General features: G+C 56.8%; 61 protein-coding genes and 1 pseudogene. 23 read left to right on the plus strand and 39 right to left on the minus strand.

Annotation, left to right across the window (positions count from 1 at the left end):
* Nucleotides 1-134 (minus strand): annotated as a pseudogene (locus tag CKF42_RS07610) (transketolase family protein); the annotation flags it as partial.
* A complete protein-coding gene (locus CKF42_RS07615; RefSeq protein ID WP_111207908.1) occupies nt 127-957 on the minus strand; it encodes a transketolase in 831 nt (276 codons plus the stop codon). The pseudogene CKF42_RS07610 and the gene CKF42_RS07615, both read right to left, overlap by 8 nt.
* 398 nt (nt 958-1,355) lie before the next feature.
* On the opposite strand from CKF42_RS07615, the gene CKF42_RS07620 reads away from it, so the two are divergent.
* On the plus strand, nt 1,356-2,306 hold the full coding sequence (locus CKF42_RS07620; RefSeq protein ID WP_111207909.1) for a sugar-binding transcriptional regulator: 951 nt from the start codon (nt 1,356-1,358) through the stop codon (nt 2,304-2,306).
* Between the two features lie 36 nt (nt 2,307-2,342).
* Here CKF42_RS07620 and emtA read toward each other — a convergent pair whose 3' ends face one another.
* Entirely contained in the window at nt 2,343-2,972 is a 630-nt protein-coding gene (gene emtA, locus CKF42_RS07625) for a membrane-bound lytic murein transglycosylase EmtA (protein WP_072215488.1), read from the minus strand.
* Nucleotides 2,973-3,138: 166 nt separating this feature from the next.
* Between emtA and ldcA the strand changes: the two genes are divergently transcribed.
* Together ldcA and CKF42_RS07635 are read left to right on the plus strand one after the other, a co-directional pair.
* Nucleotides 3,139-4,062: a muramoyltetrapeptide carboxypeptidase gene (gene ldcA / locus CKF42_RS07630; RefSeq protein ID WP_009090791.1), complete on the plus strand. Its 924-nt coding sequence runs from the start codon at nt 3,139-3,141 to the stop codon at nt 4,060-4,062.
* A 22-nt stretch (nt 4,063-4,084) separates the two neighbouring features.
* Nucleotides 4,085-4,747, plus strand: a complete 663-nt coding sequence (locus CKF42_RS07635; RefSeq protein ID WP_058957480.1) for an MBL fold metallo-hydrolase — start codon at nt 4,085-4,087, stop codon at nt 4,745-4,747.
* Here CKF42_RS07635 and CKF42_RS07640 read toward each other — a convergent pair whose 3' ends face one another.
* The 3 genes from CKF42_RS07640 to CKF42_RS07650 form a co-directional block, all read right to left on the minus strand.
* Nucleotides 4,748-5,161 carry an N-acetyltransferase gene (locus tag CKF42_RS07640; RefSeq protein WP_058957481.1) on the minus strand — a complete coding sequence of 138 codons (414 nt, stop codon included), beginning with the start codon at nt 5,159-5,161 and terminating at the stop codon, nt 4,748-4,750.
* Between the two features lie 21 nt (nt 5,162-5,182).
* On the minus strand, nt 5,183-5,566 hold the full coding sequence (locus CKF42_RS07645) for a hypothetical protein (protein ID WP_111207910.1): 384 nt from the start codon (nt 5,564-5,566) through the stop codon (nt 5,183-5,185).
* A 190-nt stretch (nt 5,567-5,756) separates the two neighbouring features.
* Entirely contained in the window at nt 5,757-5,936 is a 180-nt protein-coding gene (locus CKF42_RS07650; protein ID WP_009090798.1) for a hypothetical protein, read from the minus strand.
* Between the two features lie 214 nt (nt 5,937-6,150).
* Here CKF42_RS07650 and CKF42_RS07655 point away from each other — a divergent pair, with 214 nt between their 5' ends.
* From CKF42_RS07655 to CKF42_RS07680, 7 genes are all read left to right on the plus strand, one after another.
* A complete protein-coding gene (locus CKF42_RS07655) occupies nt 6,151-6,480 on the plus strand; it encodes a hypothetical protein (protein WP_009090800.1) in 330 nt (109 codons plus the stop codon).
* A gap of 61 nt (nt 6,481-6,541) precedes the next feature.
* Nucleotides 6,542-7,099: a hypothetical protein gene (locus CKF42_RS07660; protein WP_111207911.1), complete on the plus strand. Its 558-nt coding sequence runs from the start codon at nt 6,542-6,544 to the stop codon at nt 7,097-7,099.
* A gap of 23 nt (nt 7,100-7,122) precedes the next feature.
* Complete coding sequence (locus CKF42_RS07665; protein ID WP_111207912.1) at nt 7,123-8,133, plus strand: Ppx/GppA phosphatase family protein; 1,011 nt, start codon at nt 7,123-7,125, stop codon at nt 8,131-8,133.
* Nucleotides 8,134-8,289: 156 nt separating this feature from the next.
* The gene (locus tag CKF42_RS07670) at nt 8,290-8,538 is read left to right on the plus strand and encodes a YqjD family protein (protein WP_046101619.1); all 249 of its coding nucleotides are present in this window, start codon (nt 8,290-8,292) and stop codon (nt 8,536-8,538) included.
* Nucleotides 8,539-8,704: 166 nt separating this feature from the next.
* On the plus strand, nt 8,705-8,875 hold the full coding sequence (locus tag CKF42_RS21215; RefSeq protein ID WP_009090806.1) for a hypothetical protein: 171 nt from the start codon (nt 8,705-8,707) through the stop codon (nt 8,873-8,875).
* Between the two features lie 365 nt (nt 8,876-9,240).
* On the plus strand, nt 9,241-10,302 hold the full coding sequence (locus tag CKF42_RS07675) for a glycosyltransferase family 9 protein (protein WP_009090808.1): 1,062 nt from the start codon (nt 9,241-9,243) through the stop codon (nt 10,300-10,302).
* Entirely contained in the window at nt 10,302-10,640 is a 339-nt protein-coding gene (locus CKF42_RS07680) for a DUF1493 family protein (RefSeq protein WP_111207913.1), read from the plus strand. Before CKF42_RS07675 ends, CKF42_RS07680 begins: the two co-directional genes overlap by 1 nt.
* On the opposite strand, the gene CKF42_RS07685 is transcribed toward CKF42_RS07680, so the two are convergent.
* The 3 genes from CKF42_RS07685 to icd all read right to left on the minus strand — a co-directional run bounded on the left by CKF42_RS07685 (nt 10,568) and on the right by icd (nt 13,599).
* The gene (locus CKF42_RS07685; protein ID WP_111207914.1) at nt 10,568-11,644 is read right to left on the minus strand and encodes a glycosyltransferase family 9 protein; all 1,077 of its coding nucleotides are present in this window, start codon (nt 11,642-11,644) and stop codon (nt 10,568-10,570) included. The genes CKF42_RS07680 and CKF42_RS07685 overlap by 73 nt on opposite strands.
* A gap of 275 nt (nt 11,645-11,919) precedes the next feature.
* The gene (locus CKF42_RS07690) at nt 11,920-12,117 is read right to left on the minus strand and encodes a hypothetical protein (RefSeq protein ID WP_111207915.1); all 198 of its coding nucleotides are present in this window, start codon (nt 12,115-12,117) and stop codon (nt 11,920-11,922) included.
* A gap of 231 nt (nt 12,118-12,348) precedes the next feature.
* On the minus strand, nt 12,349-13,599 hold the full coding sequence (gene icd, locus CKF42_RS07695; protein ID WP_009090813.1) for an NADP-dependent isocitrate dehydrogenase: 1,251 nt from the start codon (nt 13,597-13,599) through the stop codon (nt 12,349-12,351).
* Nucleotides 13,600-13,703: 104 nt separating this feature from the next.
* Here icd and rluE point away from each other — a divergent pair, with 104 nt between their 5' ends.
* The 8 genes from rluE to CKF42_RS07735 all read left to right on the plus strand — a co-directional run bounded on the left by rluE (nt 13,704) and on the right by CKF42_RS07735 (nt 21,556).
* Nucleotides 13,704-14,366, plus strand: a complete 663-nt coding sequence (rluE, locus tag CKF42_RS07700) for a 23S rRNA pseudouridine(2457) synthase RluE (protein WP_046101615.1) — start codon at nt 13,704-13,706, stop codon at nt 14,364-14,366.
* A 44-nt stretch (nt 14,367-14,410) separates the two neighbouring features.
* Nucleotides 14,411-14,884 (plus strand): NUDIX domain-containing protein, encoded by a 474-nt coding sequence (locus tag CKF42_RS07705; protein WP_111207916.1) that lies wholly within the window; start codon nt 14,411-14,413, stop codon nt 14,882-14,884.
* Nucleotides 14,885-14,926: 42 nt separating this feature from the next.
* Nucleotides 14,927-16,039 carry a tRNA 2-thiouridine(34) synthase MnmA gene (gene mnmA, locus CKF42_RS07710; protein ID WP_111207917.1) on the plus strand — a complete coding sequence of 371 codons (1,113 nt, stop codon included), beginning with the start codon at nt 14,927-14,929 and terminating at the stop codon, nt 16,037-16,039.
* 42 nt (nt 16,040-16,081) lie between these two features.
* Complete coding sequence (hflD, locus tag CKF42_RS07715) at nt 16,082-16,723, plus strand: high frequency lysogenization protein HflD (RefSeq protein ID WP_009090821.1); 642 nt, start codon at nt 16,082-16,084, stop codon at nt 16,721-16,723.
* Between the two features lie 44 nt (nt 16,724-16,767).
* Nucleotides 16,768-18,138, plus strand: a complete 1,371-nt coding sequence (gene purB / locus CKF42_RS07720; protein ID WP_009090824.1) for an adenylosuccinate lyase — start codon at nt 16,768-16,770, stop codon at nt 18,136-18,138.
* A 104-nt stretch (nt 18,139-18,242) separates the two neighbouring features.
* Nucleotides 18,243-18,911 (plus strand): two-component system response regulator PhoP, encoded by a 669-nt coding sequence (gene phoP / locus CKF42_RS07725; protein ID WP_009090826.1) that lies wholly within the window; start codon nt 18,243-18,245, stop codon nt 18,909-18,911.
* A gap of 2 nt (nt 18,912-18,913) precedes the next feature.
* Nucleotides 18,914-20,374, plus strand: a complete 1,461-nt coding sequence (gene phoQ / locus CKF42_RS07730) for a two-component system sensor histidine kinase PhoQ (RefSeq protein ID WP_046101611.1) — start codon at nt 18,914-18,916, stop codon at nt 20,372-20,374.
* A gap of 57 nt (nt 20,375-20,431) precedes the next feature.
* Complete coding sequence (locus tag CKF42_RS07735; RefSeq protein WP_046101610.1) at nt 20,432-21,556, plus strand: cupin domain-containing protein; 1,125 nt, start codon at nt 20,432-20,434, stop codon at nt 21,554-21,556.
* A gap of 59 nt (nt 21,557-21,615) precedes the next feature.
* Here CKF42_RS07735 and pepT read toward each other — a convergent pair whose 3' ends face one another.
* The 6 genes from pepT to lolC form a co-directional block, all read right to left on the minus strand.
* A complete protein-coding gene (gene pepT, locus CKF42_RS07740; RefSeq protein ID WP_009090830.1) occupies nt 21,616-22,845 on the minus strand; it encodes a peptidase T in 1,230 nt (409 codons plus the stop codon).
* A gap of 29 nt (nt 22,846-22,874) precedes the next feature.
* Nucleotides 22,875-23,033 (minus strand): hypothetical protein, encoded by a 159-nt coding sequence (locus CKF42_RS21170; protein WP_158526766.1) that lies wholly within the window; start codon nt 23,031-23,033, stop codon nt 22,875-22,877.
* 12 nt (nt 23,034-23,045) lie between these two features.
* The gene (cobB, locus tag CKF42_RS07745; RefSeq protein ID WP_111207918.1) at nt 23,046-23,879 is read right to left on the minus strand and encodes a Sir2 family NAD+-dependent deacetylase; all 834 of its coding nucleotides are present in this window, start codon (nt 23,877-23,879) and stop codon (nt 23,046-23,048) included.
* 146 nt (nt 23,880-24,025) lie between these two features.
* Nucleotides 24,026-25,270, minus strand: coding sequence for a lipoprotein-releasing ABC transporter permease subunit LolE (lolE, locus tag CKF42_RS07750; protein ID WP_009090832.1), 1,245 nt, complete (start codon nt 25,268-25,270; stop codon nt 24,026-24,028).
* Complete coding sequence (gene lolD / locus CKF42_RS07755) at nt 25,270-25,974, minus strand: lipoprotein-releasing ABC transporter ATP-binding protein LolD (protein ID WP_111207919.1); 705 nt, start codon at nt 25,972-25,974, stop codon at nt 25,270-25,272. Before lolD ends, lolE begins: the two co-directional genes overlap by 1 nt.
* Entirely contained in the window at nt 25,967-27,166 is a 1,200-nt protein-coding gene (gene lolC, locus CKF42_RS07760) for a lipoprotein-releasing ABC transporter permease subunit LolC (RefSeq protein WP_009090834.1), read from the minus strand. Before lolC ends, lolD begins: the two co-directional genes overlap by 8 nt.
* Before the next feature lie 248 nt (nt 27,167-27,414).
* On the opposite strand from lolC, the gene CKF42_RS07765 reads away from it, so the two are divergent.
* On the plus strand, nt 27,415-27,624 hold the full coding sequence (locus tag CKF42_RS07765; protein ID WP_009090835.1) for a hypothetical protein: 210 nt from the start codon (nt 27,415-27,417) through the stop codon (nt 27,622-27,624).
* 226 nt (nt 27,625-27,850) lie between these two features.
* On the plus strand, nt 27,851-31,294 hold the full coding sequence (gene mfd, locus CKF42_RS07770; RefSeq protein WP_009090836.1) for a transcription-repair coupling factor: 3,444 nt from the start codon (nt 27,851-27,853) through the stop codon (nt 31,292-31,294).
* Nucleotides 31,295-31,424: 130 nt separating this feature from the next.
* Here mfd and CKF42_RS07775 read toward each other — a convergent pair whose 3' ends face one another.
* The 9 genes from CKF42_RS07775 to hinT form a co-directional block, all read right to left on the minus strand.
* The gene (locus tag CKF42_RS07775) at nt 31,425-31,967 is read right to left on the minus strand and encodes a glycine zipper 2TM domain-containing protein (RefSeq protein ID WP_009090837.1); all 543 of its coding nucleotides are present in this window, start codon (nt 31,965-31,967) and stop codon (nt 31,425-31,427) included.
* A gap of 398 nt (nt 31,968-32,365) precedes the next feature.
* Nucleotides 32,366-32,929 carry an Ail/Lom family outer membrane beta-barrel protein gene (locus CKF42_RS07780; protein WP_111207920.1) on the minus strand — a complete coding sequence of 188 codons (564 nt, stop codon included), beginning with the start codon at nt 32,927-32,929 and terminating at the stop codon, nt 32,366-32,368.
* 631 nt (nt 32,930-33,560) lie between these two features.
* The gene (locus CKF42_RS07785; protein ID WP_009090841.1) at nt 33,561-34,865 is read right to left on the minus strand and encodes an NAD(P)/FAD-dependent oxidoreductase; all 1,305 of its coding nucleotides are present in this window, start codon (nt 34,863-34,865) and stop codon (nt 33,561-33,563) included.
* A 213-nt stretch (nt 34,866-35,078) separates the two neighbouring features.
* Nucleotides 35,079-35,621, minus strand: coding sequence for an alpha/beta hydrolase YcfP (gene ycfP, locus CKF42_RS07790; RefSeq protein ID WP_046101607.1), 543 nt, complete (start codon nt 35,619-35,621; stop codon nt 35,079-35,081).
* A gap of 40 nt (nt 35,622-35,661) precedes the next feature.
* The gene (nagZ, locus tag CKF42_RS07795) at nt 35,662-36,702 is read right to left on the minus strand and encodes a beta-N-acetylhexosaminidase (RefSeq protein WP_111207921.1); all 1,041 of its coding nucleotides are present in this window, start codon (nt 36,700-36,702) and stop codon (nt 35,662-35,664) included.
* 39 nt (nt 36,703-36,741) lie between these two features.
* Nucleotides 36,742-37,524: a thiamine kinase gene (thiK, locus tag CKF42_RS07800; RefSeq protein WP_111207939.1), complete on the minus strand. Its 783-nt coding sequence runs from the start codon at nt 37,522-37,524 to the stop codon at nt 36,742-36,744.
* 16 nt (nt 37,525-37,540) lie between these two features.
* Complete coding sequence (lpoB, locus tag CKF42_RS07805) at nt 37,541-38,140, minus strand: penicillin-binding protein activator LpoB (RefSeq protein ID WP_111207922.1); 600 nt, start codon at nt 38,138-38,140, stop codon at nt 37,541-37,543.
* An 11-nt stretch (nt 38,141-38,151) separates the two neighbouring features.
* Nucleotides 38,152-38,520 carry a YcfL family protein gene (locus tag CKF42_RS07810; protein ID WP_111207923.1) on the minus strand — a complete coding sequence of 123 codons (369 nt, stop codon included), beginning with the start codon at nt 38,518-38,520 and terminating at the stop codon, nt 38,152-38,154.
* Between the two features lie 20 nt (nt 38,521-38,540).
* Nucleotides 38,541-38,891 carry a purine nucleoside phosphoramidase gene (gene hinT / locus CKF42_RS07815; protein ID WP_009090851.1) on the minus strand — a complete coding sequence of 117 codons (351 nt, stop codon included), beginning with the start codon at nt 38,889-38,891 and terminating at the stop codon, nt 38,541-38,543.
* Nucleotides 38,892-39,250: 359 nt separating this feature from the next.
* Between hinT and CKF42_RS07820 the strand changes: the two genes are divergently transcribed.
* The gene (locus tag CKF42_RS07820) at nt 39,251-40,852 is read left to right on the plus strand and encodes an MFS transporter (protein WP_111207924.1); all 1,602 of its coding nucleotides are present in this window, start codon (nt 39,251-39,253) and stop codon (nt 40,850-40,852) included.
* Nucleotides 40,849-41,988: a glycoside hydrolase family 105 protein gene (locus CKF42_RS07825; protein WP_046101604.1), complete on the plus strand. Its 1,140-nt coding sequence runs from the start codon at nt 40,849-40,851 to the stop codon at nt 41,986-41,988. Before CKF42_RS07820 ends, CKF42_RS07825 begins: the two co-directional genes overlap by 4 nt.
* Nucleotides 41,989-42,041: 53 nt before the next feature.
* On the opposite strand, the gene ptsG is transcribed toward CKF42_RS07825, so the two are convergent.
* The 14 genes from ptsG to yceD form a co-directional block, all read right to left on the minus strand.
* Complete coding sequence (ptsG, locus tag CKF42_RS07830; protein ID WP_009090856.1) at nt 42,042-43,478, minus strand: PTS glucose transporter subunit IIBC; 1,437 nt, start codon at nt 43,476-43,478, stop codon at nt 42,042-42,044.
* A gap of 292 nt (nt 43,479-43,770) precedes the next feature.
* Nucleotides 43,771-44,562, minus strand: coding sequence for a metal-dependent hydrolase (locus CKF42_RS07835; protein WP_111207925.1), 792 nt, complete (start codon nt 44,560-44,562; stop codon nt 43,771-43,773).
* A gap of 18 nt (nt 44,563-44,580) precedes the next feature.
* Nucleotides 44,581-45,570, minus strand: a complete 990-nt coding sequence (gene holB, locus CKF42_RS07840) for a DNA polymerase III subunit delta' (RefSeq protein WP_111207926.1) — start codon at nt 45,568-45,570, stop codon at nt 44,581-44,583.
* Nucleotides 45,570-46,202: a dTMP kinase gene (gene tmk / locus CKF42_RS07845; protein ID WP_009090858.1), complete on the minus strand. Its 633-nt coding sequence runs from the start codon at nt 46,200-46,202 to the stop codon at nt 45,570-45,572. The genes holB and tmk overlap by 1 nt, the downstream gene beginning before the upstream one ends.
* The gene (gene mltG, locus CKF42_RS07850; protein WP_058957497.1) at nt 46,192-47,211 is read right to left on the minus strand and encodes an endolytic transglycosylase MltG; all 1,020 of its coding nucleotides are present in this window, start codon (nt 47,209-47,211) and stop codon (nt 46,192-46,194) included. Before mltG ends, tmk begins: the two co-directional genes overlap by 11 nt.
* Complete coding sequence (gene pabC / locus CKF42_RS07855) at nt 47,208-48,023, minus strand: aminodeoxychorismate lyase (RefSeq protein ID WP_111207927.1); 816 nt, start codon at nt 48,021-48,023, stop codon at nt 47,208-47,210. The genes mltG and pabC overlap by 4 nt, the downstream gene beginning before the upstream one ends.
* 91 nt (nt 48,024-48,114) lie before the next feature.
* Complete coding sequence (fabF, locus tag CKF42_RS07860) at nt 48,115-49,356, minus strand: beta-ketoacyl-ACP synthase II (RefSeq protein WP_009090861.1); 1,242 nt, start codon at nt 49,354-49,356, stop codon at nt 48,115-48,117.
* Nucleotides 49,357-49,440: 84 nt separating this feature from the next.
* Entirely contained in the window at nt 49,441-49,677 is a 237-nt protein-coding gene (gene acpP / locus CKF42_RS07865; RefSeq protein ID WP_003849865.1) for an acyl carrier protein, read from the minus strand.
* A gap of 154 nt (nt 49,678-49,831) precedes the next feature.
* The gene (fabG, locus tag CKF42_RS07870) at nt 49,832-50,566 is read right to left on the minus strand and encodes a 3-oxoacyl-ACP reductase FabG (RefSeq protein WP_009090862.1); all 735 of its coding nucleotides are present in this window, start codon (nt 50,564-50,566) and stop codon (nt 49,832-49,834) included.
* Nucleotides 50,567-50,576: 10 nt separating this feature from the next.
* The gene (fabD, locus tag CKF42_RS07875; protein ID WP_009090863.1) at nt 50,577-51,509 is read right to left on the minus strand and encodes an ACP S-malonyltransferase; all 933 of its coding nucleotides are present in this window, start codon (nt 51,507-51,509) and stop codon (nt 50,577-50,579) included.
* A 16-nt stretch (nt 51,510-51,525) separates the two neighbouring features.
* Nucleotides 51,526-52,479, minus strand: a complete 954-nt coding sequence (locus CKF42_RS07880) for a beta-ketoacyl-ACP synthase III (RefSeq protein WP_111207928.1) — start codon at nt 52,477-52,479, stop codon at nt 51,526-51,528.
* Nucleotides 52,480-53,520, minus strand: coding sequence for a phosphate acyltransferase PlsX (gene plsX, locus CKF42_RS07885; RefSeq protein ID WP_111207929.1), 1,041 nt, complete (start codon nt 53,518-53,520; stop codon nt 52,480-52,482).
* A 25-nt stretch (nt 53,521-53,545) separates the two neighbouring features.
* Nucleotides 53,546-53,716 carry a 50S ribosomal protein L32 gene (gene rpmF / locus CKF42_RS07890; RefSeq protein WP_003849870.1) on the minus strand — a complete coding sequence of 57 codons (171 nt, stop codon included), beginning with the start codon at nt 53,714-53,716 and terminating at the stop codon, nt 53,546-53,548.
* Between the two features lie 14 nt (nt 53,717-53,730).
* Nucleotides 53,731-54,252 (minus strand): 23S rRNA accumulation protein YceD, encoded by a 522-nt coding sequence (gene yceD, locus CKF42_RS07895; RefSeq protein ID WP_009090867.1) that lies wholly within the window; start codon nt 54,250-54,252, stop codon nt 53,731-53,733.
* Nucleotides 54,253-54,392: 140 nt separating this feature from the next.
* Between yceD and CKF42_RS07900 the strand changes: the two genes are divergently transcribed.
* Nucleotides 54,393-54,980, plus strand: a complete 588-nt coding sequence (locus CKF42_RS07900; RefSeq protein ID WP_111207930.1) for a nucleoside triphosphate pyrophosphatase — start codon at nt 54,393-54,395, stop codon at nt 54,978-54,980.
* A gap of 11 nt (nt 54,981-54,991) precedes the next feature.
* Here CKF42_RS07900 and rluC read toward each other — a convergent pair whose 3' ends face one another.
* Nucleotides 54,992-55,948 (minus strand): 23S rRNA pseudouridine(955/2504/2580) synthase RluC, encoded by a 957-nt coding sequence (gene rluC / locus CKF42_RS07905; protein ID WP_111207931.1) that lies wholly within the window; start codon nt 55,946-55,948, stop codon nt 54,992-54,994.
* Nucleotides 55,949-56,415: the final 467 nt, after the last annotated feature.

A 56,415-nucleotide genomic window follows, 5' to 3' on the forward strand; every position in this document is an offset into this window, starting at 1 on the left:
AACGCCTTGATAAAAGGCGCGATTTTGGCGGTGGAGGTGGAGTCCGCGACCACCGGTACCAGATCGACGCCGCGATTCACCGCGTCGATAAAAGCCGTAACCATGACGTTTGCCAGGTGTTGTGCATTACTCATCTTTCAGTTCCTCCAGTGCCAGCGCGATCTCTTCGCCTTTCGGCACCCGGTGATGCCACTCCGCCTCGCTCTGAATAAAGGAGACGCCGAAACCTTTTTCGGTATGCGCCACAACCACCTGTGGCTTGCCGTTCTGCGGCAGGTTTTCAAGGGTGCTGACGACCGCCGCCATCGCATTGCCGTTACATTCGCTGACCTCCAGCCCGAAAGCGCGCCATTTTTCCGGCAGCGGGTCCGTGTTCATGATGTCCCGGGTGGCGCCCGCCAGTTGCAGTTTGTTCTTGTCATTGATGATGATCAGATTGTCGAGCCCATAGTGCGCCGCCACCAGAGCGGCCTCCCAGTTGCTCCCTTCCGCCAGTTCGCCGTCACCGGTCACGACAAAGATGCGGCGGGAGCTGCGATCTTTTTTCGCCGCGAGGGCGATGCCTACCGCCACCGGCAGGCCGTGCCCCAGCGCACCGGTGTTCAGCTCCACGCCCGGTGTCTTCTGGCGCACCGGGTGGCCCGGCAGAGGAGAGTCAGCGTGCTGATAGGTGGTAAGCCACTCGGTCGGGAAATAGCCCGCTTCCGCCAGTACGCAGTAGTAGCCCCCTACCGCATGCCCTTTGGACTGAATGTAGATGTCGCGATCGTTATCCTCTGTGCGATCCGGTGCGCAGTTCAGAATACGGAAGTAGAGCGCGGTCAGGATCTCGACCTGCGACAGGTCAGCACCGGTGTGCCCGCCTGCCGGACTGCCCGCGTTAAGCTGGATAATGCGGCGGCGTATCGCCCGCGCCCGGCGTTCAAGCTCATCGACTGAAAGATTGAAAGGATTCATGTTCTGCCTCTGAATTTTAAATCGACCGTGAATATATATTCACGATGGGTAAAAAAATTAACCGTTAACGTATCCGGTCCGGAATCGGCCGCCTGTCATCCTGTATAAATGCGTCGTTAAACAGCGTGTCAGATCGGTTCATCACCTGACGGGTATCTCCATCCCCCCATGATCCCTATAGCCTGACAACCGGCACGATAGGGACAGAAGGGCCTGCTCACGAATTTCAATGAATATATATTCAATGACGATTTTATATGCATAATGACTATGCGCCTCTGCTGAGGCATCGTCCAACAGGCGATCGTCAAAAAGCGAAAAGGATCACAAATTCGCCTGCGTTGTGATTTTGATGATCCTGGTTAACAATACCGGGCAGACTCTGAGAGGGAAAACTGATGGCCAAACAGGATGAACAGCGACTGATGGTGAAGATCGCCACCCTGTACTATATCGAGGGGCTGAAGCAGTCGGAGATCGCGCAGTCGCTGTCCCTGTCGCAGTCCTTTGTCTCACGCATCCTTAATCGCAGCGTAAAAGAGGGTGTGGTCAAAATCAGCGTTGTGCCACCGGCCAATGTCTATCCTGAGCTGGAAAAAGCGATTGAGCAGACCTACCACCTGCCCCAGGCGATTGTGGTTGATGTGCCGGACCAGGCTTCTCCGCTGCAGATCAAACAGGCGATTGGATCGGCGGCAGCGCACTATCTCGAAACCCGCCTGCGCAACGATGAACTGATTGGCATCTCCTCCTGGAGCGGCACCATCCGGGCGATGGTCGATGCGCTGCATCCGCTCAACATCGCCTGCAAAGGGGTTATCCAGCTGCTGGGCGGGGTTGGCGCTAACGGCAATGTGCAGGCCACCATTCTGACGCAGAATCTGGCGGCGCTGCTGAACTGCCCCGCCTGGCTGCTGCCGTCTCAGTCAATCGAACATTCGGTCAGCGATCGCCATCGGCTGTCAGCCAACGCGGAGGTAGCGGAGGTACTGGATCAGTTTGAGCAGGTCGATCTGGCGATTGTCGGTATTGGCGACCTTGAGCCGTCAGCCCTGTTGCGCAATTCAGGCAACTACTACGATGGTGAAATGCTGCAGACCCTGGCGGCACGCGGTGCCGTGGGGGATATCTGCCTGCACTACTTCGATGCCTGCGGACAGCCGGTGCTGCAGCCGGAAGAAGATCCGGTGATCGGCATGGAGCTGGCGCAGGTTAAGCAGTGCCCGCAGGTCGTAGGACTGGCTGGCGGACGCGAGAAAGCGCCGGCGATTCGTGCGGCGCTGCTGGGTGGCTACATCAAGGTGCTGATCGTCGATTATCCGACGGCGCGGCTGCTGCTCGCGCCGTAGGAAGTGCGCCCGCTGCGATGCCGGGGCGCTTTCCGGTCAGATCGTGCGATAGGCGGTGGTAACCTTCCACAGATAGCGCGGAGCCTGCGCCGCCGGATGTTTGTTCTGAACATGCTGGTAAAACTCATCCGGCGACATCGCATTGATCATCGCAATGGCACGATCGCGGTCGCGGGAGAAGGTTCGCAGCAGCGCACCGGCACCGTTGGCATAGGAGACGATGGTGGCATAACGCAGCGTCAGCGGATCGCGAATCCCTGACAGAGCGGAATCCTGCAGGATGCGGATATAGGCGGTGCCGATATCAATATTTTTAGCCGGATCGCGCAGTTCGGCATTCGATGGCTGACCGCGGCGACCCTGCGTCCGGTAAACTTCACGCCCGGCGGTCGAGGCTTTGATCTGCATCAGGCCCACCGCATTCGAACGGCTCACCACGCCAGGATTTCCCCCCGACTCGACACTGATAATGGCGCTGATAAGCTTCTCATCAACGCCATAATGACTGGCGGCATCTTCGGTAAACATTGACCATGCGCTGTTAACGCTGGAGGGCGGTGCCTGAGTGAGTGGCGTATTACGCTGTTTCACTGCGTGGTGCGGTGGCTCGCTGGCACAGCCGGTCAGGAGTAACGCTGAGAGTATAAGGTGTCGGATTTTCAGCAATTTTTCGTCTCATAGCGGTAGTGGCGAATGCTATCATACCCAGACCGCCTGAGAGCAAAATTACCGTTTATCCTAAATGCACGAAAAAGCGGCCCGTGTCGTGACTTCAGGGGTGTATTTCGTCATCATCGCCTCAGGTCAAGGGCGCTAACAGCAGGAAAGTATGATGATTTCACGTTCAGTTCGTCTTATCTCCCCCTCCGGTTACTGTCACAATCAGCCTGCGGCGCTGTGCGGCATTGCGCGACTGCGCGAGGCGGGCCATCGGGTAGAGAATGAGCAGATCATTACCCGGCGTTTTCAGCGCTTCGCCGGGACAGACGCAGAACGGCTGGCGGATATTAACCAGCTTGCCACACTCAGCACGCTGCCCGATGTGGTGCTGGCGGTGCGTGGCGGTTATGGTGCCAGCCGGTTACTGGAATCGATCGACTATGTCGGCCTGCAGCGTCGCCTGCTGAATCAGCCGCTGGCGCTGTGCGGGCACAGTGATTTCACCGCCATTCAGCTGGCGCTGCTGGCGCAGGTCGGCTTAATCACCTTCAGCGGTCCGATGCTGGCCGGCAACTTCGGTGCCGCGACCTTATCTGAATTTACCCTGCATCACTTCTGGCAGGCTCTGACATCACCTACAGTAGACGTGGCATGGCAGAGCGAAACGCCTGATGAGGGTGAGTGGCAGGGGACGCTGTGGGGCGGTAATCTGGCGATGCTCTGCTCGCTGACTGGCACGCCGTGGATGCCACAGATTGAAAACGGCATTCTGGTTATTGAGGATGTGAATGAACATCCGTTCCGCATAGAACGTATGCTGATTCAGCTGCAGCAGAGCGGCATTCTGGCGCGCCAGCGGGCGCTGGTCACCGGCAGCTTTACCAGCACCGCACTGACAGAGTATGACAACGGGTTTGACTTCAGCACCGTCTGGCAGCGGGTGCGTGAAACCACCGGCCTGCCGGTGATCAGCGGTCTGGATTTTGGTCACGCGGCTGACACCGTGACCCTGCCCCTGGGGGCCAGCGCACGATTAGCGGTCCGTCAGGGCCAGGCCAGTTTACAGGCAAGCGGGCATCCCGTTCTGCGGGAATAAAGAACGTTTCAGGAGATCGACATTGAAGCCGTTGTATGACGATTTGTGGATCTCAACCCCGGAATTTCCGGTGGAAGATGCCGTTAATGACCTGATGATGCATGGCTTTATGCTGCGTCACCCTCGCGGTAATCTGCTGATTGGCCGCGTAGAAAATCCGCTCGATCATGAAGTGCTGGCCGATAGCGGTGGCGTGATCCGCCACTATCTGACCCACTGGCACGAGTCTGCGCCGGGGGCGGCGGTGATCCAGCAGCGCTTCAGCAGCGCACTTTACTGCCATAGCCGGTCGCTGGGCCCCATCAGCCGCTTCGCGGAGCCTGATGACACCTTTTCGCAGCAGGAGACGCACTTCGGGGATTTTCATCTGCTGCCGACGCCGGGGCACACGCCGGGCAGCAGCAGTTACCTCTATACGTCGCCGCTGGGGCTGACCTATCTGTTTGTCGGGGATACGGTGACGCGGTCGCACGACAACTGGATCACCGTGCTGGTGCCGGACAGTAATCCCGCGGAGCTGAGTCAGACGCTGGAATTGTACCGTTCGCTGCGTCCCGACGTGGTGCTGATGAGCACCACGCGCGGACATCTCTCGTGGAAAAAGGTCACCCTGCAGAGCTGGCTGGCGGCGATCGATGAAGCTGAGCAGCATCCGCTCGATCTGCGTCAGCAGCCGCTGTTCTGATTACAGCGTTTTCGTCAGATAGTGGCGCTGGTGGTGGCGTGGATAGTTATCCAGGCTGAAACGCAGCGTATAGCCAAGCTTTTCATAAAACGGTCGCGCCTGAAAACTGGCGGTATCCACCTGGGCAAAGCGGCAGCCGCGATCCCGCGCCTCCTGCTCGGCGGCCTGAATCAGTGCGCTGCCCGCCCCCTGCCCGCGCAGCGCCTCACTGACCCACAGCATATCAATCCGCAGCCAGTTTCCGGCCGTTGACCCGGTCAGACCCGCCAGCTTTTTGCCCTGCTCATCACGGATAAAGACGCCAATCGAGCGGATCTCATCCACATTAATAAACTTACGGTTGAAGGCGGTCAGACCCAGTCTGACCTCATCCAGATCCTGTGCGGTAACCGTGTCGGTAATTTCAGGTTTCATCGTGGCTTCCGGGGTCAGGTATCAGGTGTCAGAGCGCGCTCTGTCGTCGTAACGCTCCAGCGTCAGTGCATCCACATCGCGTTTTTCACTGCGGCTGCAGGGCAACAGTTTATCGCTACCGCGATAAACAAAGAAGGTCGCCTGGGTGCGCTGATTCACAATCAGCTGATCGCCATTGCGAAAGCGGGTAATCGCCACTTTGTCGCCCGCCTCCAGACGGGTACGCTGCTGGCCTGCGGCAATCTGGAAGTGTCCGGGAGGCCACATCAGCGTGGATAATCCATATTCGGCGCGTGAAATGGTCATGGTCGCCCGATCGGGACAGGTGAGCTGAAATTCAGTTTCGCTCCATGCGGGCGCGACGTGGCAGGCCATCAGGCCCAGAGCAATCAATGCTGCCTTCATGCTGTGTCTCCACTGAAGAGGATTTCTACAGGAATGAATAGCTTAACATATCCCTGCCCCCTGATGAGGCACGGGCGCGTCGGGAACAAGACCACGAAAAGATAGAATCGGGGTGAGAAAAAGCGGAAAGTTGAGAAAAGATAAAGTAATCCGGTCAGCATATCGGCGCCGCATACTGACCGGATAACGGTTATTCGGCGGCAACCTCTGCGGCCACCAGCATCAGCGCCAGCCCGGCATTCTCGCTGTCATACGCCTGCATCGCTGCGCGAATACGCTCGGAGCAGGCAACGACCTGTTGCTTCTTATCGGCATCTAACTGGTCAATCGCGTGGCGAATAATCATTAGACTGGCTTCTTCTTCTTTCATCATTTATCCCTGGATTTGCCTAAGTGGTGCGCAAAGGAGCCAAGAATACCGTTTATTGATAAGCAAAGTCACCCTTTTACATTCCTGTTGCTTAACGATTAAACAAATCGCAAACAGGAAGCGCAGCGGAAACTGCTATGATTAACAAAATGATGGCCTGGCAGAAGAGACGCCACGCCACGACACGCCCAGGGATCGAAGCAGGTAGAAAATCATGATGCGACTCAGCATTTTTATCCTCATCACCATACTGACTGGATGTTCATCTGGCCCGAAAGGGGTCGACTGTCCGGGTGAGGTTTCGACAATTTATGGTCAGCCGATGGGGCAAACGCAGGGGCGGATTTTTGATCTGGTCAGCGCCTTCACCGTGACCCGGGATGACGTCAGCGTGGAGAGTGGGCCGCTGCAGTCGCTGGATCGCTTTAAATATGTCCCCTCCGCCGTGACGCGGGAAGGCTACTATGCGCAGCGCCTCTCTGATAAGCAGTTCCGGCTGATCAATCCCTACCAGGATACCCAGATCACCTGGACCTGTCCGTAAGGGGTGAATCCTGCTGCCAGATGGTTTATTGTCAGGAAACGTCAAGCAGCAGGTTTCCCCGATGGAAAAGCGTCTGGATAACAACGGTTATATCGACTTCCCCTTTCCGGCCACCCGCAATGCGGATGGCTCTGTCAATCCGTGCGGCATTGATTTAACGCTGGAAACCAGCCGGCTGGAGGAGATTGCGGTCCTGAACCGCTCAGAAAACCTGCGCCGACTGGTCGAAGAGGTCAATCTGCAGGAGGGGCTGTTTATGACGCTCGCCTGCGACTGGCAGCAGCAGGCCGATGCGGTCTGCGGCTTTATCGATGTGGCCTTTCGTCCCGATCTGCCGCAGCACGGTCACGACGAGGCACTGGCGCTGGAAGCGCATTTCATCCGCTACCTGGCCGGGCAGGAGAAGCAGCATAACCTGCCTGCGGAAACGCTGGTAAATTACGCCCGCTCGGTGCTCGACTGGAGCTGGTCGCCTCTGCGCCAGCGTCAGCGCGACTATGAAAAGATCACCGTTCAGTTCTATTGTCCGCAGGCTGACGACGCCGAATGGTGTTTCGATCACCTGCGTCATTTCCTGGTGAGCGTTTATCCGGCCTGCGTCATGGCCCGCTCACGCTGATCCCCCTGGCATCCGGAGTCGCTATGCGTTCTGCTGCACTGTCTGCTGTTACCCTCTTCTGTTCGCTCTTTTTCGCCACGTCTGCCCTGGCCGATCGCTGCCAGCAAATTCGCGCCGGTCTTGATATCGGTTCCGGCACCACCAAAATCGCGGTGGCCCGCGTCAATGTCTGCCAGTCGCGCATTGAAAAAGTGCTCTATCAGGATCAGCGCGCCGTCGCCTGGAACGATGCGCTGGCACATGCTCCCGACAATCAGCTCACGCCGGCGATCACCCGCCAGGGCACCGCGGCGCTGCAGCAGCTTCTGGCCCATGCTCAGCGCTTTCATCCTCAGCGTATCAGCGGCGTGGCGACCGCCGTGTTTCGCAACGCCCGCAATGGCCAGGCGGTCATTGACGATCTGCAGCGGCAGACCGGGGCGCAAATCAGCCTGATCTCACAGCAGCAGGAGGCGAAGCTCGGCTTCCTCTCCGCCAGAGCCGCGCTGAACGATCCCGCGATCCGTGATGAGCAGTTGCTGGTCTGGGACATTGGCGGCGGATCGATGCAGATGACCGCCTGGCGACAGCAGGCCGGTCAGCCGGTAGCTGACATCTATCAGGGGAAGCTGGCTTCCGTGACGCTGAAAAACTTTATCCTGCGCGTGCTGAAGAACAGCCCGGATGCCCCGTCACCCAACCCGATTGGCTCCTGGCGGCAGTCCGTGCTGCGCTTCGTGCAGTTTTATGCCACTAACGAGGTCAGCCCGCAGATCAAACAGGATGTGGCGGGTCGCCGGGTCATCGGTATTGGTGGTGTGCACGGGTTCTCCATCCGCAATCAGTTACCGGGCAGACCCCATCACTACACCCTGGCAGCATTGCGCCAGCTCTCTCAGCAGCAGGTCTGGAAGGGTGACAGTGAACTGTCTGGCGACTATCGCGCCACGGACGTCAGCAATCTGTTGCTGGTTGAAGGCTATATGGCGGCGCTGAAAATCAACGAGGTGACGATCGTGGAGGCCAGTCTGCTCCAGGGCGTGCTGCTGCAATAGCCTTGTCTCTGCCCTGCTTCGCCTCCGGCTGAGCCGCTGACACCGCGCCATTAACAGCCGGACATAATTTTTTAGCCTCTGATTTGCCTCTGACGGAGCAGGATTCACTATCTTTGCTACGCTTTGAGTGTCTCACTTAAAACCAAGGAGCAACAGATGTCAGGAAAAATCGAAGATAAAGTAAAAGAAGCCGCTGGCGCAGTTCAGGAACAATGGGGCGCAGCAACCGGCTCTTCTGAGCATCAGGCTAAAGGCGCCGCGCGCCGTTATGCCAACCAGGCAAGCTACGCGGCACGCGATGCTGCTGACTGCATTAAGGATCAGGTTCAGTCTAATCCTGTTGCCGGTCTGGCTGTTGCGGCAGGCGTTGGTGTTATCCTCGGCTTTCTGCTGGGCCGCAAGTAATCCTGCAGAACGTCAGCAGAACGGAAGCCGGTGGCTTCCGTTTTTTTTCGCTCACAGCGACGTGCCGCTGAGAAACATCTGAAAAATAACCCTTTTCAGGCCAGATCGCGGTCAGTCACTATGATTAAGTGAGCTTCCCTTTTTCTGACAACATCAAGGTGACCTAATGAAAACAATTCCTGCCCTGCTGCTCGTTGCAGCGACGCTGACCTCTCTGGCGGGCTGCTCACACCAGAGCAGCGCGATTAAAGAAGATGGACGCCCTCATGCGCCAAGCGGTCAGTCCTCACCAGGTGGCACGCTCGGCTCCGGCCCGGTGGGTCAGCCTCAGTCCTGATTCCCGGCCCCGGCTCTGACGCCGGGGTCTGTTTTTAGTGCGCGGCATTAACCGATAGCGCGCATAAAATAATGTCACTCATTGTTATCCTGCTATTAGTTATTACTGCAATTAACATCACATGCAAAATAAAATAATTTTTTAAGATTCATCCCAGTCCTTTTCAATAAACCCCTACTCTCTTTACGCAATCCTGTAAATATACCCTGAATAAACAACACAGAAATTGTGGAAACAATTTAAACAGATCCTCTACAGCGTTTAAAAAAACATTTCCGCAATGAACTTTCTCGCTGAAACTATTCTCTAATCACGCATAATGATTTTTTGTTTAATATAATTGCTACGTGAAAGAGAATTGAGACGTGAAGAAAAAAAAGATTTATCTGATAGACCGCCTTTTAACGCTTTATTCTCGATTTTCCGGCAGAAGACAACCGCAGGCCCTGCAGCAGCTGAACCCGGAGACCGTGGTCATCTATTCCACCACCGCGCTGGGCGATTTCCTGATGAATACGCCCGCTATCTGGAGCCTGAAAAAACGCTTTCCTGCCAGTAAATTTATTCTCGTCTCCAGCCTGAAAAATAAGGATCTCGTCAGCCGCTACCCCTGGTTTGATAAGATTTATATCTGGGATAACAAACTGGCAAATTTTCTGCCGTTATTTTTCAAACTGCGTCGCCATAAACCAGAACTGTCCGTCATATTACACGCGCATTTCCCCTACGATATTATGAGCTCGGTACTGACCGGCAGTCAGGCTATTTTACGCGACCATTACGGCAGCGAATCGCCGGTACTGAATAAATATCTGGACCACTATTCGGGTTATTTCGACGACCACACCATCAAGCGTAAGCTGAAATTAATTGAAGCACTGGGCGCAGAGACGCAGCAGACCCGGATGCATCTGCCAGAGCTGAATAGCAGTGCCACGGCAAACGCGTCGCATCGCCGCATCGGGTTTCAGCTGGGGGCATCGAAAGATATCCGCCGCTGGCCGCTGGAGTCGTTCAGTCAGCTGGCCACCGCCCTGCTTGCGCGCTGGCCTGACAGTGAAATCGTTGTGACCGGTACAGCGGCTGAGCAACCGCTTGAGCAGGCGTTTATCGCCAGTCTGCCGCCGCACTGCCGGAAAAATGTGACGCCAATGGCGGGCAAAACAAACCTCAGTGGCCTGATTACCCTGATCCGATCGCTGGACCTGCTGGTCACCGGTGATACCGGCCCGCTGCACATCGCCGTGGCGGCGCAGACCCCGACCGTCAGCCTCTTCTCCACCGCTAACCCGCGCTATACCGGCCCCTGTCAGGACAGCGATCGCCACATTATCATTCACCGTCCGGATAAGACGGCGACGCAGCATCCCATGGCGTCGATTAAGGCGGAAGAGGTTGAGCAGGCCGTGGCGCAACTGGTGGGATAATGAACCGCTTATCTGCCGCCATTATTAAGCTGATTGAATATCATAATCAGCCGACCCCGCTGGGCTGGTTCCGCAGAGTGGACCGGCCGGGTTTTCACCTGCAACAGCTTCCGCTGAATGAGGTGGAATTTGCGTTGCTGATGAGCGACTTTTTTCTCACGTTCAACGTCAGCGCCGACCATTATGATGAGTCCCGCTATTTTCCGGCAGCGCAACGGCGACGCTTTGCTTTCACTCCCGGATTCAGAGCCGGCGCTGAACCGGCTTACCGCCCTGTCACCGTCGCGATGCTCTCTGAGGCGGCCAGCCGGGGATGCTGGCCTGAAGAGGATGACTGAATCAGGGTATGGACAACGGCGTCATAGACTTCACAGCTGTTCAGCGCGTTAACATTCCGTGACGCGGGCTGCAGCACCTGATAATTCACCTGCCAGGGATGCCAGCACGCCGGGTCGCTGTCGCCAAACAGCGCCACCACCGGCAATCCCAGCGCCGCACCGATGTGCATCGCCCCGCCATCACTGCTCACGAGCCCCTGACATAACGACATCGCCGCGATCAGTTGCGGCAGGCTGGTCGTGGAGACCGCTCTGATCGGCAGGTGCGGGCAGAGCGCCATGATGTCTGCGGCTTTTTCATCATCACCCGGATGACGTGGATTATCGCGACTGCCGGGTGACCACAGCAGCATGATCTGGCAGGGATGGTGAGCGGCAATCTTCTCAGCCAGTCCGGCAAAACGTGTCGCTTCCCATTGCTGGCTCGGCTTACGGGCGCTGATTTGCAGCGCATACACCGGGAGGTCGGCATCAATTGCGTAAGTGTCGCGCAGGCTGGCGGCAAGGGCGGCGTCAGGCCGCAGCGTCAGTCTGCCCGGTCTGTTTTCACGGAGATTGAAGGGGCGTCCCAGGCTGAACAGCGTTTCGCTGATATGGCACGGCGACGGGTCGGGCGGTGGCAGCAGGTCGGTAATCAGAGGATGGGACTGCTCCCCCAGGGCGATGACTCTTGCCGGACGCAGGCTCTTTACCCATTTCAGGCCATGCTGATCCCAGCGGCTTTTCGCCAGTATCACCACCTCATAGCGTTGCTTTTTCAGGGTCAGCATCAGCTTCAGCCGCTGCAACAGGCAGGTCACTCTTCCCTGCCCTGACTCCCGGTGATGCAGTTTGGTGTAAAAGAAGAGCTGCCGGATATCGGGGTTATGCGCCAGCACGGGGGCGGCGTAGTTGTTCGTCAGTACATCGACCTGATACTGTCCCGACTGCGCCAGCGCACTGATGAGCGGCGTGGTCAGTAACGTGTCGCCAATATTATCCCTGCAAATAATTAAAACCCGCATGTCTGACATCCTCTGCGCACAGTCTGTGCTGGCTGGCTAAAAATAAGACGGCCCGTTAACGCTCGTGGAATGCTAACGTAACGGTACAATCAGCTGATTAGTCAGCGAAGTGTCAGATTGGTTCAACAGTTGCCATATTGTTAAAACATGAGGCCGGGCAGAGCGGACGAATACGCTTAACGGGTTTGGGCAGTTAGCCGGTTTCCGGCAGGGAGAGCGTCAGGATCATTCGGCCCGGCACAGAGTATGCCGGGCACGCAGTTTTCAGGACGGGATTAATGGAGCCTGTCGTCTAACAGCTCAAGGGCGACCCGATAAATCAGCCCAGGCTGGGCATCGGGTAACATCCGCTTGATTTTCTCCTCCAGGGCGCGGTTCGTGACGGCCTGATTATCCGCCAGTAATTCCAGCACAGCCTGACCGAACATCAGGCGACAGATATAAATCGCGTCTTTGGTATATTTTGCGTCCATAAATCCTCCTTATGAATGAGTGTTTACAGTAACGGGATTCAGACGCTGAAGAATGGCCGATGCAGGGACGCTGCCTTTTTTTGCAGTGGCATCAGACAATCCGATTTACAGAAATATTAAAACGCGATGATGTCACTGAAGGGTCAGGTGAGGCGGAGAAAGAGAAAAGCGTGGAACGCGGGCACAAAAAAGCCGGCACAGAGCATGACCCTGTGCCGGCCGCATCAGACATTACATATTTTCGATGATTGCGTCACCAAACTCTGAACATTTCAGCAGTTTAGCGCCATCCATCAGACGTTCGAAATCGTAAGTCACGGTCTTGTTAGCGATAGCGCCTTCAACACCTTTAACAATCAGGTCAGCCGCTTCGAACCACTCCAGATGACGCAGCATCATCTCTGCCGACAGGATCACGGAACCTGGGTTCACTTTATCCTGGCCTGCATACTTCGGCGCAGTGCCGTGCGTGGCTTCAAACAGCGCACACTCGTCACCGATGTTGGCGCCAGGTGCGATACCGATACCCCCCACCTGAGCCGCCAGGGCGTCAGAGATGTAGTCACCGTTCAGGTTCATACAGGCGATAACGTCGTATTCAGCCGGACGCAGCAGGATCTGCTGCAGGAACGCATCCGCGATCACATCTTTAACGATGATCTCTTTACCGGTGTTCGGGTTTTTGAACTTCATCCACGGGCCGCCGTCAATCAGCTCGCCGCCGAACTCTTCTTTCACTAACTGGTATCCCCAGTCTTTGAACGAGCCTTCGGTGAACTTCATGATGTTGCCTTTGTGAACCAGGGTCAGTGAATCACGATCGTTGGTGATGGTGTATTCCACTGCCGCACGCACCAGACGCTTGGTTCCCTCTTCGGAGCATGGCTTAACGCCGATACCGCACTGCTCAGGGAAGCGGATTTTCTTCACGCCCATCTCTTCGCGCAGGAACTTGATCACTTTGTCCGCTTCGGCAGAGCCCGCTTTCCACTCGATACCCGCATAGATATCTTCGGAGTTTTCACGGAAGATCACCATGTCGGTCTCTTCAGGACGTTTAACCGGGCTTGGCGTGCCTTTGTAGTAACGAACCGGACGCAGGCAGACGTAGAGGTCAAGCTCCTGACGCAGGGCCACGTTCAGTGAACGAATACCGCCGCCGACCGGGGTGGTCAGTGGACCTTTGATCGCAACGCGATATTCTTTGATTAAATCGAGGGTTTCCTGAGGCAGCCAGACGTCCTGGCCGTAGAGTTCGACTGATTTCTCACCGGTGTAAATCTCCATCCAGGAGATTTTACGCTCGCCGTTGTAGGCTTTCTTCACCGCCGCGTCGACCACTTTCAGCATGACCGGGGAAACATCAACACCGATACCGTCACCCTCGATGTAAGGAATGATCGGATTGTTTGGCACTGTCAGCTTGCCCTGATTCAGGGTGATTTTTTGACCTTCCGCCGGAACAACTACTTTGCTTTCCATTAACCTCTCCTGGGCGTTTGTTAATGATTTGTAAGATGCGCGTCAATACTACTTGAATATTTCCGCCACGCCAATCACCGCAATTTCACGTTATAATGCGCCGAATGTTTCTGACTGCAAAGCCCATGCGAAAAACTTCTCAACGAATTCACCAGGATAAACGATTCAGCCGTCCGGCGCGTGATGCGCGACGTACGCCTGCCCGCCCTGCGGCCCCGCGCCGCGTGATTCTCTTTAACAAACCCTTTGATGTTCTGCCGCAGTTTACGGATGAAGCGGGCCGCCGCACCCTGAAGGATTTTGTTACTGTTGCCGGGGTCTATGCCGCAGGCCGCCTCGATCGTGACAGTGAAGGCCTGATGGTGCTGACCAACGACGGCGCCCTGCAGGCCGCGCTGACTCAGCCCGGCAAACGCACCGGCAAAATCTATTATGTGCAGGTCGAAGGCGCGCCACAGGAGGCGGATCTGCAGCCGCTGCGGGATGGGGTTAATCTGAAAGATGGTCCGACCCTGCCCGCTGGCGTGGAAAAAGTCGATGAACCCGAATGGCTTTGGCCACGCCAGCCGCCGATCCGCGAGCGTAAAAACATTCCGACGCAGTGGCTGAAGGTCACGCTGTATGAGGGGCGTAATCGTCAGGTTCGCCGCATGACCGCCCACATCGGCTTTCCTACCCTGCGCCTGATTCGCTATGCCATGGGTCACTACAGCCTCGACGATCTGGCCCCCGGAGCGTGGCGCGAGGTCGGCACAGAGCCTGTCTGACAACCGAACTTTCATAACCTCAGGTTAACAATTGCGGAGAAGGGATGTTTAAACCTCATGTTACGGTCGCCTGTCTGGTTCAGGCGGAAGGTGAGCTGCTGGTGGTGGAAGAGACCATCAACGGACGCGCCACCTGGAACCAGCCAGCCGGCCATCTTGAAGCGGATGAAACGCTGCATGAAGCCGCAGCGCGTGAACTCTATGAAGAGACCGGCATCGTGGCGCAGATGGACTATTTCATTGCGATTAACCAGTGGATAGCCCCCGACACCACGCCTTTTGTGCGTTTTCTGTTTGGGGTCGATCTGCCGGAAAAAGTGGTGACGGAGCCGCAGGACAGCGACATCGACTGCTGCTGGTGGCTGCCGCCAGCGCAGATTCTCACGGCATCTAACCTGCGTTCGCCGCTGGTGGCGGAAAGCGTCCGCCTGTGGCAACAGGGCACGCGCTACCCGCTTCATCTGGTCAGCCCGTTCCGGTGGCCGTTTCACGAGGGTGCGCGTCTGCCTTCTGCATGATAGAATGCGCCGCCTGTTTTTTTATCGTAATGCGAGCGTGTCATGTCTGACAACAGCCAGAAAAAAGTGATCGTCGGTATGTCCGGCGGCGTCGATTCTTCCGTTTCCGCCTGGTTACTGCAGCAGCAGGGTTACCAGGTTGAAGGCCTGTTCATGAAGAACTGGGAGGAGGACGATGGCGAGGAGTATTGTACCGCCGCGGACGATCTGGCGGATGCGCAAGCGGTGTGCGACAAGCTGGGTATGAAGCTGCACAAGGTTAACTTTGCCGCGGAATACTGGGATAACGTCTTCGAGCATTTCCTCGAAGAGTATAAAGCGGGCCGCACCCCTAACCCCGATATTCTCTGTAACAAAGAGATCAAATTCAAAGCGTTCCTGGAGTTCGCGGCTGAGGATCTCGGCGCTGACTTCATCGCTACCGGTCACTATGTGCGCCGTCAGGATGTCGCTGGCCAGAGCCAGCTGCTGCGCGGCCTGGATGGCAACAAAGACCAGAGCTACTTCCTCTACACCCTGAGCCACCAGCAGATTGCGCAGAGCCTGTTCCCGGTCGGCGAGCTGGAAAAGCCGGAAGTGCGCCGCATCGCTGAAGAGCTGGACCTGATTACCGCGAAGAAGAAAGATTCGACCGGCATCTGCTTTATCGGCGAGCGTAAATTCCGCGACTTCCTGGCACGCTATCTGCCGGCCCAGCCAGGCGAGATTGAAACCACTGACGGTCAGATCGTCGGTGAGCACCAGGGGCTGATGTACCACACCCTGGGACAGCGTAAAGGCCTGGGTATCGGTGGCCTGAAAGAGAGCAAAGATGATCCCTGGTATGTGGTCGACAAAGATGTGGCGCGAAACCGCCTGATTGTCGCTCAGGGCGGCGATCATCCGCGTCTCATGTCTGTGGGACTGATTGCGCAGCAGCTGCACTGGGTCGATCGTCAGCCGATCACCGCCCCGCTTCGCTGCACCGTGAAAACCCGTTATCGTCAGACCGATATTCCCTGTGAGATTATTCCTCACGGTGACGATCGGATTGAAGTGCGCTTTGATGAGCCGGTTGCTGCGGTGACGCCCGGCCAGTCTGCGGTCTTTTATCTTGGCGATGTCTGCCTCGGTGGCGGTATTATCGAACAGCGTCTGCCTTTCGTGACAGAGTAAGCGGGCGCAGCCCCTATTGATGACGCGTAAACAGGAGTAACCGTGGCGAAAAATTATCAGGAAATTACGCTGGCGCTGGCGGGCATCTGTCAGTCCGCGCATCTGGTGCAGCAGCTGGCTCAGCAGGGTCACTGCCAGCCAGAGGCGCTGACCGTTTCGCTGCGCAGCGTGCTGGATCTCAATCCTGACTCCACGCTGGCCGTGTTTGGCAACAATGAAGCCAACCTGCGTCTCGGACTGGAAACCCTGATGGCGGTGCTGAACAGCAGCAGTCGCCAGGGTGCCGGTGCCGAACTGACCCGTTACACCCTGAGCATGATGGTGCTGGAACGTAAACTCAGCGCCAGCAAGTCTGCCATGGCGACCCTGGCCCAGCGCATCAGTCAGCTGGATCGCCAGCTGGCGCATTATGAGCTGGAATCCGATACCATTCTCAGCGCCATGGCGGGCATCTATGTCGATGTCATCAGCCCGCTTGGCCCGCGGATTCAGGTGACCGGTTCCCCTGCCGTGCTGCAGAACAGCCAGGTTCAGAGTAAAGTGCGCGCTACCCTGCTGGCCGGTATCCGCGCGGCGGTGCTCTGGCAGCAGGTCGGTGGTGGCCGACTGCAACTGATGTTCTCGCGTCAGCGTTTGCTGCGTGAAGCGAAAACCCTCTTATCCCGGCTGCCACTGACCTACTAAGTCGGTGTGGCCAAACACTGCTAAATGATTCAGGAGTTGCACTGATGGAATTATCCTCTCTGACCGCCGTCTCACCTGTCGATGGTCGTTACGGCGACAAAGTCAGCCCGCTGCGTGCGATTTTCAGCGAATTTGGTCTGCTGAAATTCCGCGTTGAGGTTGAAGTTCGCTGGTTACAAAAACTGGCCGCGACCGCAGAGATCAAGGAAGTTCCTGCATTTGACGCTGACGCAAACGCTTTCCTTGATGCGATTGTCGCCGGTTTTTCCGAAGAAGATGCCGCGCGCATCAAAACCATCGAACGCACCACCAACCACGATGTGAAAGCGGTCGAATACTTCCTGAAAGAAAAAGTCGCCGACACGCCTGCATTGCACGCCGTCTCTGAGTTTATCCACTTCGCCTGCACCTCGGAAGATATCAACAACCTGTCGCACGCGCTGATGCTGGAAACAGCCCGCCGTGACGTGCTGCTGCCTTACTGGGCGCAGCTGATTGGCGCGGTGAAGGGTCTGGCCAGCGAATACCGTGATATTCCGCTGCTCTCCCGCACCCACGGACAGCCGGCAACGCCGTCAACCATGGGTAAAGAGATGGCAAACGTGGCGTACCGCCTTGAGCGTCAGTTACGTCAGCTGAAGCAGATCGAAGTGCTGGGCAAAATCAACGGCGCAGTGGGCAACTACAACGCCCACATTGCTGCCTACCCGGAAGTGGACTGGCACGCGCTGAGCGAGAATTTTGTCACCTCGCTGGGGATCACCTGGAACCCCTACACCACGCAGATCGAGCCGCACGACTATATCGCCGAGATGTTCGACTGCATCGCCCGCTTCAACACCATCCTGATCGACTTTGATCGCGATATCTGGGGCTACGTGGCGCTGAACCATTTCAAACAGAAAACCATTGCGGGCGAGATTGGCTCGTCAACGATGCCGCATAAGGTCAACCCGATCGACTTCGAAAACTCCGAAGGCAACCTGGGTCTGGCGAATGCGGTCATGCAGCATCTGGCCAGCAAACTGCCGGTGTCGCGCTGGCAGCGTGACCTGACCGACTCTACCGTGCTGCGTAACCTTGGCGTCGGCGTCGGTTATGCGCTGATCGCCTATCAGGCGACGCTGAAAGGCATCTCTAAACTGGAAGTGAACCGCGAGCGTCTGCTGGACGAACTGGATCACAACTGGGAAGTGCTGGCGGAGCCGATCCAGACGGTGATGCGCCGTTACGGCATCGAGAAGCCTTATGAGAAGCTGAAAGAACTGACGCGCGGCAAACGCGTGGATGCCGCCGGTATGCAGGCCTTTATCGACAGCCTGGCGCTGCCGGAAGAGGAAAAAGTGCGTCTGAAGCAGATGACGCCAGCAAACTATATCGGTCGCGCTGTCCGGATGGTTGACGATCTGAAATAATGCCCGCCGCAGACCGGCTCACTCCGGTCTGCGTTAACATCCTGTTTAATACATTTCGCGTATACTTTCTGCAGGTTGACTCAAACAGAGTGTAAGGAATTTCTATGCGTGTTCTGGTTGTTGAAGACAATGCCCTGCTGCGCCATCATCTCGCCGTCCAGTTACGTGACATGGGCCATCAGGTCGATGCCGCCGAAGACGCCAAAGAAGCCGACTATTTTCTTCGGGAACATCTGCCCGATATCGCGCTGGTGGACCTCGGCCTGCCGGATGAAGATGGCATGTCGCTGATCCGTCGCTGGCGCGGCGACGCCGTGCGCCAGCCCATTCTGGTGCTGACAGCCCGCGAAGGGTGGCAGGCCAAAGTCGAAGCGCTGGAAGCCGGTGCTGACGACTACGTGACCAAACCGTTTCATATCGAAGAGGTGGCCGCCCGGCTGCAGGCGCTGATGCGCCGCAACAGCGGTCACGCCTCGCAGATTATCGATATGGCTCCCTTTCAGGTCGATCTCTCCCGCCGGGAACTCACCGTCAATGAACAGCCGGTGAAGCTCACCGCCTTTGAGTACACCATCGTCGAGACGCTGATTCGTAACGCGGGCAAAGTGGTCAGCAAAGATTCGCTGATGCTCCAGCTCTACCCGGATGCGGAACTGCGTGAAAGCCACACCATCGACGTACTGATGGGCCGCCTGCGCAAAAAGATTTTAGCGCTGCACCCCACTGACGTGATCGCCACCGTGCGTGGCCAGGGTTACCGCTTTGATCTCTGACCATGTCCTGGTTTAATCGTTATCGCCCGATTTCGCTGCGCGCCCGCTTTCTGCTGGCCTCCGCAGCGATTGTTCTGTTCCTCTCCCTCTCTTACGGCATGGTCGCGGTGATTGGCTATGTGGTGAGCTTTGATAAAAACACCTATCGCGTTATGCGTGGTGAGAGCAACCTCTTCTTTACGCTGGCGCAATGGCATGACAACAAGCTCACCATCGCCCAGCCGGAGCGGATGACGCTCAACTTCCCGACGCTGGTGTTTATCTACGACGAGCGCGGCAAGCTGCTGTGGCAGCAGCGCGACGTTCCGGATATCCGCAAAAAGATCCGCCATGAATGGCTGCTGAAGCCCGATTTTTACGAGATTGACACCAGCAACCGCACCAGCATGCTGGCGATGGGGAACAACCTGAATGCGCAGCGACGCCTCAACGACTGGGATAACGACAGCAACGATACCTTTACCCACTCGGTGGCTGTCAACCGTTACGATGCCACCACCAATCTGCCTGCGCTCACCATCGTGGTGGTCGACTCGATCCCGCAGGAGCTTCAGCACTCGGACGTGGTCTGGTCGTGGTTCAGCTACGTGCTGGCCGCCAACCTGATCCTGATTGTTCCGTTACTGTGGCTGGCCGCGCACTGGAGTCTGCGGCCCATCGGTGCGCTGACTCAGCAGGTGCGCGAACTGGAGACCAGTCAGCGCGAAAACCTGGACGACAATCCGCCGCAGGAGCTGCGCAGCCTGGTGCGCAATCTCAATCTGCTGCTGACCAATGAGCGGCAGCGTTATACCCGCTATCGCACCACCCTCTCTGACCTGACCCACAGCCTGAAAACGCCGCTGGCCGTATTGCAGAGTACGCTGCGCTCGCTGCGCAACGGCAAAGAGCTGACGGTGGAAGAGGCTGAACCGGTGATGCTGGAGCAGATCAGTCGTATCTCGCAGCAGGTCGGCTATTACCTGCACCGCGCCAGTATGCAGGCCGATCACAATCCGCTGCAGCGCGATCTGCATTCGGTCTCTGGCCTGCTCGACAGCCTCTGTTCGGCCCTGAATAAAGTCTATCAGCGTAAGGGCGTGGCGATTACCCTGGATATCTCCCCGGAGCTGACCTTTGTGGGTGACCAGAATGACTTTATGGAAGTGCTGGGTAACGTGCTCGATAACGCCTGCAAATATTGCCTGGAATTTATCGAAGTGAGCGCGTTTCAGAGCGACAAGGCGCTGCATCTCTATATCGATGACGATGGCCCGGGCATCCCTGAAAGCAAGCGCGACCTGGTGTTTGTTCGCGGACAGCGGGCCGATACGCTGCGTCCCGGCCAGGGATTAGGTCTGGCCGTGGTGCGCGACATTCTTGAGCAGTATGAAGGTAACGTCATCGCCTCCGGCAGTGCACTCGGCGGAACCCGCATGGAAGTGATCTTTCAGCGGCAGGAAGTCGAACATCGCCGCGAGTAGAAAAGCCGCCGGGCTGTTATACTTGCTGGCATTTACAGCCCTAAGCGGAACTCTTTTATGGACTATCAGCTCGATCTTAACTGGCCCGATTTTATTCAGCGCTACTGGCAGAAACGCCCGGTGGTGCTGAAGCGTGGCTTTAAAGACTTTGTCGATCCGATTTCACCGGATGAACTGGCCGGACTGGCGATGGAAAACGAGGTGGATAGCCGCCTTGTCAGCCATCAGGATGGCAAATGGCAGGTCAGCCACGGCCCGTTTGAGAGCTACGATCACCTGGGCGAGAACAACTGGTCGCTTCTGGTACAGGCGGTCAATCACTGGCACGAACCCTCTGCTGCACTGATGCGCCCTTTCCGTTTCCTGCCTGACTGGCGCATTGATGACCTGATGGTGTCGTTTGCTGTGCCTGGCGGCGGCGTCGGCCCCCATTTTGATCAGTACGATGTCTTCATTATTCAGGGAACCGGTCGCCGTCGCTGGCGCGTCGGTGAAAAAGTGCCGATGAAGCAGCACTGCCCGCATCCCGATCTGCTGCAGGTTGAGCCGTTCGACGCCATCATTGACGAAGAGCTGGAGCCGGGCGATATCCTCTACATTCCACCTGGATTCCCGCACGAAGGCTATTCGCTGGAGAACGCCCTGAACTACTCTGTTGGTTTCCGTGCCCCCAGTGGCCGCGAGCTCATCAGCGGCTTTGCGGATTATGCTCTGGCAAATGAGCTGGGCAGCCTGCGCTTCAGCGACCCGGATGTCCCGGCGCGCGAATGCCCGTCGCAGATCCTGCCGCAGGAGATTGAAGGTGTGCGTCAGCTGATGCTGGATGTCGTTAACCAGCCGGAGCATTTCGCGCACTGGTTTGGCGAATTTATTTCGCAGTCGCGCCATGAGCTTGATGTGGCGCCGCCGGAGCCGCCTTATCAGCCTGATGAAATTTATGATGCGCTGCAGCAGGGCGATGCCCTGAGCCGCCTGGGCGGCCTGCGTGTATTAACGGTTGGCGATGCGGTGTATGTCAACGGTGAGCGGGTCGAATGTTCACGCCCTGAGGTGATGGCGGTGCTGGCGCATCACTCCCGCATCACGCTGGATGACCTGGGCGATGCGCTGGATGATCCGGCAGTGCTGGCGCAGATCGCCGGTCTGGTGAATGCCGGATACTGGTATTTTGGTGACGAATAACCGGTAGGCCGCTTACGGAATCAGGCTCTCTGCCCCTCAGGTCAGAGAGCCTTCTCTCATTATCCCTTCTTCTGCGCTGCCAGTTCTGACAGACGCACAATCACTTCCACCGTTTTCGCCATGATGTTCAGCGAGGCGAACTCGTGCTTGCCGTGATAGTTGTAGCCCCCGGTAAAGATGTTCGGACAGGGCAGCCCTTTCCACGACAGCGACGACCCATCGGTGCCGCCGCGAATCGGTTTCACCACCGGTTCAATGCCGCAGTCACGCATCGCCTGCAGGGCCAGGTCAATGATATGCGGGAACGGCTCGACCTTTTCACGCATGTTGCGATAGCTGTTGGTGATCTCAACGGTGACGGAGCAGTCAGGATGCAGGGTTTTGTTGATCTCCGCAGCGATCTGCAGCAGCGTCTGTTTCCGCTGTTCAAAACTTTCCGTCTCAAAGTCACGGATGATGTAGAGCATCTCGGCGTGCTCGACACTGCCCTTGATCTGATGCAGATGGTAGAAGCCCTCGTAGCCGTCGGTAAACTGCGGTTTCTCACGGGCCGGTACCGCCGCATGGAACTGATTTGCCAGCTCCAGCGCATTCACCATCACCCCTTTGGCGGAGCCAGGGTGGACGTTGTTGCCGACGATGCGGACCGTGGCCGAGGCGGCATTGAAGTTCTCATATTCGAACTCACCCAGATCGCTGCCATCAATGGTGTAGGCCCAGTCGGCGGCAAAGCCTTCCACATCAAAGTGAGAGGTGCCGCGTCCGATCTCTTCGTCAGGCGTAAAGGCCACGCGGATCGCCCCGTGCGGCGTATCACTCGCCGCCAGCTGCGCCATCGCCGTCATGATCTCTGCAATGCCCGCTTTGTCATCCGCACCGAGCAGGGTTTTGCCGTCGGTGGTAATCAGCGTATGACCGATCAATTTGTGCAGCACCGGGAACATGACCGGCGACAGGATCTCATTGCCACTTCCCAGCGCGATGTCACCGCCGCGATAGTTTTCAATGATCTGGGGATTCACATGCTTCGCCGTGAAATCAGGCGACGTATCCATGTGGGAGATGAAACCGATGACCGGGGTGGGCCAGTCGACATTGGCAGGCAGCGTACCCATAACACAGCAGTGATCGCTTAAGGTGACATCGACAAATCCCAGCGCCAGCAGCTCTTCCTGCAGCTGCCGTGCCAGCGTCCACTGCCCTTCGCTGCTGGGCACCTGGCGCGCCTGCGGCTTAGCCTGAGTTTCAACGGCCACATAACTTAAAAAGCGCTCAAGTAACTGTTCCATATCCCATCCTTTAAAAGTGCTGTGCGGTATTATTCACCGATCGGCCAGTCACAACGTTGCGTAAAATCATCAGCAGACAGGTTAGCGCTATCGCTGACCTTCAGCAAAGCAATAGGCCCGAAAAAAACGCCGGATGACGAGATTGTTGCATCGGGGCAGACGTCGTCGATAACAACAGGGGCGGCCATCGCCGCCCCTGTTTATTTATAAAGACCGCGCAGTAGCTTATGCACGAACTCCGGCACCACTTCACTCGCCAGGCCGTAATGCCGCTCGGCAAACTCGTTGCCCACCTGGCTCGGCTCCAGGTTCAGCTCAACGGTATGCGCGCCCTGCAGTCTGGCTTCGTGAACAAAGCCCGCCGCCGGATAGACGTGGCCCGAGGTGCCGATAGCGATAAAATAGTCGGCCTGTTCCAGCGCCTGATAAATCTGCTCCATGCCCAGCGGCATCTCACCAAACCAGACCACATGCGGTCGGAGTGCGGAGGGAAACTGGCAGCAGGTGCAGCGATCGTCAGGAGTGATATCGTCGCTCCACTCAATCACCTGGCCGCTGGTCACACAGCGTACTTTTAACAGCTCGCCGTGCATATGCAGCACCCGGCTGTTTCCGGCGCGCTCATGCAGGTTGTCGATGTTCTGCGTAACCAGCAGAAGATTATCGCCTAACACCTGCTCCAGCTCCGCCAGCGCCAGATGGGCCACGTTGGGCTGAATCTCTGCCTGCTGCAGCTGCTGACGGCGCGCATTGTAGAAGCGCTGCACCAGCGCGGGATCGCGCTGAAAGCCTTCCGGTGTCGCCACATCTTCTACGTGATGCTCTTCCCACAGACCGTCAGCCGCGCGAAATGTACGAATGCCGGACTCGGCGGAAATACCTGCGCCGGTCAGGATCACCACATGCGGCAGAGGGTGGGCGGCCAGTTCGGCCTGACGATCGCGCTCAAATATGCGCTGACGAAAGCGCTGATGCACTTTTCGCCGGGTTTTCTTCAGGCGGGCAAGTCGTATGCGGCGACGTGGTGTTCGCATAAAATCTCCTGGCGTAGCAGCTGCGGCGAGCTGCTCTGAACAGATTCCGGGTAAACATCACCCGATAGTAACGGTTGCCGGGGGCAGAACCCCATAGCAAAGGTCTTAAACAAAAGCGGCGCGATAATCACTCGCGCCGCATTGTGCTACTGACCGCTTAAAACCCGAGCCGGGTCAATGCGGCTGGCGCGTCTGGCGGGATACCAGCTCGCCAGCAGACTCAACAGAATCGCAGTAATCAGTACTGAGAACACATCAATCCAGTGCAGTTCTGACGGCAGAAAGTCGATGAAGTAAATATCGCCCGCCAGCAGATGATGACCGGTGATCGACTCCAGTCCGCGCACCAGTTTCGTCAGATTCAGCGCCACCAGCACGCCCGCGACCACGCCGCTGACGCTGCCCAGCAGACCGGCCAGCAGCCCGTACCAGATAAAGATGGCACGGATCAGCCGGTCTTTAGCCCCCAGGGTACGCAGGACCGCAATGTCGCTGCTCTTATCTTTCACCGCCATCACCAGTGTGGAGACGATGTTGAAGCAGGCGACGCCAATCACCAGTACCATCGCCAGATACATAATGGCGCGGATCATCTGAATGTCGCGGTACATGTAGCCGTAAGTGCCGATCCAGCTCTTAATGTAGACGTAAGAACGGGTCGCCTCACCAGCCTCGCGCACCAGCTTAACGGCCTGGAACGGGTCGGTCATCTTCAGGGCGATGCCGGAGACGCTCTCCCCCATCTCCAGATAGTGCTGGGCATCAGCCAGCGGCACCAGCGCCAGGCTGTGATCGAGCATACCGCTGAGTTGCAGGATGCCGCTCACCTGCAGCCGGATGCGTTTTGGCTGCAGCAGTTTATTATCACCATCGTTGTTCGGGATCATGATGGTGATCCAGTCGCCCTGCTTCACATTCAGCGATTTGGCAATACCGCCGCCGAGGATGATCTGCTGTTTACCGGCGGCAAAGGAGGACCAGGCGTTGTCTGCCACAAACTGCGGCAGCGCGCTCAGGCGCGGCTCCTGAGCCGGATCGACGCCCTTGACCTGCAGCGCTTCCAGCCGGGCTCCGCTCTCAATCAGGCCGGTGAAGTTAACATAGGGGGCGGCGGCCGCAATGCCGGGCACCTTTTCAATCGGGGCGATCATCGATTGCCAGTGCTGAAACGGCTGATTCACCGCCTCGATCTCACCGTGCGGCACCACCGCCAGAATGCGGTTATTCAGTTCACGCTCAAAGCCGTTCATGGCGCTCAGACCGATAATCAGCACCGCCACGCCCAGGGCGATACCGATGGTGGAGATCACCGAAATCAGCGACACCATGCCGCCCCGGCGGCGTCCGCGGCTGAAGCGCAGGCCCAGCAACAGGGATAACGACGAACCCATTACACCGCTCCTGCCAGGGTGAGCCGATCGCTTAACTGCCCGTCACGCATCTCCATCTGACGCGTCATGCGTTTTGCCAGCATCAGATCGTGGGTCACCACCAGAAAGGCAGTGCCCTGACGGACGTTCAGTTCGCCCAGCAGTTCAAATATGGCGTCGGCGTTGCGCGCATCGAGGTTGCCGGTGGGCTCATCCGCCATCACCAGCCGGGGACGGTTGACCAGCGCACGGGCAATCGCCACACGCTGACGCTCGCCGCCGGAAAGCTCAGAGGGCCGGTGCGCGGCGCGATGGTCCAGCCCGACCGCGGCCAGCATTTCACGGGCGCGATCCTGCGCTTCCGCTTTGGCGGTTTTGCCAATCAGCAGCGGCATCGCCACATTCTCCAGCGCGCTGAAGTCCGGCAGCAGATGGTGGAACTGATAAATAAAGCCCAGCTCGCGGTTGCGCAGTTCGGCTTTGGCGGAGGAGGACATCGCATTGAGTGACTGGCCGTCGAAGACCACATCGCCAGAGGTTGGCGCATCCAGGCCGCCGAGCAGATGCAGCAGCGTACTCTTACCGGAACCGGAGCTGCCGACAATCGCCATCAGTTCACCCGGCTGAAGGCTGAAAGCCACGTTGCGCAGCACATCGGTCTGCACGCTGCCTTCCTGATAGCGTTTGCACAGGTCGCGACACTGCAACAAAGGAGAGTTACTCATAACGTAAAGCCTCAGCGGGTTGAACGGCGGCAGCGCGCCATGAAGGATAAAGCGTAGACAGCAGCGCCACGATCATCGCGCTGAGGGCGATGGTCACCACCTGCCACGGATTAATATCGACCGGCAATGCTGCGCCATCCAGGAACAGGCCAATGACCGGCATTAAGGTGTTGAGCTGGCTGGCGAGCAGCACGCCCAGCAGGGTGCCGAGCAGCGTGCCGATAATACCGGCGCTGGCTCCCTGAACCATAAACACCGCCACAATCTGCCGGCGCGTCAGGCCCTGGGTTTGCAGGATCGCCACTTCGCCCTGCTTCTCCATGATCAGCAGGCCCAGCGACGTAATGATGTTAAAGGCGGCGACGGCGATGATCAGGCTCAGCAGCAGGCCCATCATGTTCTTCTCCATACGCACCGCCTGGAAGAGATCGCCTTTGCGCTCGCGCCAGTCTTTCCAGACCAGGCCCGCCGGCAGCGTCTGCTGGCTCAGGCTGTCAACCTCAAGCGGTTTGTCGAGCCAGAGTCGCCAGCCGGTGATATTCCCGGCCGGATAGCGCATGACACGCGACGCATCCTGAAGATTGACCAGGATCTGATAACCATCGACTTCGCTGTTGGCAGCATAGGTGCCCGCCACGGTAAACAGGCGCTGGCTCGGCACGCGGCCCATCGGCGTAAACTGGCTGACCGACGGCACCATCAGACGCAGCTGGTCGCCGCGTTTAACGCCCAGCTGAGAGGCCAGCTGTTCCCCGAGGATGACATTGTACTGCCCGGCCTGCAGGACGCGCTGATCGGTGTTGACCAGAAACGGCGTCAGCGGATCTTTCTCATCCGGCGCGATACCGAGCATCACCCCAACCGAGACGCTGTGCGGGCTTTGCAACACCACATTCGCCGTGGTCAGCGGTGCAATACGGCTGACCCCGTTGAGGTTGAGGGAACGGGCGGGTTGCTGTTGCGGATTAATGCTGCCTTTGTCGCTGGTGATCAGCGCCTGAGGCATCAGGCCAAGAATATTGCCTTCGAGTTCACGCTCAAATCCGTTCATGACCGATAACACGGTCACCATCGCCAGCACGCCGAGCGTAATGCCAATCGTTGAGAGCCAGGAGACAAAGCGACCGAAGCGATCCGATGCTCGTCCGCGCATGTAACGCAGACCGATAAATAGCGCGACAGGTTGATACATGGAATCCAGTAAGCCGTTGCCTGAAAATAGGTAGTGGGATGATAAAGGAGAGGCTGGCTTTATGAAACCTCTAACCCTCTGAGTCGGCAGCAAAGTTGCATCAGAATGCGTCACATTCCCTGCCAAAGCCGGGGAATAGCGCATAAAGCCGCCGCTTATTGGCTGATTATCCGCCACCACAGGGGGTAGACTACAATCAGTAACAGGATAAGAAGCGAGGTTATCGCCCGGCCACAGAGGTAGCGACCATGTTCAGATTTCCCAAAGGCAGCATCGTGAAACATCAATCCGGGGAGATCCGGGGCGAGATTATCAACGTCTTTGAGCAGGGAGCGGCATCGGCTGGCTACTACGTAAAGTGGGACGACGGCAACCTCAGTTTTCATCCTGAGCAGGAGTTATCCTGGGCGAATATCGACCGCCCACGCATGCATTACACACAGCAATCCATAAAATAAATGCCCGTTTAACCCCGTCGCTGCATGGCGACGGTGGTTTTTTCCGATCCCCCCGCCCGACTCCGTCTATTCTCTTTTTAGCCGCTGCGTTACCGCTGACACCCGGTAAGCACTGCCCGATTCGGGTTCAGCGCGGCGCGGCAGGAAAATTGTGCCGCAAAGGTGATCCCCCTGACATAATATGGAATGATTACGTCCTGGAAAAATGGAGCAACCCCGAGATCCCATGCCCGAACAGACTCGTTATACCCTGCCCGTTAAATCCGGCGATCACCGGCAGCTTGGTCAGCTTATCGGCGCTGCGCACGCGGTAGAGTGTGCCAGCATTACCGAGCGACATGCCGGTCCGGTGTTGATGATTACGCCCGATACCCAAACCGCCCTGCGTCTGCTGGATGAAATCCGCCAGTTTACCGATCTGCCAGTGGCCCATCTCGCTGACTGGGAAACGCTGCCCTACGACAGCTTTTCACCGCATCAGGATATTATCTCCTCCCGCCTGTCGACCCTTTACCAGCTGCCGGTGATGCAGCGCGGGTTGCTGATTATGCCGGTCAATACGCTGATGCAGCGCGTCTGCCCGCACAGCTTCCTGCACGGTCACGCGCTGGTGATGAAACAGGGACAAAAACTGTCGCGCGACAGGCTGCGCGACCAGCTTGAGCAGGCGGGTTACCGCCATGTCGACCAGGTGATGGAGCACGGTGAATATGCGACGCGCGGCGCCCTGCTCGACCTGTTCCCGATGGGCAGCGATCAGCCCTACCGTATCGACTTCTTTGATGATGAGATTGACAGCCTGCGTCTGTTCGACGTTGACAGTCAGCGTACGCTGGAAGCGGTGCCGGAAATCAATCTGCTGCCCGCGCATGAATTTCCCAGCGACAAGGCGGCCATCGAGCTGTTCCGCAGCCGCTGGCGTGAGATCTTTGACGTGCGCCGCGAGTCGGAGCACATCTATCAGCAGGTCAGCAAAGGCACGCTCCCGGCGGGCATCGAATACTGGCAGCCGCTGTTTTTTGAGCAGCCTCTGCCCAGCCTGTTCAGCTATCTGCCTGACAACACCCTGATTGTGAACTGCGGCGATCTGGAAGGCAGTGCCACCCGCTTCTGGCAGGATGCGGAGGCGCGTTACGAGAATCGTCGCGTCGATCCGATGCGTCCGCTGCTGGAGCCAGCCACCCTGTGGCTGCGTCCGGACGGTCTGATGGGCGAGCTGAAAGCCTGGCCGCGCATCTCCATGACCAATGAGGTGCTGCCGGCAAAAGCCGCCAACACCAATCTCGGTTATACCCCGCTGCCGGATGTAGCCGTTCAGGCCCAGGCAAAAGCGCCCCTTGACCCGCTGCGTCAGTTTATCGACACCTTCAGTGGTGCCGTGGTCTTCTCGGTTGAAAGTGAGGGCCGCCGGGAAAGCCTGCAGGAGCTGCTGGCACGCATCAAACTGCGTCCTCAGCCGGTGCATCGCTTCGATGAGACCGGTGAGGATCGTTTCAGCCTGATGATCGGGGCCAGCGAACGGGGTTTTATCGACACCGTGGGGAACCGGGCGCTGATTTGCGAAAGCGATCTGCTGGGCGAACGCGTCAGCCGCCGCCGTCAGGATACCCGCCGCACCATTAACCCGGATATCCTTATCCGTAACCTGGCGGAGCTGCATCCCGGTCAGCCGGTGGTGCATCTGGAGCACGGCGTGGGCCGCTATATCGGCCTGACCACGCTGGAAGCGGGTGGCATCCAGGCGGAATACCTGATGCTCTCCTACGCGAACGACGCCAAACTTTACGTGCCGGTCTCCTCGCTGCATCTGATTAGCCGCTATGCCGGTGGGGCTGACGAAAACGCGCCGCTGCACAAACTGGGCAGCGATGCCTGGTCGCGCGCACGGCAGAAAGCCGCCGAAAAAGTGCGCGACGTGGCGGCGGAGCTGCTGGACATTTATGCGCAGCGCGCCGCCAAAACCGGTTTTGCCTTTAAGCATGACCGCGAACAGTATCAGCTGTTCTGCGAGAGTTTCCCGTTTGAGACCACCCCCGATCAGGCTCAGGCCATCAACGCGGTGCTGAGCGATATGTGTCAGCCGCTGGCGATGGACCGTCTGGTATGCGGTGATGTGGGCTTCGGTAAAACGGAAGTGGCCATGCGCGCCGCGTTTCTGGCTATTGAGAACCACAAGCAGGTTGCCGTGCTGGTGCCGACTACCCTGCTGGCGCAGCAGCACTACGATAACTTCCGCGATCGCTTCGCCAACTGGCCGGTGCGCATTGAGATGCTGTCCCGCTTCCGCACCGCGAAAGAGCAGGCGCAGGTGCTGGAACAGGCCAGCGAAGGCAAGATCGACATCCTGATCGGCACGCATAAACTGCTGATGAGCGATCTGAAATGGCACGATCTGGGTCTGCTGATTGTCGATGAGGAGCACCGTTTCGGGGTGCGTCACAAAGAGCGCATCAAGGCGATGCGTGCCGACGTGGATATCCTGACCCTGACCGCCACGCCTATTCCGCGTACCCTGAATATGGCGATGAGCGGCATGCGCGATCTCTCCATTATCGCCACACCGCCTGCCCGCCGCTTAGCGGTGAAAACCTTTGTGCGCGAATATGATGATCTGGTGATCCGCGAAGCGATCCTGCGTGAGATTCTGCGTGGCGGCCAGGTCTACTACCTCTACAACGATGTTGAAAATATTGAGAAAGCGGCACAGCGTCTCAGCGAACTGGTGCCGGAGGCGCGGGTAGCGATCGGCCACGGGCAGATGCGTGAGCGTGAGCTGGAACGGGTGATGAACGATTTCCATCATCAGCGTTTCAACGTGCTGGTCTGCACCACTATCATCGAAACCGGGATCGATATTCCGACCGCTAACACCATCATCATCGAGCGGGCCGACCACTTTGGCCTGGCGCAGCTGCATCAGTTGCGCGGTCGCGTCGGGCGTTCGCACCATCAGGCTTATGCCTGGCTGTTAACGCCACATCCGAAGGCGATGACGACCGATGCGCATAAGCGACTGGAGGCGATCGCCTCGCTCGAAGATCTGGGGGCCGGTTTTGCGCTGGCCACGCACGATCTGGAGATCCGCGGCGCCGGTGAACTGCTGGGTGATGAGCAGAGCGGTCAGATGGAGACGCTGGGCTTCACGCTCTACATGGAACTGCTGGAGAACGCCGTCGATGCGCTGAAAGCGGGGCGTGAACCTTCACTGGAGGATCTCACCAGCAATCAGACCGAGGTAGAACTGCGGATGCCCGCGCTGCTGCCGGAGACCTTTATACCGGATGTCAGCACCCGTCTGTCGCTCTATAAGCGCATCGCCAGCGCGGAAGCGGAAGAGGAGCTGCAGGAGCTGAAAGTGGAGATGATCGACCGCTTTGGGCTGCTGCCCGATCCGGCGCGCAATCTGCTGGATGTCGCCATCATCCGGCTGAAGGCCCGCGCGGTGGGGCTGCGCAAGATTGAAGCCAGCGATAAAGGCGGCTATTTCGATTTCGCGCCGCAGAACAAGGTGGATCCGGCCTGGCTGATCAGCCTGCTGCAGAAAGAGCCTCAGCAGTGGAAGCTGGATGGCCCGACACGGCTCCGGTTTACGCGTGAGCTGACGGAAAGAAAGATTCGTATGGATTGGGTGCAGAGCTTCGTTTCACAACTGGCTGAGCATCAGGCGTAACCGGTTCTTCCGCGCCTCGCCCGTTTTCCGGCGAGGCGCGCAGAACGCCATGAAAAAAGGCGCATCCTGAGATGCGCCTTTTTTATTACGTCGTGCTGTGTGGCCGCGAGTGCGGCAAAGCTTTGCCCAATTACGCCTGGTCGCCGTTAAGGATCAGCTGACCATTGCGGTCCAGTGGAATACGGGTGCCGGGATCATTTTCCATACGGATTTTGCCCTGCTGGTCGCCTATTTTATAGGTCACGTCATATCCCAGTTGTTTCTCTTGTTTGTCGTAAACTGTTTTGCAGCGCTGCTCGGTTGTGGTGTAGGTATCCCGATCCTGCAGTCCGCCCTGGACCTGATTACCGGCATAACCGCCCGCTAACGCACCTGCGACGGTTGCCACGTCCCTGCCGCGTCCGCCACCAAACTGGTGACCTAACACGCCCCCGGCTACTGCACCCAACACCGAGCCAGCAATACGGTTCTCATCCTGAACCGCCCGGCGATGCGTCAGCGTGACGTTACGGCACTCCTGACGTGGCTGTCTGATGCTCTCTTTGATTGGCGTTGCAGCCAGTACCTGAGCGTATTGAGGACCGCGATCAAACACGTTCATGCCTGCTACGGCGGCAACACCCAGTGCTGCTGCCACACCAATACCGATACCCGCTAACATTGATTTATTCACAGGAAGTCCTCCTGAAAAGTGTTACCGCGCATTCCTGCCGTAAAGCATCCTCGTAAACTGAGGCATAACCGACGTGCGCGACTCGCCGTGTTTGTTGGGATGAAGTTTTACAGATGGACCGAAATTGCAACATCAGATAAATGGAGGAAATCGGTCACTTTGCTTTCAGGACCAGTTTTTAGGAGAGTTCTGAGGAGAGAAAGGCAGCAGTATCCGCTTTTATAAGCTATGAATAAATTCATTCAAATCAATGGGATAACAGAAGCCACCCTGCACGCTGTCAGGCACTGGCGTTATCCGGTAATACAGGGCGCGCGTCTGGCGTCTGAACGTTGTTTATCGGGGTGAATGTGGAATAACCCCGGCCAGAGGACCGGGGTCAGAGAACCAAAGGTGGCTCAGAAACGGTAGCCGATACCGATGCTGAAACCATTGATGGCAACATCTTCATTATATTTCACGCGAGTGCCTTCATAGCCAACACTTACCGAGAGGTTGCTGACTGGATTCACGACGATACCTGCGCCCCAGGCCAAAGAGGTTTTATTTTCGCTGTATTTTTCGGACCAGCCATCGAGGTAGGTCACGTTCTCATCCACTTTGGTATGAGCAGCACCAATCAATGCATAAAGACTGACATAGTCATTGAGGCGATAGGCCGGACCTGCCATGAGTGAATAATATTTCACTTTGGTTTTGCCGTCATATCCACTGATATCACCATAAAAATCTTCGCGCTCAGAAAAACTTTCATCGCCTTTCAGGTAGCTGAATGAGCCAATAACGCTGAGAGGCGAGTCCCACTCATAGCGATACTGAACGTTAACGCCGCGTAGATTTTTAAAGTCTTCAACTTTGCTTTGAGCATAGCCGATAGAGACGGTGTGGTTATTTGCCAGTGCAGTATTGCCGGCTAACAACCCTGCGCAGAGCACTGCCATGAGGGTAATTTTGCTTTTCATCTGAATCATCCTTTTAATAATTTCATACCTTATTTCCCTGCGCCAGGCGCAGGACTTCATTCCCTGAATTACCCACATCGGACAGAAAGACAATGCTGCCTGCCTCACCGCCTGTGTCGGACAGGAATTTATTCACATGATCCGTGCAGGACGCCTGCATGGCCGGTTGCCTGTCAGAAAAACAGGCAGGCCATTATTTAACGCGCGTCAGATTTAATCCGAGAAATTCTGGCCATGACGGCATAAAGCGTCAGGCTGTAATTTACGTTAACCGGCGAATTTATTCAGACCATTCTGTTGATTAATGACGTTAACGAAGAGAGAAGTCTGCAACAGCACAGCCGTTATTTAATGATTTAATGTCAGAAAAAACAACCTGCCGCGTGCGCTGGAAATGCCTGAAATAACTCTCAAACAACAACGCAGGTAATGAAAATATTAATTATTATGCAACCTGATAACCTTTTATTCGACTATGCCGGAACCAGGATGCGTGTCAGGCCATTATTCACCTGTACACTCCCCTCTCTTTTCATCATCGCAGGTCGGTTTAATCAGGTCATGTAAAAAGCAAAAAAAAGCCCCCTGCCATGAGGGGGCTGATAGCAAAACGATACTCGCCTGTGGCGAATCAGTGCAGCTTAAGCCGCGGGCGGATTACCCGGTTGATGCTGCCGACCAGCATCATCAGGCCGGTTTTAAAGTAGCCGTGCAGTGCGATCTGGTGCATACGATAGAGAGAGATGTAGACAAAGCGCGCAATGCGCCCTTCCACCATCATGGAACCGCGCATCAGGTTCCCCATCAGGCTGCCGACGGTACTGAAGCGGGAAAGCGACACCAGCGAGCCATGATCTTTATAGACATAGGCTTTCAGCGGTTTACCGTGACGCTGCGCCAGGATATTTTCCATCGCGCGTGAAGCCATCTGGTGCGCCGACTGAGCACGCGGCGGGACAAATCCGCCACCCGGCAGGGCGCAGGAGGCGCAGTCGCCAATCGCATAGATGTCATCATCCAGCGTGGTCTGCAGCGTCTCTTTCACCACCAGCTGATTGATACGGTTCGTTTCCAGTCCGCCAATCTCTTTCAGGAAGTCTGGTGCTTTGATGCCCGCCGCCCAGACCATCAGATCGGCTTCGATAAACTCACCGCCTTTGGTGTTAAGACCGTTGCGCTCGGCACTGGTCACCATGGTCTGTGTCAGCACCCGCACGCCCAGTTTGGTCAGCTCCTGATGGGCGGCGGCAGAGATGCGCGGTGGCAGCGCAGGCAGAATGCGCTCGCCCGCTTCAACCAGCGTCACGTTCAGCGCTTCGCGTCCCAGACCTTTAAATCCGTAGCTGTGCAGCTGTTTCACCGCGTTGTGTAGTTCGGCTGAGAGCTCAACGCCCGTTGCGCCGCCGCCAACAATGGCGATATTCACTTTCTCGACCTTACCTTCGCTGGCAGAGAACTTCAGAAACAGGTTGAGCATCTCATTGTGGAAACGACGCGCCTGATGCGGGTTATCCAGGAAGATACAGTGATCTTTCACGCCAGGCGTGCCGAAGTCATTGGAGGTGCTGCCCAGTGCCATAACCAGCTGGTCATAGGCCACTTCGCGCTGAGGCACCAGCACTTCACCGTGCGCATCAAGCACTTCGGCCAGGCGGATCACTTTACGGCTGCGATCGATATCGGTGAGCGATCCCAGCTGGAACTCGAAACCGTGATTACGGGCATGGGCCAGATAGCTCAGTGCATCAATGCCTTCGTCCATCGAGCCGGTCGCCACTTCATGTAGCAGCGGCTTCCACAAATGACTGTGGTTGCGATCGACCAGAATAATCTCGGCCTTCTTTTTACGGCCCAGTTTATGGCCCAGCTGCGTCGCCATTTCCAGGCCGCCTGCTCCCCCGCCGACGATAACAATTTTCTTAACAGATGTAGTCAACAAAGACCCCCTCAAATTGTGAACCAAAAGTTAACTGAAGGTTAAATTAAACCTTAATAAACATAGGGTTGGCGAAGTTAAAAATCGCAATCTGCTGGCAGAATAGCATGGCAGGAAGAGGAGGACATAAGAATATTGATATACATCAAAGAAGACGAATAAAACTCAGAGAATTACGCAATGAAAACAGGCACCCTGCGGTGCCTGCTATGCTTAACCTGCTGTTTTAAAGGCTTTTATCCGCTGAAGGTGTGGGGATATATTTTTGAATTTGTGCCCTTCCGTCTCGTCCCAGACAATCTGATAAAAGGGATGCAGCTCACTGGCGATGCGCTGCGTATCCAGCGCCTCATCCTGACGGGAAAGAAAAGTCAGGCAGCGATCGCGGTTACGCTCGCGAAAGTCACTGACGCATTTCGTGGCGATGTCCTGATACTCCTCCGGACGGTCGATCTTCCCTTCCATGTTCTCCTGCGGAAACAGGTTAGGGTTGAAGATCGCCTGCCGGATGCCACATAAAAATCCGATGCGTTCTGACCAGTAGCCGCCCAGCCCGACACCGCAAATCAGCGGACGGTCATCGTCGGACAGGGTCAGCATTTTGTCCGTCTCTTTCAGAAGAAACTGCATGTCATGTTTAGGATGGCGGGTGCTGTAACTGATCAACCTGACGTCAGGGTCGATAAACTGCAGTTGCAGCACTTTTTCGTGATTGCCTGGACTGTTTGAATCAAAACCGTGCAGATAGATGATCATGTTAATCCTCAAGGTATCGATAGCGCCGGGCAATCCCTCCTTACCACGACGCTTTATGAGCCAGCCAGCGTTCCTGAAGTGCACTCAGTTGCCGGGCATTCTCTTTCCAGCGAGACGTTGCCTGCAGCGCATCGCGGGTCAATCTGCCGTGATGATACAGCTGCGTTACCCGCTCTGACCCGACCGGGATCAGGTTATCGAGCACACTGATAGCCCCCTGACGCTGATTACAGACCAGAATCATGTCGCAACCGGCAGAGAGAGACTGCTGTGCCCGCTCTGGATAGCTGCCCATGACCGCGGCGCCCTCCATCGAGAGATCGTCGGAGAAAATCACCCCGCTGAAGCCCAGTTGCTCGCGCAGGACGGTTTTCAGCCAGTAAGGTGAACCACTGGCAGGCAGCGGGTCCACGTCGGTGTAGATGACATGCGCGGGCATAATGGCATCCAGCGCCTGCTCGGTTATCAGCTGGCTGAAGATCGCCATGTCATGTTCACGCAGCGTTTTTTCATCGCGCGGATCGCGCGGGGTCTCTTTGTGCGAATCGGCACTGACCGCACCGTGCCCCGGAAAATGTTTCCCGGTGGTTTTCATGCCCGCCTCATGCATCCCGGCGATAAAACGACGGGCGACGGCAAGCGCGATAGCCGGATCGTCATGGAAAGCACGGTCGCCAATCGCGGCGCTGATATGACCCACATCAAGCACCGGCGCGAAGCTGATGTCGATGTCCATCGCGATCATCTCTGCCGCCATCTGCCATCCTGCCTGCTGTGCCATCTCACCGGCGCGCTCTGCGTCGTGAAGGGCGGCAAAAGATTGCATGGCGGGCAGCTGGGTGAAGCCGTCGCGGAATCGCTGCACGCGCCCCCCCTCCTGATCCACCGCAACCACCAGCCGGGTGTGCGAGGCGGCGCGAATCTGGCGCACCAACTCGGCCAGCTGAGCGGGATCGTGATAATTGCGGGCAAATAATATCAAACCGCCGACCAGCGGATGCTGCAGGATGTCGCGCTCTTCGCCATCCAGTTCATAACCCTCAACGTCGAGCATCAGTGGGCCGGGTAAATGTGATTTCATAACCTGAATCCTGTAGCGTTACGCCTCTGCGTGACGCGATTAAATCTGTTGCCAGCTCTGTCGAGCCATCTGTTGTAGTGCTTCATCGTCACACTGAGCGGCACGGAGCTGATACCAGCTGGCTATCAGTAACCGCAGCCAGGGCTGCCAGCGTCTGACCTGCTTTACCAGGGCATCAGGCGGCAGCCGCATTGCCGCAGCATAGTCGGCCAGCCAGTCGGCCTGGTTTTGCGGATCGCTGGCGCAGAGTGCGGCCAGCTCCAGCGCCACATCACCATCCGCGGCATACTCCCAGTCAATCAGATGCAGCCCTGTCTCACCCTGGATAATATTCCCGGCATGCACGTCCATGTGCAGCGGTGCCAGCCTCAGCGGCTGAGGTTCGCCCTGCTGCGTCAGCCGCCGGAGCGCCCGCAGCCAGCGATGATTGCGCTGAGGAACCTGCTGCCAGTACCGCCAGAGCAGCGGCAGCAGCGACAGGCGGTAGCCGGTCAGCGGCTGCTGGTGCAGCTGTTGCAGCAGAGTGACAATCTGCGGACGCTGCTGGCTGAAGCGCTGTTCATCCAGCGCTTCGCCAGGACACCAGCTCAGCACATTCCCCTGCCGGTGGCCTGCAACGGGCTGAGGGGCCACTCCGCTGGCGCGCAGTTTTCGTAACAGACGAAACTCGCGCTGCCGGTCAACAAAGGGAATCGGCGGCTGAGGTGCCGCCCGCGCGATAAAGAGACCACGCGGGCTGACGATTTTCTGACTGTGCCCGGTCAGCCCGGCGAGCGGAAGCGATGTCGTCCTCTCTGGCTCGCCGGTGACCTGATGAATCATCCGCGAAAATGCGGAATCAATGCTGTGCAATGCCGTTGCCAGACCAGATGATTTCGCCGGTCTGCACCAGCATCAGTTGCATCTGCAGGGTCGGCGCTTTCACATCGCCGCGTGCATTGCTGTAAAGCACATACTGCGCGTTAACATTGCGGGCCAGGCCAATCGCTTTACTGCGCGAGTTCAGGCTGTCATCCGGTGACAAACCCAGCGCCTGCTTGGCCTGTGCCAGTTGATCGGCTGAAACCAGAGTGAATTTGCCGTTGTTGTTCAGCGCATTCTGGATCGCCGCTGTGGCTTTCTCGCTTTGCAGCGATCCGTTGGTGCTGTTTTTAATCCGATCCACCAGCAGCACGCTGCCTGGCTCGGCGCTGGTCGCCTGGAGCATCTGCGCCACCAGCGGCTGAACGCTGGCGTCCCAGTTGATCGTCACCAGCTTCGGTGGCTGCGGCACCGGCTGTGGCTGCGGTTGCGGCACCGGTTCAGGTTGCGGAACGGGCTGCACCGGCTCAGAAGGCTGGGTCGGTTCAACCGTGGCGGGCTGCTGCTGCTTCACGACACAGCCGGAGAGAATGAGCGCCATCAGGAGCGCTCCGGTACGATTAATACTGCGTATCACGTCGAAAATCCTTAAAGATAGAGATAGAGACGAACCTTGCTGGCAGTCAGGTTACCCAGTTGCGATGTGGCGACAATGCTCCCCTGTGCCGGAACGGTGACGGTCTGCGCCGGTTCCTGCGGGGTGATTTCCAGCCCCTTGTCGTCATACCAGTAGTAACGATAGTGCACAATGACCGGGGTTTCGCGCTGATTATAGAGCACGCTGGTGGCGCGTTTCAGTCCATCGTTCTCATCCAGCCTCGGCTCATCGGTGATGATCCCTGCCGACAGCACAGAGGACTCCATCACCAGCGACTGCGAGGTATTGATCATCGGTTTATCACTGCTACAGGCCGTCAGGCAGAGCAGGATCGGCAGGCCAGTCAGCCAGGATCGCATAGCACGTTTCCGTTGTCAGTTCAGTTTGAAAGCATCGGGCCCAGCGGTTCGCCACCCAGCAGATGCATGTGAATATGATAAACCTCCTGACCCCCATGTTGATTGCAGTTCACAATCAGCCGATAACCATTCTGATCGATGCCTTCCTGACGGGCGATTTTCGCCGCGGTGGTGAACATGCGGCCCAGCGCATGCTCATGCGCCGCTTCCGCCTCGTTAACCGTCGGGATCAGTACATTCGGCACGATCAGGATATGGGTCGGGGCTTTGGGCGAAATGTCGCGGAAGGCAGTGACCAGCTCATCCTGATAAACCACATCAGCGGGGATTTCGCGGCGGATAATTTTACTAAAAATGGTTTCTTCAGCCATGGTGCAATTCCTTTAGCATGAGTCGTAATCAAGCAGTATGAGGGAGAAATTTGTTTTCTTTCAACCTCGGTGCCACTTTTCTTGTTTTGTTAGCCTGCCTTTGTAGCAGCGCGCTATCTTCCTGGCCAGTATGCCGTTTTGCTGGTCCTGCTGACCACCGCCTCATTATAAAAATGAAACGCTGTTTCATAAATAAGAGTTTCGCCCCCCTTTTCTTCATCTGGTTGCCATTCTGGCGCCATCCCTTGCCAAATCGCGAAGGTTTACCCCTCCGGTCAGTTCTACTTTGCTAACCAGTCCGGTTGAGATGTCCGGCGTCACCAGAGTTAACCGCCATACAACCTCAAGGAGCCTCTGCTATGCGCTCACGTAAAATTGGTCCGGGCCACTATCTGGCCTATGGTTCTGGAGATTTTCTTGGAGCCGGCACGACGGCACTGACTGCCGCCTGGTTGCTCTATTTTTACACCACCTTTTGTGGATTGACCCCGATTCAGGCCACCCTGATTTTCGCCGCCGCCCGCGTTCTGGATGCGATAGTCAGTCCGCTGATGGGGTTTATCACCGATAACTTCGGCTCTACCCGACTGGGTAAACGCTTTGGCCGCCGCAAATTCTTTATCCTGCTCGGCATTCCCGCGGTGTTCAGTTACAGCCTGATGTGGGTCAGCGACATGAGTTTCTGGTGGTATCTCTCCACTTATCTGCTGTTTGACATCGTCTACACCATGATCCTGGTGCCCTATGAAACGCTGGTCCCGGAAATGACGGACGATTTCAGAGAAAAAACGCACTTCTCCGGTGCACGCATCGGGCTGGCACAGCTGTCGGCCATACTGGCAGCGTTTTTGCCTGGCCTTTTGCTGGGCTGGCTGGGAAAAGATAACCCTCTCTCCTTTTTCTACGCCAGTCTGGTCTTCTCCGTCATCTGTGCGCTGGTGCTGACACTGGTGTGGTGTTTTACCTGGGAGCGTCATCCTGATGATTTTTCCGCGGAGTCGCGCCGGGCCGGGCTGGAAAAACAGCAACTGACGCTCCGGCAGAGCCTGAAACGGCTCTATGTTGAGCTGGCTTCTACCCTGCGCATCCGCATCTTCCGCCAGCACCTGGGCATGTATCTCGGTGGCTATATCGCTCAGGATATCTTTAACGCCGTCTTTACCTGGTATGTGGTATTTGTGCTGATGCAGAGCGCCCAGGTCGCCTCAAGCCTGATGGGCACGATGGCGGTGCTGCAGTTCATCGCGGTGATGGTGATGATCCCGCTTTGCATCCGTCTTGGTCCTGCGCCCGCCTACCGTATGGTGGCTCTCCTGTTCGCCCTGGCAGCGCTCTCCTATGCCGGATTGTGGTATGCCGGCCTGAACGACAACATGTCACTGCTGCTCGCCGTCTCTGCCCTGGCTGGGCTGGGACGTGGCGGCATCAATTATGTGCCGTGGAACACCTACACCTATATCGCCGACGTGGATGAGGTGATCACCGGTCAGCGACGGGAAGGGATTTTTGCCGGCATCATGACGCTGACGCGGAAAGCCTCGCAGGCGGGGGCGGTGATGCTGGTTGGCATCATTCTGCAACTCTCGGGCTTTGTCTCTGGTCAGTCGACGCAGTTACCCGGGGTCAGCCACACCATCCTGGCGATTCTGAGCATCGGCACCGTCGCCGTTCTGGCCTGCGGCTTTATGGTGTCACTGCGCTTCAGGCTGAATCTGCAGACCCATACTGTGCTGCGTCAGGAGACGCAGAAAATGCGTGAAGCGGGCCGTATCGTGCCGGAAAGTATCACCCCGGACGCGCGCAGGATCGTTGAAATGCTGGCGGGCATGCCCTATGAGAATCTGTGGGGTAACAATAATATTGGCTTTCTCAATCGCAACAAGCCCGCTCCCGGCAAACTCCCGGCCCCCTCTCTGATCTCCCCTTCTTTAAACCCGACCTTAAACAGGAATAAATCATGATGCTCTTTCCCGTTAAACAGAGTCCGCTGCTGCGCCAGCCTGAGTATCTGCTGCCACGCCGTGAACTGGTACAGCTGATTGAGAAGCTGACACAAAATCTGATTAACATCACCGACGAAACCGGCGAATTCTTGCTGCGGCTGGATGATGGCCGGGTGATTGATACCAAAGGCTGGGCAGGCTGGGAGTGGACTCACGGCATTGGTCTCTATGGGATGCTGCACTACTACCAGCAGACCGGTGATGAGCAGACGCTGTCGATTATCGATACGTGGTTTTCGCAGCGGCTGGCGGAAGGCACGCCGACCAAAAATGTCAATACGGTCTGTCCTTTTCTGACTCTGGCCTATCGCTATGAGGAGACCGGTAATCCGGTCTGGAAGCCGGTACTTGAGCGCTGGGCGGAATGGGTTATGTATGAGATGCCGCGCACCGAACAGGGTGGCCTGCAGCACATTGTCTATAACAGCGAAAACAGGCAGCAACTCTGGGACGATACGCTCATGATGAGCGTGATGGCGCTGGCCAAAATCGGGCAACTGCTGAAGCGCGACGCGTGGATTGAGGAAGCGGTTTATCAGTTCCTGCTTCATACCCAGTATCTGATGGATCGCGGGACCGGTTTGTGGTTTCACGGCTGGAACTTTGACGGCCGCCATCACTTCGCGAATGCGCGCTGGGCCCGTGGCAACAGCTGGGTGACGATAGTGATCCCCGACTTTCTGGAGATGATGGACTGGCCTGAGCATCACGCCACCCGCCGTTTTCTGCAGCAGGTGCTGGAAAGCCAGGTCAGGGCACTCAGCGCCTGTCAGCACAGCAGTGGATTATGGCACACCCTGCTCGATGACCCGCACAGTTATCCGGAAGCCTCTGCCACGGCTGGCTTTGCCTATGGGATCCTGAAAGGCGTCCGTAAGCGTTATCTGCCCGCTGAATATCGTGAGGTCGCTGAAAAAGCACTGCGCGGTGTGATTGCCAACATTGATGACGATGGTGAGCTGAAGCAGGTTTCGTTCGGAACCGCGATGAGCAGCGATCTCGATGACTACCGCAACATTCCCCTGACCTCAATGCCGTACGGCCAGGCGATGGCGCTGCTCTGTCTGACCGAGTATCTGCGGGTTTACCTCTGAGTGATAATAAAAAAAAGCCCCGCAGTGCGGGGCTTTCTCATCAGCGTGTCTCGTTACATGCTGCGGATGTAATCATCCATATCGGTTTTCAGGTTATCTGACTTGGTGCCGAAAATGGCCTGTACACCTGAACCGGCCACTACCACGCCGCGGGCGCCGAGGTTTTTCAGTTCTGACTGATCCACTTTCGCCACATCCGCCACGCTGACGCGCAGACGGGTGATACAGGCATCCAGGTTAGTGATGTTCTCTTTACCGCCAAACGCAGCAACCAGTTTGCCAGCCATCTCTGTGCCGGTCGCAGAAGATTGCTCGCTGCTGCTGCTCTCTTCACGGCCAGGCGTTTTCAGGTTTAGCTTGACGATCAGTACGCGGAACAGGGTGTAGTACACCAGACCATAGATGATACCGATAATCGGGAACAGCCAGATTTTGCTGCTGTTGCCGCTCAGCACGATAAAGTCGATCAGACCGTGTGAGAAGCTGGTGCCATCACGCATACCCAGCAGGATACAGATTGGGAACGCCAGACCTGCCAGAATGGCATGGATCACATACAGGATGGGTGCCACGAACATGAATGAGAATTCAATCGGTTCGGTGATACCGGTCAGGAACGAGGTCAGCGCAGCAGAGATCATGATGCCGCCGACTTTGGCACGGTTTTCAGGTTTCGCGGAGTGCCAGATAGCAATCGCAGCAGCCGGCAGGCCGTACATTTTGAACAGGAAGCCGCCTGAGAGTTTACCGGCAGTCGGGTCACCCGCCATGTAGCGTGGGATATCGCCGTGGAACACCTGGCCTGCGGCGTTGGTGTACTCGCCAATCTGCATCTGGAAAGGCACGTTCCAGATGTGATGCAGACCAAACGGCACCAGAGCACGCTCTACGACGCCATAGATACCAAAGGCCACAACCGGGTTCTGATAAGCCGCCCACTGCGAGAACTCCTGAATCGCGGCACCCACCGGTGGCCAGATGAAGGAGAGCAGCACGCCCAGCACAATCGCCGCCAGGCCGGAGATAATCGGCACAAAACGCTTACCGGCAAAGAAGCCCAGATACTCAGGCAGCTTGATGCGGTAAAAACGGTTAAACATATAGGCGGCGATGGAGCCGGCGATAATTCCGCCCAGCACCCCGGTGTCGGCGAGGTGTTTAGCCTCGATCTCTGCCGCCGGCAGATGCAGAACCAGCGGCGCCACGACCGCCATGGTTTTCACCATGATGCCATACGCGACCACAGCGGCCAGTGCGGAAACGCCGTCATTGTTGGTAAAGCCCAGTGCCACACCAATCGCAAAAATCAGCGGCATATTGGCGAACACTGAGCCGCCCGCTTCTGCCATCACATGCGAAACTACTGCAGGTAACCAGCTGAAATTAGCTGAACCGACCCCTAATAAAATCCCGGCAATCGGCAGAACCGATACCGGCAGCATCAGCGATTTACCGACCTTTTGAAGGTTGGCAAAAGCATTTTTGAACATAGCGTGAAGCTCCTGAGTATGAGTGCATATTTGCGCAGTGCGCGTGGTAAAGAGGGAGGATTCTTTACCGGGGTGGCGGTAACCGCCTTTTGATTTATTACGAAGGGTAAAATAATTACCGATTTTTTACTTTGACGGCTATCACGTTTCAACAATTACAGCGGCATGATTTGCGAAATTTCTGATTAATTCAGCGCTGCAACACGCAATAAAAAACTGACCCTGTTCAGAAAAACAGGGTCATTCGGGAAGATTGCAGATTAATTACAGAGACTGAAATAAACCGGCCGACTCAGGCACCCAGCTGGCTCATCGGGATATGAAACAGCGTGGAGAAGTTGCGGGTGGTCGCCTCCGCCAGCGTTTCGATATCAACCCCTTTCAGCACGGCCAGATAGTCGGCAACGTCGCGCGTATAGGCGGGCTGGTTCTCTTTGCCGCGATAAGGCACCGGGGCCAGATACGGCGAGTCGGTTTCGACCAGCATCCGGTCCAGCGGTACATAGCGTGCGGCCTCACGTAACTGTTCGGCATTACGGAAGGTAACGATACCGGAGAAGGAGATGTAGAAGCCCATATCCAGCAGTTTAGCCGCAGTAGGCTGATCTTCTGTGAAGCAGTGCAGTACGCCGCCACAGCGCTCAACCTGCTCTTCCCGCAGGATCGCCAGCGTATCGTCACGCGCATCGCGGGTGTGAACAATAATCGGTTTGTTCAGCGCAATACCGGTTCGGATATGTTCCCGGAACGAGCGCTGCTGCTGCTCCCGCGTCTCAGGCTGGTAGTGATAATCCAGTCCGGTTTCACCCAGCGCGACCACCCGGGGATCGGCAGCGAGCCGGCGAAACTCCTCAACATCGTACGCCTCTTCCTGATTCAGCGGATGCACGCCGCAGGAGAGCGCAATGTTTTTTCGTTCCCCCACCAGCTGCTTCAGGGTATGAAAACCTGGCAGCGTGGTGGCGATGGCCAGCATAAATTTCACATCACGCGCCGCCGCTTTGGCGAGCACATCATCCAGGTCACGGTGGTTCTTTTCATAATCCAGGCCATCAAGATGGCAATGGGAATCGACAATAAACATAAAGACTCTCAGAGTGATTTAGCCGATCAGGGCGGGCTTCTGGTTATCTGCCCAGCTCAGGAGCTGATCGGTCAGCAATAATTCACGGTTGACTGACGCCACATGCAGTAGCTGTTCACGGCAGCGCATCCAGGTCCGGGCCGTGTTGTTGAGCGCGCTGGCTGAAAAGTGGCTGGCCAGTAAGGCCACCACATCCTGGCGATCGATGTTGCTCAGCCACTGCTCCGCATTCTGCTGCCATTTCATGGCGTCCAGCAGTAATGAAATCAGCCAGCCAATGCGTGCTGCCGCATCGTCTGCATTCAGCACAGGCAGCAGTTGCAGGATGTCGTGCTGCAACGCCGCAGGCAGTGCGTCGCAGAGCTTCTGTCTGGCCTGCCACGGGCCGGTGTCCAGCAGGCTCAGCGCCGCACCGGGCGCGCCCGCGCTCAGGCGTAACGCCGCCAGCAGCATCGCTTCATCCTGTGAGGCGTGCTTCTTCAGCCAGAGCAGGCTCTGCCCTTCATCCGGTGGCGTCAGGTGCAGCGTCATGCAGCGACTGCGCAGCGTTGCCAGCAGCCGTGACGGATCGCGGCTGCTGAGGAAGAACCAGCTGTTAGCGGGCGGCTCTTCCAGCGTTTTCAGCAGGGCGTTGGCCGCCGCTTCCGAAAGCTGTGCCGCATCCGGCAGCCAGACGACTTTTGCCCCCCCCTGCTGACCAAAGTGGTACATTTTTTCTGTCACCTGCCGCACTGCATCAATGCCCAGCGTGGATTTACCTTTCTCCGCCTCAAGCCGGTACCAGTCCGGGTGCGTATTGGCCTGCATCAGCTGGCAACCGTGGCACTGGCCGCAACTTTTCAGGCCATCCGGCTGCTGACACATCAGCCAGCGGCTCATTCCCCAGACCAGCGCCTCATCGCCCATGCCCGTCATCGCGTGGATCATCAGCGCATGGTGAGCGCGATTCTCCTGATGCTGGCTGATGATCTGGCGATAAGGCTGGTTCAGCCACGGATACCAGTTCATCACGCCTGCTCCGCCAGCCACGTATCCAGCGCTGCCTGAAGTGACGCCGTCACATCAGGCAGCGCCTGTGTGGCATCAATCGTGAGGATGGCCGGATCCGCGGCTGCCAGCGCCAGGTAGCGCGCACGGGTGCGTTCGAAGAAGCGCAGCGACTCCTGCTCAATGCGGTCCAGTTCACCACGTGCCCGGGCACGCTGCAGACCGATCTCAGGTGTCACATCCAGATAGAGCGTCAGATCCGGACGGAAGTCGCCGAGTACCGCACTGCGCAGCGTCTGCATCAGATCGCTGTCGAGTCCCCGTCCGCCCCCCTGATAAGCCTGAGAGGAGAGATCGTGACGATCGCCGATCACCCAGGCCCCGCGCGCCAGTGCCGGTTTGATCACGGTTTCCACCAGCTGAACCCGAGCAGCGTAGAGCATCAGCAGTTCCGCTTTATCGGTAACCTGTTCACCCTCAATCCCCTGCTTGACCAGCACCCGCAGCTGTTCCGCCAGCGGCGTTCCGCCTGGCTCCCGGGTAAAGACCAGATCGGTGATGCCCCGGGCGCGCAGCGTGGCGACGATAGCGTCGCGCGCGGTGGTTTTTCCGGCGCCTTCCAGGCCTTCAATGACGATAAACTTACTGTCCATTTTTTTCCTTAAGCGTCTGCCGGTAGACCTGCACCGCCTTATTATGGCTGGCAAGATTTGTGGTAAAGGTATGCCCGCCCTTGCCATCCGCCACAAAGTAGAGATAGTTGGTTTTTTCCGGATGGGCCGCTGCCTGCAGCGAGGCTTTGCCCGGTATGGCGATCGGGCCAGGGGGCAGGCCATTAATCATATAGGTATTGTAACTGCTGGCCGTCTCCAGATCTTTGCGGGTCAGCGTACCGGTGTAGCTGTCGCCCATGCCATAGATCACCGTGGGATCGGTCTGGAGGCGCATCCCCGTACGCAGACGATTGATAAAGACCGACGCAACCCGCGCACGCTCGGCGCTGACGGCGGTCTCTTTTTCAATAATAGAGGCCATCGTGACCAGATCCTGTGGCGTTTTATAGGGCAGATTGTCTGCCCGGCCCTGCCACACTTCCTCAATGGTTTTTTTCATGCGTTCATGTGCACGCTGCAGCAGCGAAACATCGGTGGTGTTCGCCGTGTAGAGCCAGGTATCGGGAAAAAAGTTGCCCTCCAGCTGATCCGCTGGCACCTTAAGCGCGCTGGCAACGGTAGCAAACTGATCGTCTTTCAGGGTATGCCGGATATAGGGTGCCTTGCGCAGTTCACTCAGCCACTCTTTCAGCCGCTGACCTTCCACAAACCGCAACGGGAACTGGGCTTCTTTACCGCTGGCCAGCAGCTGTAACAGCGAACGCACCGTCATGGTCGGCTCAAGGCGATAGGTTCCCGCCTTAAACGTCGCCAGTTCCGGCTCCAGCTTCAGCAGCGCACCGAACCAGATGCTCTCAGGTATGATCTTCTGCTCTTCCAGCTGCGCTTCAAGCGCCACCCGCCCCGTACCGGCAGGCAGCGTGTAGATCGTTTCCTGATGCAGTGTTAAAGGGGTGGCCGCAAATTGCTTAACCTGCCAGTAACTGACAACCGCGGCGAGACCCACTATCGCCAGCAGAGCGGCGAGAATTTTTTTGCTTCGACTCATGATGCATCCATTATCTTTTCACAGCTTGCGAGCAACTGATTAAACAGCGAGCGTTCAGTAAAGTGCGACGCTTCTATCTGTCGGACCGGCAGAACCGGCATCAGCGCATTACATATCACCACTTCATCGGCGTCCAGCAGCTGCGCCGGTTCGCTTTTTATAACCTGGCAAGCCTGACCTGCCGCCGCGAGTTGTGCCATCAGACTCCGCCGCATAATGCCATCCACCCCCGATTCTGACAGATCGGGGGTGTAAATCTGCGTGCCGTGACGCCAGAATAAATTGGCCGCACAGCATTCCACCACCCAACCTTCAGTGTCAAGCACCAGCGCCTCGTCGGCGTCTGTCTGGTCAAGATGAGCCCTGATCAGCACCTGCTCCAGGCGATTAAGATGTTTGATACCGGCAAACAGAGGATTACGCGCCAGACGAACCGGACTGAGGCTGAGAGACACACCACGCTGCTGCAACGTGGCGTAATGGTGCGGCCAGGGCGCGAGCGAAACAATCCGTGTGGGTTCGGCGCAGCCCTGCCGGCTGTATCCGCGTCCGCCGCTACCGGCGCTGATAATCACTTTCAGAACGGCCTGCTCCTGCCCCTGCGCGGCCTGTTTCATCTCAGCCTCAAGCTGAAGCCAGTCAATGCCGCCGATCCATAACCGTTCGCAGCCCTGCCTGAGCCGCTGAAGGTGGTTCTTCAGCAGCAGAATGTTACCCTGTCGCACAGCCGCGGTGGTAAAGCAGCCGTCGCCAAACTGCAGGCCACGGTCGCTGGCTGCCAGCGTTGATTGTTTGATACCGTTAATCCACATCGTTCTCTCCCGGGGATGACGTGTGATTTCAGCGCATTCTGCAGGATAAAAAAAGGCCCGCATCGCGGGCCTTTTTACGCATCAACACCGATTACACTTTACGGAAAATCAACGAACCGTTGGTTCCGCCAAAGCCAAAGGAGTTACACAGCGTGTATTCCAGGCCGGTAACCTGACGTGCGGTATGAGGCACGAAGTCGAGATCGCAGCCTTCATCCGGATTGTCGAGGTTGATGGTCGGTGGAATCGCCTGATCGCGCAGCGCCAGAATCGAGTAGATCGCCTCCACCGCGCCTGCCGCACCCAGCAGGTGACCGGTCATCGACTTAGTCGAGCTGACCATCACGCTCTGTGCCGCCGCACCAAACACGGATTTCACTGCCTGCGCTTCCGCTTTGTCACCGGCCGGCGTTGACGTGCCGTGCGCGTTAACGTAGCCAATCTGCGCCGGATCCAGCTGAGCGTCACGCAGCGCGTTGACCATCGCTGCCGCCGCACCTGAACCGTTTTCCGGTGGTGATGTCATGTGGTAAGCGTCGCTGCTCATGCCGAAACCGACGATTTCTGCATAGATCTTCGCGCCGCGTTTTTTCGCGTGTTCGTACTCTTCCAGCACCACGATACCGGCACCGTCGCCCAGCACAAAACCGTCACGATCTTTATCCCACGGACGGCTTGCCGCCTGCGGGTTGTCGTTACGGGTTGAGAGCGCACGTGCAGCACCAAAACCGCCCACGCCCAATGGCGTACTGGCTTTCTCTGTGCCACCTGCCAGCATCACGTCAGCATCGTTATAGGCGATGATACGTGCAGCATGACCGATGTTATGGACGCCAGAAGTACAGGCTGTCGCAATAGAGATGCTCGGACCCTTCAGGCCATACATGATGGTGAGATGACCCGCCACCATGTTAACGATGGTTGAAGGCACAAAGAATGGACTGATTTTGCGCGGGCCACCGTTGACCAGGGAGGTATGATTCTCTTCAATCAGACCCAGGCCACCGATGCCGGAGCCAATCGCTGCGCCCATACGGCCTGCATTTTCCTCGGTCACAACCAGACCGCTGTCCTGCATGGCCTGAATACCAGCCACGATGCCGTATTGGATGAATTCGTCCATCTTGCGCTGATCTTTGCGCGAGATGAAATCATCACAATTAAAATCTCTTACCAGACCTGCAAAACGCGTTGCATAAGCACTGGTATCAAAATGGTCGATCAGGGTAATGCCGCTCTGACCGGCAAGGAGAGCACTCCAGGTAGACTCTACGGTATTGCCGACAGGAGACAACATGCCAAGACCAGTCACAACTACACGACGCTTAGACACGTTCGTCCTCCAGGGAGGGGAAATAGGAACTATGTGGGACAAACAAAAAAATCAGGCGGTCGAGCGACCGCCTGAAGATATTCATTAGCCTTTATGGCTATTGATGTAGTCGATCGCTGCCTGAACGGTAGTGATTTTCTCAGCTTCTTCGTCTGGAATCTCAGTATCAAACTCTTCTTCCAGAGCCATCACCAGCTCAACGGTATCAAGAGAATCGGCACCCAGGTCTTCTACGAAAGATGCAGAGTTGGTGACTTCTTCCTCTTTCACACCCAGCTGCTCACTGATGATTTTCTTAACGCGTTGTTCGATATCGCTCATACTATTTAATTTCCTATCAAAACTCGCTTTCGCGATGGTTTTCGTAGTGTATAAAATGGTGAAAAAGATGCAACAAAATCCCGGCTGGTCTAACCACGATTTTGCGTTATTTTGCGGTTTTAACCGCAAATAATGCAAATGATTTCGTGATTTATCAGACCATGTACATTCCGCCATTGACGTGCAGCGTTTCACCTGTGATGTAGGCTGCTTCGTCAGAGGCTAAAAATGCCACAGCATTGGCGATTTCCTGCGCTTCGCCTAAGCGACCCGCTGGCACTTCCGCCAAAATACCGGAACGTTGATCTTCGTTCAGTGCCCGCGTCATGTCAGTCTCAATAAAGCCTGGAGCCACGACGTTGACGGTAATGCCACGTGACGCGATTTCGCGCGCCAGTGATTTGCTAAAGCCAATCAAACCCGCTTTTGCTGCTGCGTAGTTTGCCTGGCCCGCGTTACCCATGGTGCCGACAACGGAACCAATGGTGATGATACGGCCCACGCGCTTTTTCATCATGGCACGCAGAACCGCCTTAGAAAGGCGGAATACCGATGTGAGGTTAGTATCCAGGATATCCTGCCACTCATCGTCCTTCATGCGCATGAGAAGATTGTCACGCGTAATGCCTGCATTATTGACTAAAATATCCACTTCGCCAAATTCAGCGCGAATATTCTCTAAAACGCTGTTAATGGAGTCAGCGTCAGTCACATTCAGTAACAGGCCCTTGCCCTTGTCGCCAAGGTAAGCACTGATGGCGTCGGCGCCACTCTGGCTGGTTGCAGTTCCGACGACTCTGGCACCGCGTGCCACCAGGGTTTCTGCAATCGCACGACCAATGCCGCGACTCGCGCCGGTAACCAGCGCAACTTTACCTTCAAAGCTCATGATTTTCCTCTTATTCCTTTCCGAGTGCAGCGTTCAGTGAAGCCGTATCGTTCACGGCAGCAGCGGTCAGGGTATCGACAATGCGTTTGGTCAGACCGGTCAGGACTTTGCCCGGACCCATCTCCAGCAGGTGTGTCACACCCTGTGCTGCCATCGCTTCCACGCTCTCGGTCCAGCGAACCGGGCTGTAAAGCTGACGAACCAGCGCATGGCGGATAGCCGACGCGTCGGATTCTGCTTTGACATCGACATTATTAATGACCGGCACCGCTGGCGTATTAAACGTTATGCCTTCAAGCGCCACCGCCAGTTTGTCGGCAGCAGGCTTCATCAGTGCGCAGTGGGAAGGCACGCTGACCGGCAGCGGTAAGGCACGCTTGGCACCCGCGGCTTTACAGGCCGCGCCTGCACGTTCAACGGCTTCTTTGTTACCCGCAATGACCACCTGGCCTGGCGAGTTGAAGTTTACCGGCGAAACAACCTGGCCCTGAGCACTCTCTTCACAGGCCTGACGGATAGCGGCGTCATCCAGGCCAATAATCGCCTGCATTGCGCCCGTGCCTTCCGGGACCGCTTCCTGCATCAGTTTGCCGCGCAGTTCAACCAGTTTCACCGCGTCAGCGAAGTTGAGCACGCCTGCACACACCAGTGCCGAGTACTCACCCAGGCTGTGACCGGCCATCAGAACGGGCTGTTCGCCGCCCTGCGCCTGCCAGACACGATAGATAGCCACGGAGGCGGCCAGCAGGGCTGGCTGAGTCTGCCAGGTTTTATTCAGCTCTTCAGCCGGACCCTGGCTGACTAACTGCCACAGATCGTATCCCAGCGCGTCAGAAGCTTCACGGAAGGTCTCTTCAACCTGCGGATAAGTGGCTGCTAATTCAGCCAGCATGCCCACGGTCTGTGAACCCTGACCGGGAAAAACAAATGCAATTTGCGTCATCTTTCGTTCCTGTCAATCAAAAGCGAACCAGCGCAGAACCCCAGGTGAATCCACCACCAAAGGCTTCCAGCAGAATAAGGTGTCCGGGTTTGATACGGCCATCACGAACCGCTTCGTCCAGTGCGCTTGGCACCGAGGCGGCAGAGGTGTTGCCGTGGCGATCCAGTGTGACGACCACTTTATCCATGGTCATGCCGAGTTTTTTCGCGGTGGCGCTGATGATGCGCAGGTTAGCCTGATGCGGCACCAGCCAGTCCAGCATTTCACGATCAAGATTATTGGCCTGCAGCGTTTCGTCAACGATGTGGGCCAGCTCGGTTACGGCGACTTTAAAGACTTCGTTGCCCGCCATGGTGACATAGGCAGGCTGATCCTGATGCGCGCGATCCTGATAAGGCAGGGTCAGCAGCTGCGAATAGCGACCGTCGGCGTGCAGATGGGTAGAGATGATCCCCTGCTCTTCGCTCTGGCCCAGCACAACCGCACCCGCGCCATCACCGAACAGGATGATGGTGCCGCGATCTTCCGGATCCAGCGCGCGCGCCAGCACATCAGCACCAATCACCAGCGCATGTTTTACGGCGCCATTTTTGATGTATTGATCGGCCACGCTCAGTGCATAGGTGAAACCGGCGCAGGCGGCCGCAAGGTCAAACGCCGCGCAGTCTTTAATCTCCAGCATTTGCTGGATCATGCAGGCGGAGCTCGGGAAGGCATGGCTGGAAGAGGTTGTGGCGACAATGATCAGCCCAACGTCGTTCGCCTCAATGCCGGCCATTTCCAGCGCGCGCTGAGCGGCGCTGAATCCCATGGTGGCGACGGTTTCGTCAGGTGCAGCAATGCGACGCTCACGGATGCCGGTACGGGTAACAATCCACTCGTCCGACGTCTCCACCATTTTTTCCAGATCGGCATTGGTGCGAATCTGGCTGGGCAGATAACTGCCCGTACCGATAATTTTGGTATACATCTAGGCTTTGTCACTCCTGGCTAATACAGCATCAAGGCGCGCAGCAATTCGTTCGGGAATTTGCTGCCTCACCGCCTGCTCTGCCTGTTCTATCGCCACGGCGAAGGCGTGTTGAGTTGCTGCGCCGTGACTCTTGATCACTGTTCCGCGCAATCCTAACAGACAAGCGCCATTGTACTGGTCGGGGTTGAGATGCCCGAAGCGCTTTGCCAGACGTTTCTGAACCCAGCGCCCCAGCAACTGAAGCCACCATGACCGTTTTTTGCCTTCCCCTGAGGACTTCAGCAGAGAAAGAAACATTCTTACCACGCCTTCCATCGTCTTCAGCGTGACGTTCCCGACAAAACCGTCACAGACCATGACATCGGTTTTACCGGTCAGCAGCTCATTACCTTCGAGGTAACCAATATAGTTGATGTGCGGTGATTCTCGCAGCATAACCGCGGCGTCACGGATCGTTTCCAGCCCTTTGGTCTCTTCATGACCGATGTTGAGCAATGCAACACGGGGCTGAGAAATCCCCAGTACATACTCGGCCATCACGGAACCCATCACGGCAAACTGCACCAGCATCGCACTGTCTGAGTCCACATTCGCGCCCAGATCGAGTACCACCGTTTTACCCTGCTGCTGATGCGGCAAAACGGACATCAGCGCCGGACGCTTAATGCCGTCCAGCGGTTTTAATAAGAGTGTCGACAGCCCCATCAAAGCCCCGGTATTACCGGCGCTGATACAGGCCTGGGCACGTCCCTCTTTCACCATCTCCAGCGCCACACGCATTGAGCTGCCGCGACTGTTCCGGATGGCCTGAGCGGGCCGCGCATCACTTGCAATAACCGATTCGGCAGGGATAACCTGCAAACGCCCCATCAGGGAGGAATCCGCTTTGGCAAGCAATGGCATGAGAGTGTCGGGATGTCCGACAAGAAGAAGGAATAGTTCCGAATGAGAGGCCAGTGCCTGCAATGCTGCAGGCACTGTCACGCAGGGACCGAAGTCCCCGCCCATGGCATCAATCGCCAGGGTCAAACGTGTCAAGGTATCGCCTTGCTAAGCAAGAAACTTACTTAACGATAACCTTGCGACCGCGGTAGTAACCGTCCGCAGTGATGTGGTGACGCAGATGAGTTTCGCCAGAAACTTTATCTACTGACAGAGCAGCAGTGGTCAGCGCATCGTGCGAACGACGCATACCACGCTTAGAACGGGTGGGTTTATTCTGTTGTACGGCCATGGACCTTACTCCTATTACTTACGCTTTAAACTGGCTAATACGGCAAATGGATTTGGTTTCTCCGCCTCTGCAGGCAGTTTGCCAAAGACCATGTCCGCCTCGGACACTTCACAGTGTTCAGAATCGTGCACCGGAACGACCGGCAGCGCGAGGATCAGTTCATCCTCAACAACCGCCAGCAGATCGATCTCACCAAATTCGTTGACATCGACCGGCTCGTACGCTTCCGGCAATGCTTCGGCCTGCTCTTCAGAAGAGACGGGACTGAAACAAAAACTGACTTTTACGTGATGGGGAAAGGTCTGGTTGCAGCGCTGACAACGTAACGTCACCTGAACTTCAGCAGTACCCGTCAGTACCGCCAGACGTTGGCTATCAACCGCGAACGACATGGCACAATCCACATCACTGTCCACACTAACGACCGACTCGGCCACACGCTCCACCTGTGCAGATGTGTAGACACCCTGATAATCAAGGCGCTTCTGAGCGGTGCGGACAGGGTCCAGCGTTAGGGGTAATTTTACCTTTTGCATAGGGCGCGCATATTAACTTTGTAATGTCATAGAGTCAAAGAAAAAGGCCGTTAAACAGCATCTTTCAACCACTATTCGCATCCAGTGCGGCGCACAGTTTAAAATGACTGTCACCAATTCGCTATTACTATTGAAAAAAAATGACGCCATCGATTCTTTTAGCTTCGACCTCCCCCTTCCGACAGGCGCTGCTGCGCAAGCTGGGGCTGCCTTTTATTACGGCTGCGCCAGAAGTAGATGAGTCGCCGCTGCCGGATGAATCGGCGCAGGCGCTGGTGACGCGACTTGCCAAAGCCAAAGCGCAGGCACTGGCAGAAACCTACCCCAGTCACTGGATTATCGGCTCTGACCAGGTCTGTGTACTGGATGGCGTGATTACCGGAAAGCCTCACACCGCAGAGAAGGCGCGGGCGCAACTGCGTGCCGCCAGCGGCAAAGCGATCACATTTTATACCGGCCTGGCACTCTGTCATCCCGCCAGTGGCACACTGCTGCAGGCGTGTGAACCTTTTGTGGTGCATTTCCGCACCTTAACCGAGGCAGAGATCACCGGCTATGTTGAGAAAGAGCAGCCGTTTCAGTGTGCGGGCAGCTTTAAAAGTGAGGGGCTGGGAATTTGTCTGTTTGATCGACTGGAGGGGCGCGACCCCAACACGCTGGTCGGCCTGCCGCTGATTGCGCTCAATGCAATGCTACAGCAGGCCGGCATCAATCCTTTAACCGCGTGATGCCGGAGCACTCACCCTTTACGCTGACGTAACCTGAGCAGACACTGCTTCAGGCCTTCGTCCAGCGGCGCTTCCACCCGCATCACGTCGCCCGTGCCAGGATGGGTAAAGGTCAGGGCCACCGCGTGCAGGAAGAGGCGATTTAAGCCGGTTGCCGCCAGCTGACTGTCAAAGTCACGTTCGCCATAGCGATCGTCAAACGCGATAGGATGACCGGCGTGCAGCGTATGCACACGAATCTGGTGCGTGCGACCGGTTACCGGGCTGGCTTTCACCAGCGTGGCAAACTCAAACCGCTCTTCTACTTTGAAGCGGGTTTCAGAGGGTTTGCCTTCGCTGCTGACGCGCACCACGCGTTCGCCGCTCTGCAGGATATTTTTCAGCAGCGGAGCCTGAACCACTTTCAGGTGTGACGGCCAGTTGCCGCGCACCAGCGCCAGATAATCCTTCTGCATCCCTTTTTCGCGCAGTTGCTCATGCAGGGAGCGCAGCGCCGAGCGCTTTTTCGCCACCAGCAGAATACCGGAGGTGTCACGGTCCAGGCGATGCACCAGCTCCAGGAAGCGTGCTTCGGGACGGAGTGCGCGCAGGCCTTCAATGACGCCGAAGGTCAACCCGCTGCCTCCGTGAACGGCGGTGCCGGAAGGCTTGTTCATCACCAGCAGCGCCTCATCTTCATACAGAATGGCGTCAGCCAGTGAGGCTACTTTTGCCAGTTTCGGTGACACGGCCTCGTCATCGCGTTCGGCGACCCGCACCGGTGGAATGCGAACCTCATCGCCCTCCTCCAGCTTATATTCGGGCTTGACGCGCTTTTTATTCACCCGCACCTCGCCTTTGCGAACGATGCGATAAACCATGCTTTTTGGCACACCCTTGAGTTGGGTGCGCAAAAAGTTATCAATGCGTTGTCCGGCATTTTCAGCCGTGATGGCGACAAATTGTACGCCCGGATTCTCTGTTTTCATGGCGGCGATTCTAAATAGTGTCCCCTGATAGCGCCACCCCTTTTTCTGTGCTTAACTCTGGGGTTGATGTGGCGGCAGGTCGCCTCCCTGCTGACTTTTTCAGCAAACCGCTGCTTTGTCCGACACATTAATAAGTTAAATGTAAAGAAACTTCACAAGCTGGCTAAAGTCGCCTTGCTATATGAAGGTTAGCAGTGGAATAATGCTTGAGTTTCTTACCTGAAGCATTTCAGGGCAGAAAAAGAGCGAAATTGTCATTTTGCCGGATTGAGCAGACACGCAGCAATGGCGTAAGACGTAATGCGAAATCAGGCACTTAGCGGGCTGCGGGTTGCGGCCTGGACAACAGTATGGGATGCACGGGTTTTTTAATTGTCTCAGGCATTTCCACTATCTGGTGCTGTTTTCCCTTATGAAAAACAGGCCACCGACGTTATTTGCGCCCCTCGCGCGGTCGACAGCCGTGA

The organism is Pantoea sp. ARC270 (assembly GCF_003236725.1).
Lineage (GTDB): Bacteria > Pseudomonadota > Gammaproteobacteria > Enterobacterales > Enterobacteriaceae > Pantoea > Pantoea anthophila.

Coding starts and splice junctions, on each gene's coding strand:
- icd (WP_009090813.1), bottom strand. CDS start 13,599: ATGGAAAGCAAAGTAGTTGTTCCGGCGGAAGGTCAAAAAATCACCCTG.
- CKF42_RS07645 (WP_111207910.1), bottom strand. CDS start 5,566: ATGAAGGCAGCATTGATTGCTCTGGGCCTGATGGCCTGCCACGTCGCG.
- CKF42_RS21170 (WP_158526766.1), bottom strand. CDS start 23,033: ATGGCCGCCCCTGTTGTTATCGACGACGTCTGCCCCGATGCAACAATC.
- yceD (WP_009090867.1), bottom strand. CDS start 54,252: ATGCAAAAGGTAAAATTACCCCTAACGCTGGACCCTGTCCGCACCGCT.
- mnmA (WP_111207917.1), top strand. CDS start 14,927: ATGTCTGACAACAGCCAGAAAAAAGTGATCGTCGGTATGTCCGGCGGC.
- CKF42_RS07660 (WP_111207911.1), top strand. CDS start 6,542: ATGGAAAAGCGTCTGGATAACAACGGTTATATCGACTTCCCCTTTCCG.
- ldcA (WP_009090791.1), top strand. CDS start 3,139: ATGATTTCACGTTCAGTTCGTCTTATCTCCCCCTCCGGTTACTGTCAC.
- CKF42_RS07705 (WP_111207916.1), top strand. CDS start 14,411: ATGTTTAAACCTCATGTTACGGTCGCCTGTCTGGTTCAGGCGGAAGGT.
- CKF42_RS07650 (WP_009090798.1), bottom strand. CDS start 5,936: ATGAAAGAAGAAGAAGCCAGTCTAATGATTATTCGCCACGCGATTGAC.
- rluE (WP_046101615.1), top strand. CDS start 13,704: ATGTTTCTGACTGCAAAGCCCATGCGAAAAACTTCTCAACGAATTCAC.
- CKF42_RS07825 (WP_046101604.1), top strand. CDS start 40,849: ATGATGCTCTTTCCCGTTAAACAGAGTCCGCTGCTGCGCCAGCCTGAG.
- CKF42_RS07765 (WP_009090835.1), top strand. CDS start 27,415: ATGTTCAGATTTCCCAAAGGCAGCATCGTGAAACATCAATCCGGGGAG.
- CKF42_RS07615 (WP_111207908.1), bottom strand. CDS start 957: ATGAATCCTTTCAATCTTTCAGTCGATGAGCTTGAACGCCGGGCGCGG.
- nagZ (WP_111207921.1), bottom strand. CDS start 36,702: ATGAAATCACATTTACCCGGCCCACTGATGCTCGACGTTGAGGGTTAT.
- CKF42_RS07835 (WP_111207925.1), bottom strand. CDS start 44,562: ATGTTTATTGTCGATTCCCATTGCCATCTTGATGGCCTGGATTATGAA.
- acpP (WP_003849865.1), bottom strand. CDS start 49,677: ATGAGCGATATCGAACAACGCGTTAAGAAAATCATCAGTGAGCAGCTG.
- lolD (WP_111207919.1), bottom strand. CDS start 25,974: ATGAGTAACTCTCCTTTGTTGCAGTGTCGCGACCTGTGCAAACGCTAT.
- CKF42_RS07690 (WP_111207915.1), bottom strand. CDS start 12,117: ATGGACGCAAAATATACCAAAGACGCGATTTATATCTGTCGCCTGATG.
- fabD (WP_009090863.1), bottom strand. CDS start 51,509: ATGACGCAAATTGCATTTGTTTTTCCCGGTCAGGGTTCACAGACCGTG.
- phoQ (WP_046101611.1), top strand. CDS start 18,914: ATGTCCTGGTTTAATCGTTATCGCCCGATTTCGCTGCGCGCCCGCTTT.
- CKF42_RS07900 (WP_111207930.1), top strand. CDS start 54,393: ATGACGCCATCGATTCTTTTAGCTTCGACCTCCCCCTTCCGACAGGCG.
- pepT (WP_009090830.1), bottom strand. CDS start 22,845: ATGGAACAGTTACTTGAGCGCTTTTTAAGTTATGTGGCCGTTGAAACT.
- CKF42_RS07655 (WP_009090800.1), top strand. CDS start 6,151: ATGATGCGACTCAGCATTTTTATCCTCATCACCATACTGACTGGATGT.
- CKF42_RS07620 (WP_111207909.1), top strand. CDS start 1,356: ATGGCCAAACAGGATGAACAGCGACTGATGGTGAAGATCGCCACCCTG.
- CKF42_RS07810 (WP_111207923.1), bottom strand. CDS start 38,520: ATGCGATCCTGGCTGACTGGCCTGCCGATCCTGCTCTGCCTGACGGCC.
- CKF42_RS07880 (WP_111207928.1), bottom strand. CDS start 52,479: ATGTATACCAAAATTATCGGTACGGGCAGTTATCTGCCCAGCCAGATT.
- CKF42_RS21215 (WP_009090806.1), top strand. CDS start 8,705: ATGAAAACAATTCCTGCCCTGCTGCTCGTTGCAGCGACGCTGACCTCT.
- lolC (WP_009090834.1), bottom strand. CDS start 27,166: ATGTATCAACCTGTCGCGCTATTTATCGGTCTGCGTTACATGCGCGGA.
- rluC (WP_111207931.1), bottom strand. CDS start 55,948: ATGAAAACAGAGAATCCGGGCGTACAATTTGTCGCCATCACGGCTGAA.
- phoP (WP_009090826.1), top strand. CDS start 18,243: ATGCGTGTTCTGGTTGTTGAAGACAATGCCCTGCTGCGCCATCATCTC.
- fabG (WP_009090862.1), bottom strand. CDS start 50,566: ATGAGCTTTGAAGGTAAAGTTGCGCTGGTTACCGGCGCGAGTCGCGGC.
- CKF42_RS07640 (WP_058957481.1), bottom strand. CDS start 5,161: ATGAAACCTGAAATTACCGACACGGTTACCGCACAGGATCTGGATGAG.
- hinT (WP_009090851.1), bottom strand. CDS start 38,891: ATGGCTGAAGAAACCATTTTTAGTAAAATTATCCGCCGCGAAATCCCC.
- holB (WP_111207926.1), bottom strand. CDS start 45,570: ATGAACTGGTATCCGTGGCTGAACCAGCCTTATCGCCAGATCATCAGC.
- pabC (WP_111207927.1), bottom strand. CDS start 48,023: ATGTGGATTAACGGTATCAAACAATCAACGCTGGCAGCCAGCGACCGT.
- purB (WP_009090824.1), top strand. CDS start 16,768: ATGGAATTATCCTCTCTGACCGCCGTCTCACCTGTCGATGGTCGTTAC.
- mltG (WP_058957497.1), bottom strand. CDS start 47,211: ATGAGTCGAAGCAAAAAAATTCTCGCCGCTCTGCTGGCGATAGTGGGT.
- CKF42_RS07665 (WP_111207912.1), top strand. CDS start 7,123: ATGCGTTCTGCTGCACTGTCTGCTGTTACCCTCTTCTGTTCGCTCTTT.
- mfd (WP_009090836.1), top strand. CDS start 27,851: ATGCCCGAACAGACTCGTTATACCCTGCCCGTTAAATCCGGCGATCAC.
- CKF42_RS07670 (WP_046101619.1), top strand. CDS start 8,290: ATGTCAGGAAAAATCGAAGATAAAGTAAAAGAAGCCGCTGGCGCAGTT.
- CKF42_RS07685 (WP_111207914.1), bottom strand. CDS start 11,644: ATGCGGGTTTTAATTATTTGCAGGGATAATATTGGCGACACGTTACTG.
- thiK (WP_111207939.1), bottom strand. CDS start 37,524: ATGATTCATCAGGTCACCGGCGAGCCAGAGAGGACGACATCGCTTCCG.
- cobB (WP_111207918.1), bottom strand. CDS start 23,879: ATGCGAACACCACGTCGCCGCATACGACTTGCCCGCCTGAAGAAAACC.
- rpmF (WP_003849870.1), bottom strand. CDS start 53,716: ATGGCCGTACAACAGAATAAACCCACCCGTTCTAAGCGTGGTATGCGT.
- lolE (WP_009090832.1), bottom strand. CDS start 25,270: ATGGGTTCGTCGTTATCCCTGTTGCTGGGCCTGCGCTTCAGCCGCGGA.
- CKF42_RS07680 (WP_111207913.1), top strand. CDS start 10,302: ATGAACCGCTTATCTGCCGCCATTATTAAGCTGATTGAATATCATAAT.
- CKF42_RS07780 (WP_111207920.1), bottom strand. CDS start 32,929: ATGAAAAGCAAAATTACCCTCATGGCAGTGCTCTGCGCAGGGTTGTTA.
- CKF42_RS07735 (WP_046101610.1), top strand. CDS start 20,432: ATGGACTATCAGCTCGATCTTAACTGGCCCGATTTTATTCAGCGCTAC.
- CKF42_RS07820 (WP_111207924.1), top strand. CDS start 39,251: ATGCGCTCACGTAAAATTGGTCCGGGCCACTATCTGGCCTATGGTTCT.
- tmk (WP_009090858.1), bottom strand. CDS start 46,202: ATGGACAGTAAGTTTATCGTCATTGAAGGCCTGGAAGGCGCCGGAAAA.
- ycfP (WP_046101607.1), bottom strand. CDS start 35,621: ATGATCATCTATCTGCACGGTTTTGATTCAAACAGTCCAGGCAATCAC.
- ptsG (WP_009090856.1), bottom strand. CDS start 43,478: ATGTTCAAAAATGCTTTTGCCAACCTTCAAAAGGTCGGTAAATCGCTG.